Below are 56,863 nucleotides of genomic sequence, written 5' to 3'. Positions count from 1 at the left end.
AAGCGCCGAATCCCGTTCTGCTGCACGCTGATCCGAACCTGCTGCGGATCGCGGTGGAGAAGCTCGGCGAGGCCCAGCGGGCGTATCCGCGGCTGCGCGACCTGCCGAGCGACCCACGCTCGATGGACCTGCTGCTGCCGACCGAGGTCGTGGTCGACCTGGTCGAGCACGGCGCGCACGCGCTGCAAGCCGCCGGCGTGCGGTTACTGCTGCCGCGCGCGTGGAACGTCAGCGCGCCGACCATGCGGCTGCGGGTGGAAAGCGCGGTGCCCGCCGCCGAAAGCACCGTCGGCATGCCGGGACTCGTCTCCTACCGCTGGGAACTCGCGCTCGGCGACACCATTCTCACCAAGGCCGAGATGGAACGGCTGGTCAGCAGCAAATCCGATCTGGTTCAGCTGCGCGGTGACTGGGTGCAGGCCGACCACAAGGTGCTGGCCGCCGCCGCTCGCTACGTCGCCGCGCACACCGACACCTCGGAGATCACCTTCGCCGACCTGATCGGCGAACTCGCCGGCGGTCGCGTCGAACAGGTCCCGGTCACCGAGGTCACCGCCACCGGCTGGGCCGCCGACATCCTGGATCGCACTCGCGAACTCGAGCCGATCACCCCGCCGATCGGGTTGAAGGCCCAGCTGCGCCCGTATCAGGAACGCGGCCTCGCCTGGCTGGCGACCATGAGCCGCATGGGATTCGGCGCGATCCTGGCCGACGACATGGGGCTCGGCAAGACCGTTCAGGTGCTCGCGCTGCTGGTGCACGAGCGGGAGGCGGCGGCGAGTGCGGTCGCGGGCTCGTCGGCGAAGCAGGGTAAGACGAGTCGTGCCCGCAGGCCGGTAGCCGCGAGTGTCGAAGGCGCGGTGGTGATTTCGCTCGACGAAGCGCGGCAGCGCAAGACCGCAGGGGGAGCGGACGGCAGCGTCGTTCGGCAGGACGCCACGGAAAGCGTTCGGCCGGACGGTATGCCGGGCCCCACCCTGCTGGTGTGCCCGATGTCGGTGGTCGGCAACTGGCAACGCGAGACCGAGCGTTTCGCGCCGGACCTGCGGGTGTGGGTGCACCACGGCGTCGGCCGGCTGGCCGGCAGCGAACTCGATGCGGCAGTAGCCGACGCTGACCTGGTGATCACTACGTACTCCCTGCTAGCGCGAGACCTCGACGAGCTGAAGCGCCAGTCGTGGGACCGGATCGTGCTGGACGAGGCCCAGCACATCAAGAACGCCGGGACCAGGCAGTCCCGTGCGGCCCGCAGCATGCCCGCGCGACATCGCTTGGCGCTCACCGGAACTCCGGTGGAGAACCGCCTGGAAGAGCTGCGCTCGATCATGGATTTCGCGGTGCCGAAGGTGCTCGGCAGCCCGCAGACCTTCCGCGCCCGCTTCGCCGTGCCCATCGAACGCGAGCGGGACGAGAACGCGATCAGCAGGCTGCGGATGATCACCCAGCCGTTCGTGCTGCGCCGGGTGAAGACCGATCCCGCGGTGATCACCGATCTGCCGGAGAAGCTGGAGATGACGGTGCGGGCCAACCTGACCGTCGAGCAGGCCGCGCTGTATCAGGCGGTGGTCGACGACATGCTGGCCAAGATCAAGGACGCGAAGGGCATGGCCCGCAAGGGCGCCGTGCTCAGCGCGCTGACCAGGCTCAAGCAGGTGTGCAACCATCCGGCGCACTTCCTCGGCGACGGTTCCGGGGTGCTGCATCGCGGCAGTCACCGCTCCGGCAAGCTCGCCCTGGTGGAGGACGTGCTCGACGCGGTGCTCGCCGACGGCGAGAAGGCGTTGCTGTTCACCCAGTTCCGTGAGTTCGGCGAGCTGATCGCGCCCTACCTGGTGGAGCGCTTCGGCACGGAGATCCCGTTCCTGCACGGCGGGGTGCCCAAGGCGCGCCGCGACACCATGGTCACCCGGTTCCAGGAACCGGACGGACCGCCGCTGATGTTGTTGTCGCTCAAGGCCGGTGGCACCGGGCTCAATCTCACCGCCGCCAATCATGTTGTGCACCTGGACCGTTGGTGGAACCCGGCGGTGGAGAACCAGGCCACCGACCGCGCCTACCGGATCGGTCAGCAGCGCAACGTTCAGGTGCGCAAGCTGGTCTGCGTCGACACCATCGAAGAGCGGATCGACGAAATGATCAACGGCAAACGGCAACTCGCCGATCTGGCGGTCGGCGCGGGGGAGAACTGGATCACCGAGCTGAGCACCGACGATCTGCGTGAGCTGTTCACGCTCGGCGCGGAGGCGGTCGGCGAATGAGTCCCTACATCGATTACAACGAGTACGGCAAGCGCCGCCCGGTGCGCGGCGGGGTCGAGGCCCGCAGTCGCCGTGGCGGTTTCGGCCGCACCTGGTGGGGCAAGGCGCTCATCGACGCGGTCGAGCGGATGGCCGACGCCGGGCGGATGTCGCGCGGCCGCACCTACGCGCGGGCCGGTCAGGTGGTGAGTTACCGGATCGAGCCGGGCTCGGTGACCGCGGAAGTGCAAGGCAGCCAACCGCGTCCGTTCACCGCGGTGTTCACCGTGCGCCCGCTGCGTGAGGAGGAACTCGAGTTACTCATCGAGACCATCCGCGACGCGCCGGGCATGCTCGCCGAGATCGCGTCCGGTGCGCTGCCCACCGCGCTCGGCCCGCTGCTGTTGCCGACCACCGCCGCCGACCTGGATTTCACCTGCACCTGCCCGGATCCGGGCTGGCCGTGTAAGCACGTCGCCGCGGTCTGTTACCTGCTGGCCGAACGCCTCGACGAACGTCCGCGCGAGATCCTCGCGCTGCGCGGCCTCGACCTGGACACTCTCATCGGCGGCATCGAACGCGACCTACAGGCCAGCACCGATGCCGACGATCCCTACGGCAACAACGCTCAACTGCCGGACCTGCCGAAGCTCGAATTCCGCCCCGCCCCCGACGACCTGGACTCGATGCTGCTGCGTAAGGCGCTGCGGATGACTTCCGCCGAAGAATCGGTCGCCGCCGCGGGACTGCGCGAACTGACCGCGCTGTATCGCATGCTCGACAGCTGATCGAGCTTGGTGAGCATCCGGCGTCGGGGCTTGCGGTTGTCTCCGGACTTTTCGGGGCGGGATCAAGGTCCGGTGACACAGGGACCGGGACTTCCCGACACCGGATGCCTCACCTAGTCTGCGCGCATCGAACCAGCCTGGGAACTGCCCGAGGGTTGCCCAGCCGCTGCCCTTGCACCGCACTTCGGGCAGTGCCCCGGCCCCACCTAGGCTGGTGTTCGTGGCAGGCACGGGTTCGTTGCCGGAAACCGGCCCGGACAGCGACGATCTCGGCGTCGCTGTCCCGCTCGCGCGGCCGCCGCGCCGGGTGGTGTCGCTGGTGCCTTCGTTGACCGAGGCGGTCGCCGTGACCTGTCCGGAGATACTGACCGCCGCGACCGAGTGGTGCACGCATCCGGCCGATCTCGCGGTCGAACGGGTGCGCGGCACCAAGAACCCGAATGTGCGCCGAATCATCGAACTCGCGCCCGATCTCGTGCTGTGCAACAGGGAGGAGAATCGGCGCATCGATGTCGAGCGACTGCGGGCGGCGGGAATTCCGGTGTGGGTCACCAGGATCGAGACGGTGGACGAGGCACTTGCCTCGCTGGCCCGCCTTTTCACCGTCGCCCTGAGTGTCGACATCCCGGCTTGGCTCACCGAGGCCGAATCCGTCTGGGCGCCATCACCGTCCACGCCGCCGCGCAACGCGGTCATCCCCATCTGGCGCAATCCGTGGATGGTGGTGGGCCGCAACACCTTCACCGGCGATCTGGCCGGCCGTCTCGGCCTACATCTCGTGCACGCCGACCGACCGGACCGCTATCCCCGCCTCACCGAGCCGGAGTTGACCACCGGCATCGACCTCGCCGTGCTCCCCGACGAGCCCTACGTTTTCACCAGAACCGATGGCCCCGAAGTCTTCCCGGGAACCCAGGTTGCCCTGGTCGAGGGCCGCAGCCTCACCTGGTACGGCCCCTCCTTGGCCACCGCCCGGCAAACCCTCACCGAACAGTTGGCGGCGTCCTTCCCCGGCGGTGCTCAGCCGAGTGAGTAGTCGAACCACATGTGGTGCGTGCCGTCCTCGTCCACGCTCAGCCCGCCGGTGCCGGTGATCCCGGTCAGGTCACCGGTTCCGCTGGTAGGGACGATGACGAAGAATTCGGCGGTGCGATCGGTGCCCGAGGTGGTGGCCGAATGGGCGAAGTTGAAACTGCCCTCGGCGCCGTTCAGCGCGCCCTCGAACGACTCCATCGCGACATAGGTCCCGTTCCCGGTGGCCTGGTCGAACGCCGCGGTGAACAGGGTCGCCGACCGACCGGTGATCTCGCCGTCGAACTTCTTCTCGAGCTGTGCGACCCCGACCGGCAGCGCGGTGCTGATGGCCGGCTCGGGCGCCACCTCGGTCGGGACGAACGAGACGACGGAAAAGGTACCGATTGCTTTCATGCGCCGAATCGTAACTACGGGCACCGACACCTTCGCGGCCGCTACGCCGACGTCGCGAACCGGTAGTCGGACAGGTCGAAGTGTCCACTGCGCCAGGCCGCTTCGACCGTGGTCGACGGCCGCAGCGGCACGTCGCCGTGCTTGTCGAAGTAGTAGCTGTTGGACACCGCGCAGCTGTCCTGCCAGAACACCTGCCCGCCGCGGCGGTCGAGCATCTCCTTGAAGAAGCGGTCGTTGGCCTCGCGGGTCACCTCGACCACGGTCGCCTTGCCCGCGCGGGCGTGCCGCAGGCAGCGCAGGATGTGCCGGGTCTGATTCTCGATCAGCGCGAAGTAGGACGAGCCGTTGTAGCCGTACGGGCCGATGATGGAGAAGAAGTTCGGGAAGCCAGGGACGCTCACGCCCTCATAGGCTTGCAGCCGGTTCTCGTCCCACCACTTCTCCAGGTCGAGGCCGCCGATGCCGCGCAGGTCGTAGGTCGGCATGTTGCCGGCTTCCATCACCTTGAAGCCGGTCGCCAGCACCAGGGTGTCGACCGGGTATTCGGTGCCGCTGGCGGTGCGCACGCCGGTGGCGGTGATCTGCTCGATCGGGTCGGTTTCCAGCACGACGTTGTCGCGATTGAACGTGGCCAGGTAGTCGTTGGAGAAGCTGGGGCGCTTGCAGCCCAAAGCGTAACGGGGCGTGAGCTTTTCCCGGATCACCGGATCGTGCACCTGGCTGCGCAGATGCGCGTGGCCGGCCCGCTCGCCGAGCGCGGCGGTCGGCAGATTCTTGTGATAGTGCGCGGCGATCGGGAAGGTGATCTCCACATACGTCTGGCTGATCAGCCGGGTCAGCGAGCGCGCGCCCGGAATCCGCAGCGCCCACTGCACCGGCTTGGGCAGCGGCAGATCCAGCCTGGGCAGGCACCAGATCGGCGTGCGCTGGAAGACGACCAGTTGCTCGACCTCGGGCGCGGTCTCCGGAATCACCTGCACCGCAGAGGCTCCCGTGCCGATGATCGCGACCCGCTTGCCGCGCAGGTCCTGCTGGTGGTCCCAGCGGGAGGTGTGCATGGTGACGCCGGTGAAGTCCTCGACGCCGGGGATCTCGGGCAGCTTGGGCCGGGTCAGCACGCCGGTGGCGCTGATGACGAAGCGCGCGGTCAGCTCGCCGCCGTCGGCGGTGTGCAGCCGCCAGCGGCAGCCGTCCTCGTCGAACTCGGCCTCGGTGATGTTGGTGTTGAACCGGATTCGCGGTCGCAGCTCGTATTTGTCCACGCACGATTCGGCATAGGCCTTCAATTCCCGTCCGGGCGCGTAGGTCCGGGACCAGCTGGCGCGCTGCTCGAAGGAGAACTGATAGCTGAACGACGGAATGTCCACGGCGATGCCGGGATAGGTGTTCCAGTGCCAGGTGCCACCGACCCCGTCGGCCTCGTCGACGATCAGGAAATCGTCGAATCCGGCCTCCCGCAACTTGATCGCGGCGCCGATCCCGGAGAATCCGGCGCCGACGATGATCACCTCGTGGTCGATCCCGTTGCTAGTCATGCGACCTCCCGTATCCGGCGCGGAGCTTCCACTCGCGTCACCGCCCGTGCGTCATGGGCCGTGTCCCGCGGCGAAGACGGCGGAGTCGACCCGTGCTGAGCGCGGCCGATCGTAATTGGCCGCACATGCCACCAATTAGGCGCGCGGTGCGGTAGTTTGTCAACCATGAGCCTGCGCGTACCGGCCCGGACCTGGGGCGGCCGCACCACCGAGGAGCGCCGCGCCGAACGTCGCGCGCGGTTGATCGAGGCCGCCCTGGACATCTGGATCGAGAACGGGTGGGCGGCGGTGACGATGCGCGGCGTCTGCCAGCGCACCGCGCTCAACGACCGCTACTTCTATGAGCACTTCGCCGATCGCGACGAACTGCTCGGCATCGCGTGGGACGCGGTATGCACCGAGGTCTTCGCCGAGCTGGCCGCGATCTTCGCCGAGCACCTCGACCAGCCGCCGCTGGAGATCCTGCGCGCGGCGGTGACCCGCGCGGTGCGGCTGCAATCCGACGACAACGGGCGCGCCCGCATCCTGCTGGCCGATCACGCGGGCAGCGCCGTGCTCGAGCAGCGGCGCAAGACGATGCTCACCGACGCCACCGACCTGCTGGTCGTCACCTCCCGGCCGTACCTGCGCCCGGACGCCGACGAACTGGAGTTCCGGATGAGCACCCTGGTCGGCATCGGCGGCTTCATCGAGCTGCTCACGGCCTGGCGCACCGGCGCGATGGATATCGATGGCGATCGGATCATCGAACACACCTGCAGGCTCGGCGCGCTGATCGGCACCCAGTATTTGCCGGCGGAGATCATTACCCCTGGGGGATAACATCTTTCGGCGCTACGTGTCGATCCGATAGACCCGCCGGGCGGTGTCCCGGAAGATGTGCGCGAGTTCCGTCTGCCCGCCGCCGTGCCCGGTGACCGCGGTGGCGACCGCCTCGATGCTGTTGCCGATGGTCGTAATCGGTTTGTCCACCGGGAAATTCGAGCCCCAGATCAGCCGGTCCGCGCCGAACACGTCGAGCGCGTGTTCGATGAGCGGGTGAATTCGGTCCACCAGCACCGGGACCGGCGTGGTGGTACCGCGCGCAGGCACGGGATGGCCGAGTATCGGCATCATCAGGCCGCTCACCTTCGCGACCACGTTCGGCCGCTCGGCGAGCGCGGACAGATCGTCGCGCCAGCGCAGATACAGCGCGCGGCGCTGGCTCGGATTGGCTCCGGTGTGCTTGCCGATCGGTCCGAAAATTCCTGCGGGAGTCGCGAGATGGTTGAGCACGATCGGCACCTCCGGGTATCGCTCGGCCAGCGCCGTCACATCGGGCAGCGCGTGCGAGTACACCCAGGCCTCGAACGAGAGGTCACGCTCGGCGAGCGCGCCGAAGCCGTTCAGGAACTCCTTCGTGGTCAGCGCGCCCGGATGTTCGGCGTACGGCCGCACGTCCGGATCGGGATGATGCGCCGCGTGCGCCCGGATGCCGCGCAGCAGGGGCGCGGCGGCGAGATGCGCGTCGAGCAGCGCGGCGAAGTCGGGCGCCGCGGGATTCGCATTGCCGAGGATCGCGCCGAGCTCGGGATTGTCGCCGCCGAACGGCAATCGAGCCACCCACGCCGTCTCGTCGGCCTCGGCCAACGGCTCTTTGCCGGCCCAGGCGACCTCGATGTGCACGATCGTGTCGATCGGCTGGTCACCGGCGTCCGCGCGATAATCCGCGGGCAGATACGGACGGCTGAAAGCCGTTGGATCACCGGAGAATTCGCGATCCCGCCGCGGTGCGACCCGTTTCGCCAGATCCATCGGGATCGGCAGCATCCGCCGCAGTCTGGCTGTCCCGCTGAACGTCCGCGGTGTGGTGAACGGATCCCACTGATGAATATGTGCGTCGATGATCCGAATACCCGATAGATCCATGTCCGCCGTCCCAACGCGCCGATGGCCTTGACCCGGCGATTGTCACACGGCAACCGCGCCGCTCGTTCGGAATCGACGCAGCAGGCGGTGATTCACTCGCGCCGCCGCGCGGTCAACGTGCGCCGAACGCGGACAGGAAGGTGTCGACGGCCGCGTCGGCGATGCCCCGGTATTCGGTCACCGAGACCTCGCGGGTCCCGAGCCGGGACCGCGCCTCCAGCGGCCCGGTGAGCAGGGCGAGAAGCTGTTCGGCGGCCAGCGCCGGATCGCTGATCCGCAACTTGCCCGACAGCGCCAGTCGCGCGAGCCGATCCGCCAGCGCCTCGGCGATGCGCCGCGAGGTGCGCTCGAGCACCTCGTCGGTGAGGTCGGGGAAGGCGGCGAGCTGGGCGTAGGTCAATGCGCGCAGGGCGCGGGCGCGCTCGCCCGCGCACACCGCGAGCAGCTCGGTGGCGGCCTCGGTCAACGCGGAACGCAGATCGTCGCCGGGATCGCGTAGCCGGTCGGCGACCGCGAGCGTCTCGGCCGCCACCGCGTCGGCCGCGGCGAGCACGGCGTGCCGGAAGAGCGTCTGCTTGTCGGTGAGGTGGTTGTACACCGTGGGTTTCGCGACGCCGGCCTCGTCGGCGATCTCCTGCACGCAGGTCTCGTCGTAGCCGCGCCGGGCGAAGACGGCGAACGCGACATCGAGGATCGCCTGCCGCTTGTCGATCCGGCCGCGCGCCGTCGTAACTCCCGTCACCTCTGATTGTTCACCTGCTGCGCTTCGGCTTCCGGGACGAGACGACGGACGAGCAGAAGGCCGAGGTGCTGGCGTTGATGCGGCGCACGGCGTCGGTCGAGTCGGTGTCGTTCTCGACCGTCGGGCAGAACCTGGGGGACAGCTCGGCGGGCCTGACCCACGCCTACTGCGTAGCCATCGAGGACCTGGCCGTGCTGGAGCGGTACATGCACGACCCGGTCCGCCTCGACGGCGACTCGCGGATCATCCCGCACGTCGCGAAAATCGCGATCGGGCCCGATGTTTCGGACGTGCCGGATCCCGCGCTGCGCGAGCAGATCATGGCGCTGCACGAGGCGAAGCTGGCGAAGTACCCGGAGTGGGCGCAGCTGATGCAGACCGTCCCCGAGGTGCAGATCTTCTGAGCCGCTTCGCCTTACACGTTGCGCCGGTATTGGCCGCCGACGGTGAAGAAGGTGTCGGTGATCTGTTGCAGGGTGCAGACCCGGGCGGCGTCCATCAGGACATCGAAGATGTTGTCGTCGGTGCGGGCCACGGCCTCGAGCCGGGCCAGCGCGGCGTGCGCGGGATCGCGGTGCCGGTGCTGGAATTCGCGGACCCGGGTCAGCTGGGACTGCTTTTCCGGCTCGGTGCCGCGGGCCAGTTCGATGTCGTGCTTCGGTTCGCCGTGCGGGTTGCGGAAGGTGTTGACGCCGACGATGGGCAGCGAGCCGTCGTGCTTGCGGTGTTCGTAGCGGATGGACTCGTCCTGGATCTTGCCGCGCTGGTAGCCGGTCTCCATCGCGCCGAGCACGCCGCCGCGTTCGCTGATCCGGTCGAACTCGGCCAGCACCGCCTCCTCGACCAGGTCGGTGAGTTCGTCGATGAGAAAGCTGCCCTGCAACGGGTTTTCGTTCATCGCGACGCCCCACTCGCGGTTGATGATCAACTGGATGGCGAGCGCGCGGCGCACCGATTCCTCGGTGGGGGTGGTCACCGCCTCGTCGTAGGCGTTGGTGTGCAGGCTGTTGCAGTTGTCGTAGATGGCGATGAGCGCCTGCAAGGTGGTGCGAATGTCGTTGAAGCTCATCTCCTGTGCGTGCAGCGAGCGGCCGGAGGTCTGGATGTGGTACTTCAGCTTCTGCGAACGATCGTTGGCGCCGTAGCGATCTCGCATCGCCACCGCCCAGATTCGCCGCGCCACCCGGCCGATCACCGAATACTCGGGGTCCATGCCGTTGGAGAAGAAGAACGACAGGTTGGGCGCGAAGTCGTCGACCCGCATGCCGCGCGCGAGATACGCCTCCACATAGGTGAATCCGTTGCTGAGGGTGAACGCGAGCTGGCTGATCGGGTTCGCGCCCGCCTCGGCGATGTGATAGCCGGAGATCGAGACGGAGTAGAAATTGCGAACACCGTTGCGCACGAACCACTCCTGGATGTCGGCCATCATGCGCAGGCTGAATTCGGTGGAGAAGATGCAGGTGTTCTGGCCCTGATCCTCCTTGAGGATGTCGGCCTGCACGGTGCCGCGCACCGTCGACAAGGTCTTCGCGCGGATGTCGGCGGTTTCGTCCTCGGTCGGCGCCCGCCCCTCGGCGGCGGAGAACCGTTCCAGCGCTTGGTCGATCGCGGTATTGAGGAAATAGGCCAGGATGGTCGGAGCCGGGCCGTTGATGGTCATCGATACCGAGGTGGTCGGCGAGGTCAGGTCGAAACCGTCGTAGAGCGCCTTCATGTCGTCGAGCGAGGCGATGGAGACACCCGAGGTGCCGACCTTGCCGTAGATATCGGGGCGCTCGGCCGGATCGTGGCCGTAGAGGGTCACCGAATCGAACGCGGTGGACAGCCTTTTCGCGTCGGCGTACTCGCTGAGCACCTTGAACCGCCGGTTGGTGCGGAACGGGTCGCCCTCGCCGGCGAACATCCTGGCCGGATCCTCGTTGTCCCGCTTGAACGGGAAGACGCCCGCGGTGAACGGAAAACGCCCGGGCAGGTTCTCCGCGCGCAGGAAACGCAGCAGCTCACCGTGATCGGTGTACCGGGGCAGCGCGACCCGCGGAATCGAGTTGCCGGACAGTGATTCCCGGCGCAACGGCGTGCGGATCTCGCGGTCGCGGATCCGCACCACCTGCTCGTCCCCGCGGTAGGACTCGGCCAGCGCGGGCCATTCGGCGAGCAGCGCCGCGTTCTCGGCGGTCAGCTCGGCGCGCGCCTTCTCGGCCAGCTCCGCGACGGCCGAATCGCCGGGCAGTTCCGCCGCCACCTGCTCGACCCGTTGCACCCGTTGTGCGGCAACGATTTGCGTGGCCGTCGTCGCGTGATACTCGCGCACCGTCTCGGCGATCTCGGCCAGATAGCGCACCCGCGCCGGCGGAATGATCTGCGCGAACCGGGTCGACGTGCGGGTGTTCACCCTGGGCAGTGCGCCCTGCTCCAATCGCAGGCCGCGCTCGGAAAGCAGCCCGGCCAGATGCTGATAGAGCGCGGTGACCCCGTCGTCGTTGAAAGTCGCGGCGCTGGTGCCGAATACCGGCATGTCCTCCGGCGACGCGGTGAACGCCTCCCGATTGCGGATCAGCTGACGCGACACATCGCGCAGCGCGTCCGCCGCGCCGCGACGCTCGAACTTGTTGATCGCCACCACATCCGCGAAATCCAGCATGTCGATCTTCTCCAGCTGAGAAGCCGCGCCGAAGTCCGGTGTCATCACATACATGGAGACGTCGACATGGTCGGTGACCGCGGCGTCGCCCTGGCCGATACCCGGCGTCTCCAGGATCACCAGGTCGTAACCCGCTGCCTTGCAGGCGGTCACGATCAGCTCGATATTGTCCGGCAGCTCGCGCCCGCCCCGGGTGGCCAGCGAGCGGAAGAAGATGTGGTCGCCGTCGAGGGCGTTCATCCGAATGCGGTCGCCGAGCAGCGCGCCGCCGCCGCGCCGCCGGGTCGGGTCCACCGCGAGGATCGCGACGCGCAGCTTGTCCTGCTGGTCCGAGCGCAGCCTGCGCACCAATTCGTCGGTGAGCGAGGACTTTCCGGAACCGCCGGTGCCGGTGATGCCGAGCACCGGCACCGTGCGCGCGGCGGCCGCCTGGACCAAGGCCTGCCGGTCGGTGTCGGACAGCGCGTCCTGTTGCAGGCAGGTAATGGCGCGCGCCAGCGCGGCGCGTTCACCGGCGAGCACCGCCTCCAGCACCGGCGGCTCGGTGGCGAGATCGACATCGCAGGCGCGGATCAGCTGATTGATCATGCCGGGCAACCCGAGTCGCTGGCCGTCCTCGGGGGAGAAGATGGTCACCCCGGATTCGGCGAGCCGCGCGATTTCCTCGGCGACGATCACCCCGCCGCCACCGCCGAATATCCGAACGTGTTCGGCCCCTGCCTTTTTCAACGCGTCGGCGAGATATTCGAAGTATTCGACATGCCCGCCCTGATACGAACTGACCGCGACGCCCTGCGCGTCCTCGGTGAGCACCGCGTCGACCACCTCGCTGACCGCGCGGTTGTGCCCGAGGTGGATCACCTCCGCACCCTGCGCCTGCAGGATGCGCCGCATGATGTTGATCGCCGCGTCGTGCCCGTCGAACAGGGCCGCTGAGGTCACGAAACGAACGGGGTTGGTCGGCGTGTGCAGCGTGTGGTCGGCCACGGCTTTCCTCCGGCGATATCCAGTTGGCGCCCGATACTAGGACGTCAAACTAATCCTACGGTGATGCCGATCACAGCGCCAGGTAGTACACGCCCGGTCAATTCGGGAAAGTCGGCAATCGAGGTTCCGCTCACCGTGAATGCAAATGGCGACAACCGGTGCCGGCTCGAGTTCCGATGTGACGCGATGCCCTAAATCCGAAATCCATCTGCACAAATCCACCAAAAGGAAGATCCATGGGACGGAACTCTTATCGGTTCGCCGCCGCGGTAGCCGCCCTCGGCCTGTCGACCCTCGCCGCGCCGTTCGCGCACGCCGAACCCGCGCCGCTGAACGGTCTGTTCGCCCTGGCGCCCGGCGTCTGCTCCGGCGGCGCGGTGACCGGCAGCTTCTTCCGGATGATCCTGCCGACCGGCGACGCGGGCGGCCCCTACCTGGCCAACAGCGACTCCGCGTGCAGCGACCAGACGGTGACCACGCTGTCCGCGGGCAGCGACGGCGGCCTGGTCAGCGGCAGTTATCAGCCGCAGCCGGCGGCGGCCTTCGACGGCGCGGGCAACGCGCAGTCGGGCCGGGTCACCACCCCGGTCCGCTTCTACGGCGTCGATTTCGCCACCGCGACCAACCCGACCGATCCGCAGACCGGCGGCGGCACCTCGGTGCCCGAGGTCTATTCCGACGGCGGGCAGCTCTCCGGCGATCTGAGCAGCCTCGGTGTCACCTGGAACAACCAGGTGTTCAACCAGGGCGCGCCGAAGCCGGGCGGTGGGCTGCCGGGCAAGACCAGTCCCGTGCGCGGCACCATCGACGGCTCGGGCAACTTCGTCATCGAGTGGACGAGTCAGATCGTCGGCGGTCCGTTCAACAACTTCACCGGGCTGTGGCATCTGGCCGGTCAGTACCGTGGCGGCAGCGTCCCGCAGGCCGCACCGGCGGCCGCGCCGATCGTCGCGCCGCCCGCCGCACCCGCAGCCGCGCCGGCCGCCCCGGCGCCCGCGGCTCCGGCCGCGCCCGCCCCTGGTGCTCCGGCGCCCGCGGCCGCGCCGGCCGCCGTGCCGGTGGCGCAGAACCAGGCGCAGCCGATCCACGCCGACCCGGTGCTCGCCTCGAAGACCATCGAGGTCCCGCGCGGCAGGCACACCCCGGCGTGGGTGGTGCCGACGCTGCTCGTCGTCGCGGTCGCGGCGGCCGGCGTGTTCTTCAACGCGGACCGGATCGTCCGTCGGCAACGGCAGTGACAGCGGTGTCGGGGCTGCCCACCTATTCGGAGTTCGTCTCGAATCCCGAACCCGCGCCGCCGCGTCCGCGGAAACGGTGGCCGTTCGTGCTGATCATCGCGATCGGCGCGCTGCTGGTGCTCGCGCCCATCGGCACCGGCATGTTTCCCCGAGCGGTCAAGGGGGAGGCGATGATCGACGCGTTCGAGCCGTACATGACGCGGTCGAGCATCGACGGATATCGCCACGATCTTCAGGTGCTCGACGACGCGCGGACCAATGTGGTCACGTTGCAGAGGAACGGACAGCAGCCGGGCAGCTTCGAGCGGGTGGACCAGTTCGTCCGCGACTACCCGGAGATCAGCTACCACATGTCCGGGATGATCGGCGCGATCGACGACAACCGGGGCAATTACGAAAAGCTCGCCGCGGTACCGCCGTTCGGCACGCTGCCGTGGTTGTTCGCGCTGCCCGGCGTGATCCTGGTCGGTGCGGGAGTGCTGGGTTATCGACGCGCGAAAGAGGGCAAGCAGGCTCTGGTCTGGCGCTCGGTCGCGGGACTCGCCGCGCTCGGGTTGATCGCGGTGCCGCTGCTCGGCGGACTGTTCCCGGCCTCTCCCGCGGCGCAACCGCTGATCAACGACCTGCGCCCGATCCTGACCCACGACGAGGTCCGGAAGTTGCAGGGCTACTTCGTCACTCTGGTCGCGGCAGACGGCGAACTCAACAGCCGCTACACCGCGGCCGTCCGCACCGCGCACCCCGAGGCCGATCTCACCGGCATCACCACGCTCGAAACCCGTTGGCAGCCGATGACTTCCCGCTTCGCCGCGCTGATCGGCGCGATGAACGACAACGTGCGCAACTTCGATGCCGTTGTCGCGCTGAACGACTCGACCCGCCCGATCGGCTTCGGCGCGTTCCGCGGGCTCGGGTTCTTCTACCTGGTACCGGGCATTTTCGTGCTGGCCGCCACGGTCGAGGGCCTGCGCCTGCCGAACCGGTTGCGGGCCAATCTAGTAGGAGGGAATCCGGCATGAGCGCACGAAAGCTGATCGCGGCGACAGTCCTGGCCGCGCTGGCGCTGGGGGTGTCCGGCTGTTCCAGCAGCGACAACGCTCCGGCGTCGAGCGGGCCGGAGCCGCTGGTCGGATTGCTGCGCCTCACCCCGGGTTCGGTGTCCGGCGACAGCGTGGCCGGCACCTGGTTCCGGATGGTGCAGCCGGGTGGCACGCCGGAGAAGGGCCCCTACATGCCCAACGGCGACTCCCCGGCGCAGAACGGGTCGACCACCTTGCTCGAACCGGGCACGGCCGGTGGCCTGCGCATCGGCGGATACCAGAGCGAACCGAATCCCGGCTTCGCGCAGGGTAATTCGCTGTCCGCGTCGATCACCAAGCCGACCAAGTTCTTCGCCGTGGAGTTCGGCATCTCCACCAATCCGACCGACCCGCAGACCCAGCGCCGGGTGCCGCCGCCCTCGGTGACGAACGACGGCGGCAAGCTGACCGCCGACGTGTCGTCCTGGGCGGCCTCGTGGAACGACCAGGAGTTCAACCAGGGCGCGCCGAAGCCGCCGGAGAAGCAGGACGCCCAGGTGGCCGGCGCCGAACAGGTGCAGAAGGTCTGGGACTGGGTGGCCAAGCAGTGGTTCGACAAGCCCACCGCAGATGCCGCTCGAGGTCCCTCGGCCACCGGCACTTTCGACTCGAAGACCCGCAAGTTCACTCTCCAGTGGACCAGCCTGATCGTCGGCGGGCCGTTCAACGGCTTCACCGGCGTCTGGCACCTGGAGGGCTTGTTCGAACCAGCCGCCGCCGCGCCCGATTCGCCTGCGGCCCCGGTCAAATAGACAGCAGAAAGAGTACGGTCCGATGAGTTATCGCACGACGACCCGGCCTGCGCTCGCCAGTGCCATCCGCGCGGTGGCCGCGCTGACGGTGATCGGCAGCGCGGTCGCGGTCACCGCGTTGACGGTGCGGCAGGACGACGACGTCACCAGCGTGGTGATCACCCAGGAACAGCCCGCCGCGGCGGCCCGGCCGGCCGCGCCCGCGGCTCCGGTCGAAACGCCGCCTGCCGCACCGGCTCCGGCGGCTCCCGCGCCTGCCCCCGCGCCCGGTGGGCCCGCCCCGGCCGCCTCGGTTCCGCTCGGCACGGGTGGTGCTTCCGCCGCCGTCGCCATCAATCCCGGTACGGCAGCGCCGAATACCGGTGCGCCCGGCGGTTCGGTCCCGTTGGGTGCGGGCGCGCCGAACAGTTCGGTCCCGCTCGGCGGCGGTGCGCCGAACAGTTCCGTTCCGCTCGGCGGCGCGGGCGGGGCCAACCCGTTCGCCGCCGCGCCGCTCGCGGCGCAGCCCGCGTGCCCGCTCGGCTGGCCCGCGCCGAAGCAGCAGGGCGGCCTCGCCTCGCTGATCGGACTCGCCCCGCTGGCGGGTCCGTTCTCTTCGGAGGCGTTCGCGCTCGGCTCGGTCTACCAGCCGATCTTGCAGCTCGCGGGTCCGGTGCTGGCCGAGATCGCCCCGATCCTGGCGCAGTACCAGCCGGCGATCGACCCGTTCATCACCCAGGTTCAGGGCGTGGAAGCCATTGTCCTGCAAGCGATCCTGCCCTACTACGGGCCTTACCGGGGTCAGCTGATCGCGGCCGAGGGCGAACTTGCCAAGGCGCTGGCCCCTATCCTCACCAACGCCTACAACAGCGAAGCCGCCTCCTGCTTCGTCGCGTGGCAGGGTCAGATCATCGACCAGGCCAAGGGTGGCCGCATCACCGTCGCGTCGCTGGCCCGCCCCGGCACCGTCGTGGAACTCGGCCCCGAGTCCTGACCCCCGCGCACCTTCAGTCGCGCCGCGCACGGATTCGCCTCGGATTCCGTGCGCGGCGTGCTTTGTCTTGGCCTGAGCACGGATCAGCCGCGAATGTCGTGCGCGTCCTTATGGAACATGCGTGAATCGGTGATCTCGGGTCGGGCGGAGGTCAGCCGGAGATAATGAGCGCATGGCGACACATCAGAGCTCAGCTGTGCGGAAGCTGGTCGAGCAGGGTGTGCTGACCGAGGCGCAGTTCGAAGCGGTCATGACGGCGCTGGCGACGCGCGAGTCGCGGCCGCGCGGAAAGATCCTCGCCGAGATCGCGGCCTATATCGGGGCCGGGCTGGTGTTCTGCGGGATCGCGCTGGTGATCGGGTCGTCCTGGGACGATCTCGCGCGCGGCGGCCGGGTCGCGGTGCTGCTCGCGGTGTCGTTCGGGCTGGTGCTCGGCGCGATCGCCGTGGTCGGCGGGCCGGGCAGGCTGTTCGTGCGGGATCCGCACGGGTCCCGGGTGCGGCTCGCGGCGGCGTTGCTCGCGCTCGCGGCCGGGGCGATCGCCGGGACGGTGGGTACGGCGCTGGACAACGGCACCGACGACGCGGGGTCGTGGGCGGTGATCGCGGGCCTGGTGGCAGCCGTGCTCGGTTACCTCGCGGTGCCGTCGGTGATCGGGATGCTCGCGTGCGGTGTCTTCAGCGCGATTCTGCCCGCGATGCTCGGCGATCTCGCGGGCGTCGACGACGGATGGTACGGACTCGGCATGCTGGTGATCGGCGGAATCTGGTTCGCGCTCACCAGGATCGGCGGTTTCGTGGAGACCTGGCTGGGTTATGCGATCGCGGTCGGGATCTCGTTGATCGGTGCGGTGATCGTCGATGGCGACAGTTGGTGGTGGGCATTTGTGCTCAGCCTGCTGGTGGCCGTCGTCTGCTTCGCGTTGTTCGCCGAGCAGCGTTCGACCGTGCTGGTGATCGGCGGCGGACTCGCGGTCGCGCTGGCGACCGGCCAGGCGGTGACCGAATGGACCGACAGCGTCCTTGCGGTGGCGGTCGCGGTGCTGGTGGTCGGCGCGGTGGTGCTCGGTCTCGGCGCGTTTGTGCTCACCAGGACGCCGAAGCCGTCGAGCTAGCGCCGCCGTCCGACTCACGAACTGCCAGGTAGAGCGCGATTCCTGCGGCTGCCGCCCGCGCGCTGGGAACGTGGGATGGCTCACACTCCGCATTTACATGGACGTCCAACTATAGGATGACCGCATACCGCGCCAAGCGGTGTCATGGTCGGCTACCAGAACAGGACTGGCATGGTTCGCGAACTCACTCACTTCATCGGCGGGCAACACGTCGCGGGCACCTCGGGCAACTTCGGTGACGTCTTCGACCCGAATCTCGGCCAGGTGCAAGCGCGGGTGCCGCTGGCCAGTACCGCCGAGGTCGAGGCGGTCATCGCCAATGCCGAAGCGGCGCAGCCGGTCTGGGCCGCGTTCAACCCGCAGAAGCGGGCGCGGGTGCTGATGCGCTTCCTGACCCTGGTGCAGGACGAGATGGATTCGCTTGCGGCGCTGCTGTCTTCAGAGCACGGCAAGACCATCGCCGACGCGAAGGGCGACATCCAGCGCGGCCTCGAGGTGATCGAGTTCGCCGTCGGCGCACCGCACCTGCTCAAGGGCGAGTACACCGAGAGCGCCGGCACCGGCATCGACGTCTACTCGATGCGCCAGCCGCTCGGCGTGGTCGCGGGCATCACCCCGTTCAACTTCCCGGCCATGATCCCGCTGTGGAAGGCAGGCCCGGCGCTGGCCACCGGAAACGCGTTCGTGCTCAAGCCGTCCGAGCGCGACCCCTCGGTGCCGCTGCGGCTGGCCGAGCTGTTCCTCGAGGCGGGCTTGCCGCCGGGTGTGTTCAACGTGGTCAACGGCGACAAGGTGGCCGTCGACGCGCTGCTGCACGACCCGCGGATCAAGGCCGTCGGCTTCGTCGGCTCCACCCCGATCGCCCAGTACATCTACGAGACCGCGACCGCGAACGGCAAGCGCGCCCAGTGCTTCGGCGGCGCGAAGAACCACGCGATCGTGATGCCGGACGCCGACCTCGACGATGTCGCCGACCAATTGATCGGCGCCGGTTACGGTTCCGCGGGCGAGCGGTGCATGGCCATCTCGGTAGCGGTGCCGGTCGGCGAGGAGACCGCGGATCGCCTGCTGGCCAAGCTCACCGAGCGGGTGGAGAAGCTCAACATCGGCCGCTCCGACGATCCCGGCGCCGACTACGGCCCGCTCGTCGGCCAGGACGGTGTGGACCGGGTGAACAACTACGTCCAGATCGGCATCGACGAGGGGGCCGAGCTGGTGATCGACGGCCGCGGCGTGACCGTGCCCGGCGGCGAGGACGGATACTTCGTCGGCGCAACGCTTTTCGACAAGGTCACCCCGGAGATGCGGATCTATAAGGAAGAGATCTTCGGTCCGGTGCTGACCGTCGTCCGCGCCAAGGACTACGAAGAGGGCCTGCGCCTGGCCAACGAGCACGAATACGGCAACGGCGTCGCGATTTTCACCCGCGACGGCGACACCGCCCGGGACTTCGCCGCCCGCGTGCAGGTCGGCATGGTCGGCATCAACGTGCCGATCCCGGTACCGATCGCGTACTACACCTTCGGCGGCTGGAAGCGTTCCGGCTTCGGCGATCTGAACCAGCACGGCCCGGACTCGTTCCGCTTCTACACCAAGACCAAGACCGTCACGCAGCGCTGGCCTTCCGGGATGAAGGAAAGCAACGCGTTCGTCATCCCGACGATGGACTGACCATGTTCATCCTCGACGAAGACGAGCAGGCGATCCGCGACACCGCGCGCGGATTCGCCGACGAGTTCCTCGCCCCGAACGCCCTGGAATGGGATGAGCAGAAGCACTTTCCGGTCGACGTGCTGCGCAAGGCGGGCCCGCTCGGGCTCGGCGGCATCTACGTCCAGGAGGATGTAGGCGGTTCGGGCCTGCGCAGGCTCGATTCCGTGCGCATCTTCGAGCAGCTGGCCACCGGGTGCCCGGCCATCGCGGCCTACATCTCCATCCACAACATGGCGACCTGGATGATCGACGCCTACGGCGATGCGGCGCAACGCGATCGCTGGCTGCCGAGGCTGACGTCGATGGAGCTGCTGGCCAGTTACGCGCTGACCGAACCGGGTGCGGGCTCCGACGCGGCGGCGTTGAGCACCAAGGCCGTTCGCGACGGCGAAGACTACATCTTCAATGGGACAAAGCAATTCATCTCCGGTGCGGGCGCGACCGACGTGTACGTGGTCATGGCGCGCACCGGAGCGGCGGGCGCGCGCGGCGTCTCGGCGTTCATCGTGCCCGCCGATACGCCGGGAGTTTCGTTCGGCGTCAACGAAAGAAAGATGGGCTGGCACGCGCAGCCCACCCGGCAGGTGATCTTCGAGGACGCCAGGGTGCCCACGGCGAACCTGCTCGGCGCGGAGGGCGACGGCTTCCGGATCGCGATGAACGGCCTCAACGGCGGACGGCTGAACATCGCCGCCTGCTCGGTCGGCGGCGCGCAGGCGGCGCTGGACAAGACGGTGCCGTACCTGGCGCAGCGGCAGGCGTTCGGCAAGCCGTTGCTGAAGAACGAGGCGCTGCGCTTCCAACTCGCCGACATGCGCACCGAATTGGAGGCCGCCCGCACCCTGCTGTGGCGGGCCGCGGCGGCGCTGGACGCCGACGCGCCGGACAAGGTCGAGTTGTGCGCCATGGCAAAGCGATTCGCCACCGACGCGGGCTTCGAGGTCGCGAACAAGGCGCTGCAACTGCACGGCGGCTACGGTTACCTGGCCGAATACGGCCTGGAGAAGATCGTCCGAGATCTGCGGGTACACCAGATCCTCGAGGGCACCAACGAAATCATGCGGGTGGTCGTCGCCCGCGCGGTGGTAGGAGCGGCATGAGCGAACGAAGTGAGCGAATCATGTGCCAGCGCGCTTCGCGCATGACGGAGCCGAGCGTTAGCGAGGCGCAGTCATGAGCGAACCGGAAGTGCTGATCGAGAAGGCGAATGGGCTCGGGCTCATCACGTTGAACCGGCCCAAGGCCATCAACGCGCTGAATCACCCGATGACCCTTGCCATTACCGACGCGCTGCGCGCCTGGGCGGACGACGACGAGGTGCGCACCGTCGCGCTCACCGGCGCGGGGGAGCGCGGTCTGTGCGCGGGCGGCGACATCGTCGCCATCTACTCCGACGCGACCGGCGGCGCCACCGGCGCGGGTTCGCCGACCGGGCGCTTCTGGCGCGACGAGTACGTCCTCAACGCGCTCATCGGCAGCTACCCGAAGCCGTATGTGGTGGTGATGGACGGCATCGTGATGGGCGGCGGCGTCGGGCTCTCCGGGCACGGCAGCCACCGGATCGTCACCGAGCGGTCCAAGATCGGCATGCCCGAGGTGGGCATCGGCTTCGTCCCGGATGTCGGCGGCACCTACCTGCTGTCGCGCAGTCCCGGTGAGATCGGCACGCACGTCGCGCTGACCACCGCCCGGATGACCGCGGGCGACGCCATCGCGGCCGGTTTCGCCGACTACTTCGTCGCCACCGAACACCTTCCGGCGCTGTTGGATACGCTGCGCACCGAGGCGGTCGAGGTGGCGATCGCCAAGTTCGCCACGGCCGCACCGGAATCCGGCCTGCTCGGGCGGCGGTCCTGGATCGACGCCTGCTACCAGGCGGACACGGTCGAGGAGATCGTCGCCCGCCTGCAAGCCGACGAGTCGCCGGAGGCCGCCGAGGCCGCCGCGGACATTCTGACGAAATCGCCTGTCGCGCTGAAGGTGGCGCTACGGTCGTTGCGGTCGGCGCGCACCGCGCCGGACCTGGAGACGGTGCTGAACGAGGAGTACCGGGTCTCCATCGCGGCGCTGTCCTCGGCCGATCTGGTGGAAGGCATCCGCGCGCAGGTAATCGACAAGGACCGTAATCCGCAGTGGTCACCGGCGACCCTCGCCGAGGTCACCACCGCACAGGTCGACGCATACTTCGCCGAATTGGGCGATCAGGAACTGGGTTTGGTGAGCAATGACTGAAAAGATCGGATTCCTCGGGCTGGGGCACATGGGTGCGCCGATGGCGGCGAACCTGGTGAAGGCCGGATATGAGGTGCTGGCCTACGATCCGGTGCCCGCCGCCCAGAAGCAGGCGATCAAGGACGGCGCGACCGTGGTGAGCACAGCCGTCGAGGCGGCCGACGCCGGTGTCGTGATCACCATGCTGCCCAACGGGAAACTCGTCCTCGACGTGTATGCCGAACTGCTCCCTGCCGCCAAGCCCGGCACCCTGTTCATCGACTGCTCGACGATCGACGTCGCCGACGCCAAGTCGGCCGCGGTGCTCGCCATCGGCGCGGGCCACCGTGCGCTGGACGCCCCGGTCTCCGGCGGCGTCGCCGGCGCGGCCGCGGGCACGCTGACCTTCATGGTCGGCGGCGGCGCCGAGGACTTCGCCGACGCGCTGCCGCTGCTCGAGGTGATGGGCGGCAAGGTGGTGCACTGCGGCGGCTCCGGAGTCGGCCAGGCGGCCAAGATCTGCAACAACATGCTGCTCGGCATCTCGATGATCGGCTTGTCCGAGGCCCTGGTGCTCGGCGAGAAGCTGGGGCTGACCCATCAGTCGTTCTTCGACGTCGTCTCCACCGCGTCGGGCCAGAGCTGGGCGTTGACCACCTACTGTCCGGTCCCCGGCCCGGTGCCGACCAGCCCCGCCAACAACGATTACCAGCCCGGTTTCGCCACCGCGCTGATGAACAAGGATCTGGGCCTGGCCGCGAACGCGTTGCGCGAGAACAGCATCGACGGTCAGCTCGGCCTGCTCGCGGCCGAGATCTACAACCGGTTCAACGAGTCCTCGGGCGCGCGGGACTTCTCGGCGATCGTCACCGAGATCCGGGACCGCAGCGATGTCCCCGGCACGGACGCCTGACCCGATATTCCGGAAGGATGACACGTCTCGAACATGCGTTCGACTCGAGGTATTGTTCGAGCCGTGTCTCCACTTTCCCGCCAGGACTGGGCCAGGATGAACCTCGAACAGGTCCGTGACCAGCTGCTCGACGCGGCCGCGTTCGGCAAGTACCTGCCGCCCGAGCAGTTGGAGAACGCCGCGGGAAAGATCGCCGAGGGGCTGCGGGTCTATACCGAGCTGACCAGCGACCGCGGCCCGTCCGGGGCGTGAATTCCGTTGTGCTGTAACAACTTCAGAATACCGTCGGGACGTTGCGGGCGGGTCGGCCGACCTAGCTGCTGTATCGTCACCGATGTTCCTGACCTCCCCCGACCGAGAAGGTGCCGAGTGACCGACTTCGAGACGATTCTGCTGGAGCGCAAGGGCCGGGTCGGCTGGATCACGCTGAACCGCCCGAAGGCGCTCAACGCGCTCAATGCCCAGGTCCTCGACGACGTCATCGCCGCGCTCGACGAGCTGGAGCGCGACGACCAGATCGGTGCCGTGGTCATCACCGGCTCGGATCGGGCCTTCGCGGCCGGCGCCGACATCAAGGAGATGCAGCCGAAGTCGTACATGGACATGTTCCTGAACGACTACTTCGCCCGCTGGGACCGGCTCGCCGCGTTCCGCAAGCCGACCATCGCCGCGGTGGCCGGCTACGCCCTCGGCGGCGGCTGCGAACTGGCGATGATCTGCGACATCCTGATCGCGGCCGACACCGCGAAGTTCGGCCAGCCGGAGATCAAGCTCGGCGTCATCCCCGGCATCGGCGGCTCGCAGCGGCTCACCCGCGCGGTCGGCAAGGCCAAGGCGATGGACCTGGTGCTCACCGGCCGCAACATGGACGCCGAGGAGGCCGAGCGCGCCGGGCTGGTCTCGCGCATCGTGCCCGCCGCCGACCTGCTGGACACCGCGCTCGAGGTGGCCGACACCATCGCGTCGATGTCGCTGCCGGTCGCCATGATCGCGAAGGAGGCGGTCAACCGCTCCTTCGAGACCACCCTGGCCGAGGGCCTGCGCTTCGAACGCCGAGTGTTCCACTCGCTCTTCGCGATCGAGGATCAGAAGGAAGGCATGAGCGCGTTCGTGGAGAAGCGGCCGGCGAAGTTCACCAACCGCTGAGCAGAATGCCTGTCCACTTAGCCGGCGCAGATCCGGGCTAGCCGAAGCTCGACGGCGACGGCCCGACGATCTCCACCGGCGTCGACGGCGTGCCGTGGCTGGGTTCGGTCGACGGCCGGTCCATCGCCAGGATTCCGGCGATCGTCGCGCCGAGCGCCGCGGTGACCGCGACGGCGGCGATGAGCTTGCGGCGGTCGACCGGGCCGTGCACCAGTGACGCGGACAGTCCCGCGCCCGCCCGGGCGCGGGCCATCCGTACGTCGCCGCTGTGTCGTTCGGCCGCGAGCAACACCGCGCCGCGGGCCGAGACGTAGTCCGGTTCCGGGTCGTAGATGATCGGCAGATCGATCAGCTCCGCGAGTTCGTCGCGGATGCTCGGATTGCGGGTGCAGCCGCCGAGCAGCACCAGCGCCTCGGGCTGCACGCCGCTCTCCTCGATCAGTTGCCGCACGAACGACGCCGAATGATGCAGGCTCGCGGCGCACAACTCCGCCAGATCGCTGCGGGTGACCACCTCGCGGCCGCCGGAGATCGGGTCGATCGCGGTGACCACCCGCTCGCTGCTCAACGCCTCGCGATGCCTGCGGCTGGTCAGCTTGTCGGTGAGCACGCCGCCGCGCGCGAGCTGCCAGCGCAGCAGCGCGTCGTAGCCGTCGCCGCCGAGCACCGTGCTGCGCTTGCCCGCGAGGATGGTGTCGTTGCGGCAGTCGGCGTGCGTGATGGTCAGGCCGGACGTGCCCAGGTCGTAGAGCAGGACCGAGCCGTCGTCGGGCAGCTGTCCGGTGAAGCGGAGATAGCGCAGCTGCGCCAGCGGCTCGTCGACGATGGTCAGGCGGTTGCGGCCGGCTCCGGTCCGGATGGCCTCGGCGTGCAGGGTGCAGCGGCAGGTCACGGCGGTTCCAGTGACCAATTCGTCGCGCCGGTCGGCCGCGCCGCGCATCTGGCGGATGGCCTCGAAGACCGGTTCCTCGACCCCGCCGCCGGCGCGCCGGGGCACCTCGCATCGATCGATCGGCGGGAGATGCGGCTGATCGGAGTGAGTCAGCATCGCGCGTGCGCCCCCAGCGCCCGCCGATACCCCCAAGACCAGCACCATGGTTTACATGGTGAACCCTTTTGCGGCTGCTGCCAAGACAACGGGCCGGGAAATTCGCTAGTTGGATGCCGGACCGTTACGCCATGGCCAACTGGCGGGTGTAGGAAACCGACCGGTACGACCGTCTGGTTCCGGTCAGGTCGCGGACCAGCGCGCCGGTTCGTCGCCGGTGTCGAAGTCGCCTGCGGCATGTCGGAATTCCGCCAGTAACTGCAACAGCGTGTGCAGCCGATCCGGTGCGAGGCCGGGTAACGCGAAGACGCGGGTGTTGAGTTCCTCGGTCGCCTGTGCGACCAATTCCCTTCCGGCGTCGGTGATCTCGATCAGCGTCGCGCGCCGGTCGGTGGGGTGCGGCACCCGTTCGACCAGCTTCGCCGCCTCGAGTCGATCGACGGTGTTGGTCACGCTGGTCGGGTGCACTTGCAGGCGGGCGCTGGCCTTCGCCATCGGCAGTGCGCCGGTCTTGCTGAAGCTCAGCAGCATGAGCAATTCGTAGCGAGAGAAGGTCAAACCGGTCGGTTTCAGCGCCTCGTCCACCCGGGCCATCACGATTTGCTGGGCGCGTACCAGCGAGGTCACCGCGGCCATGCCATCGGCCACGTCACCCCAGCCGTGGCCGACCCACTGGCGATGGGCCTCCTCGATCGGGTCGAGCGGAAGTGGGCGTGGCCGAGACATTCTCCGATCATTCCATGCGGATGGGCGCGGTTCGGGGACATCCAGCGGGCTTACGGTCACACCCGCTTCGAATCAGGGTGAGTGCAAGGGTGGGTCCGAGCGCCCGCGCACGGCACTATCAATGGCGAGGCGGGCGTGGCTGAGTGGTTGAGGCAACGGTCTGCAAAGCCGTTTACGCGGGTTCAATTCCCGCCGCTCGCTCTATCGGGTTCGAGGGTCGCCTCAGGTGGGAACGCTCGGTTCGGCATACGCCACGGCCGGACCGAGCACCCTCGAGCCATGCGCGGCGGTCAGCCGAGTCCCGAGAAATCTCGCAGCACAACGTGATTGCGGTCCGCGGTGGTGCCGAGCGTGTAATCCGGGAGCAGGCCGAAGTATTCGGATCTGGTGGTCGCGCTCCAGCGGCGGGCCGCTTCGGTGCGGGTCTTGTAGAAGTTGAGCATGTAGCCGCCTTCGTAGAGGCGCAGCAGGCTGTAGCCGCCCGGATATTCCTTCACCGCAGCGACTTCCAGGAATTCGACGGCGCAGCCGGTATCCGGGCGGGTGCGCCGATTGCGGTGGGTGTGGCCGCTGTGGTGCAGGAAGACGCCGGGGGAGCGGTCGTAGAGCGCTTGCAGTTCGGCGCTGTCGCGGCCGTTGAGCACGAAGCCAGGGCCGGCGAGATTGGTCAGGCCCGATTCGATGGTGACCGGGTGGTGGCTGAAGACCAGGGTCGGGCGGTCGGGGTCGGCGCGGAGTCGCTCGGCGAACAGGTCGAATTGGGGGCGATCGATGGTGCCGCCGGATCCGTCCAGTTCGCTGGTGTCCAGGCCGAGCAGGCGCAGGCCGCCGGACTCGTGTTCGATCAGCTGCTGGCGCGGGGTGAAAGCCTCTGCCCAGCAGTCGTGGTGGTCGGCGGGGGCGGGCCGGCAGTTGGCGTACCCCGGGCCGGTGTGCGGGCGGTCGTGGTTGCCGCGGACGACGAGGTAGTCGTCGCCGAGGGTGCCCCACGCGTCGAGTTGTGCGCGCACGGCGCGCGAATCATCCAGGGACGCTTCGCTGGTCAGGTCGCCGGCGATGAGCAGCCGTTCGGCGGCGCGGTCGGGGCGGCGCAGATCATCGAGCACGGCGGCCAGCATCACCTCCGGGTACGGCGGAACGTCTTGACGCACACCGGGCGGGAGATCGGCAACGAGCAGACCGCTGACCTCCTCGCCGTAGTGCACGTCGTTGGCGAGGGCGACGGTGTGCAGCGGGCGGCCGGGCGGGGGCACCAAAGTGGTGAATCGACCGGTGGATTCGGGGGTGCCGGGGCTGAGCGTGGTCAGGGAGAGCGCGGGGATCGCGCATACGCCGTGGGACCAGGCCTCGAATCGGTAAGTGCGACCGGGTTCGAGGCCGTCGATCTCGGCGTAGTGGAACGGGGTCGGCTGTGGGTCGGCGTACACCGGAACCGGTGCGCGGGCCGAATCCGCCGGAGCCAGGCGCAGTTCCGCGTCGGAGTCCACCGGCATCAATCGCCCGGCCGGATCGGGCGCGACCGTCGTCCAGGTCACGACCACCGAGTGATCGGTGATCGTGACCACTTCCAGATCGGTGGCGATCAGCGGATTCGGTTGAGCCCGAGCCGAACCCGTGCGCGCCAACGGCAGTAGTGCGGCAAAACCGATGGCGCCGAGCACAGTTCGCCGGGACGGCCCGCAACACGAGGCGCGTTCGTTCATGCGTGCGGGTGTGGCGTCAATTCTTGCCGGTGACTGCGGAGCAGACCTTCCACTTGCCGTCTTCCTTCTTCAGGTGCTCGGTGGTGCTGGTGTCGGTATCGGGCGCCTGACCCGGCACCTCGAGGGTGAGCTTGCCGACGATGTGCGCGGTCGCGGTGTCGCCGGTGATCACGATGCTCTCGATCCTATCGATGTTCACCGCGACCGTCGCGGACTCGAACTCCTGCCGGTCTTCCTCGGACAGCGCCTCGAACTCGGCCCGGTCCGCCGCGCACGCCTTGGCGGCGGCGGCCTGGAATCCCTTGTTGTCCAGCGTGTCGTAGAAGTCGTGGATCGCGTTCTCGATCCGCTTTCCGTCCGAGGCGAGCGGTCCCTTGCCCTGCGCGGTCAACACCGCGCCGAGCACCACGACTCCGCCGAGCGCCAGCAGCACCACCGCGATCAGTCCGACGATCAGGCCGACCTTGCTCTTGCGCGACGGCTGATGTCCGGGCGGCGGCGGTGGATAGCCGGCCTGCGGATAGCCCGTCGGCGGCGGATATTCGGTGGGCTGCTGCTGCGGATACTGCGGTCCTTGCTGCGGCGGTTGCCCGCCCGGCGGATAAGTCATCGTCTCGTCCTCCGTCAGCCCCCCTCGGCTTCCTCGAAGGTTACGTCAACCGGGTACCCGGGCGAGCGGGAAATGGCCCCGGCTGACTCGCTGGTCGGCGGCCCGGGCATGTCCCGCGTCGGCGCGCGGCCGGCGGACTATATTTGCCGGGTGCGGATGACCGCCCATGTTCGTTCGTGCAGAAGGAGATTCGAATGCGCAGACTGATCGGCATGTCCGTCCTCGGCGTCGGGTTGCTGGCGATCGCGCAGGGTGCGGGAACCGCGGGCGCCGATCCGGCGCCGGACGGGCAGGGGACCCTGCGGGTGCAGGCCGTGACCACCGGCGCGGAACCGTTCGGTGTCATGGGCGCCCAGATCGGGATCCTCTCCTGCACGGCAGACAAGGTGCTGGCCTCGCTGACCACCGGACAGGACGGCACCGCCGTGACGAACCTGCCCGCCGGCTGCTATCACGCCCAGTTGACCTCGGTCTCCGGCTGCGAGCCGAAGAGCGCGAACTCGGTCAAGGTGGACGTGATCCCCGCCGCCACCCAGACCGCGGCTTTTCAGGTCAGCTGCGCCTGATTCGGTGCTCCATCCCGCTGGGATGAGAATTGTTCCGGTGCCGTGGCTCCGGGATGTCACCACTTCGTAGGATGTGCCGCCGGTCGAGCGCGGGATACGGTCGCGACGTGGTGGTTTCGGTGAAATCTCAGCGCGAACGTCCGGCTCTGGTGATCCGGTTGGGGGCCGTGTTCGCCGCGGTGACGATCTGGTGGTTGGTGCTGTATCACGGGGTGAATGCCGTGGTCGGCGACGACGACTACACCCGCGGTGGACATGTGGTGCGCGCGGTCGGCGCGACGCTCGGCACGGTGCCGTTTGTTTACCTGGCGCTGCGATTTCTCGATCGGCGGCCGTGGTCCGCTCTCGGCGTGACCTCGATCGGCAGTGGTTGGCGCGCATTCCTTTTCGGGGCCGCCTGCTGGGGCATTCCCGCCGCTGTTTCCGCCGCCGTCATGCTGTGGCTCGGTTGGGCTGATCTCACCGTGCAGGCGCCACTGCCGAAGACTTTGCTTGCGTTGATTGCCCTCGTCGCGCTGGCACTGCTCTACGAAGCAGTCCCGGAAGAACTGATCTTCCGCGGCTATTTCTTCACCAACCTCGCCGAGCGCTATTCGACCGCGACAACCGTGATCGCTCAAGCGGTACTTTTCACGCTGTGGGGCGTCCTGATCGGCGCGGCCACCTCCATCGATCGGGTCATCCTCTTCTTCGCGTTCTCTGTGGTCCAAGGCGCACTGCGCGCAACCACCGGAAACCTCTGGGCCTGCATCGGATTCCACGCGGCCTTCCAGGTGGCCACTCAGTTCCTCGGCCGGCAATGGAACTACATCGATCTGAACGACCCCGACCTGAGCATCACGGGTCTGGCCTTCGTCATCATCCCGTTCCTGAGCACCGCGATCGTGCTGTGGTCGGTGGCTCGAAAGCGGCGCAAGAGCTGATCGACTATCCACGACTGCTGCCCGCCGCGGGGGTCGCTGGACAGAACCCGCTGGGAAACCGAGGTTTTCGGGCTCTCACCCATCTGCTGCCCGTCCCGCTACGAACAAGAGTCGGAACTCGATTGCTACCGGCCGGAACAGTGTGGACGTCGGGCGCGGTCGGTGGACCATGTGGTGCGAGCGAGGGTGAAATCCGGCATTTCGGTAATTCCGGATGGTAGCGTCTGGCCCGCGATCGAGTTCTTCATCCGCTCTACCCAAGGTTGCGGCTGCGCCGGTTCTGGCTTGCAGGCCGATTCGGTGTTTGCCGTCGGACCACCGTTTGGACGATGGGAAGGATTTCGATGGAACATCAGCAAGAGGAAATGTCGAGCTCGACTCGTGGCCGCCGGGGAGCCCGGCGTGGGGTGTTTATCGCCGCGAGCCTGGTGGGTGTGTCTGCGCTCGGATACAGCATGGTCGGCACGACGCAACCGATCGCTTCGGCGGCGGACGACAGCGCGCCGTATACCTGCACGATCCCCGACACCAAGATCAAGGTTACGACAATCGGTGACGTCGACGAGGGTTCTTACGAGCTCGAAGTGCCGGAAACAAAACTGTCGGGCGACAACGCGAACTGCACCAAGCTCGCCAAGACGACTATCCCGGTGGAAGACAATCGGCCATCGTATGACGGCACCACGAGCGGTAAGTGTGTGATGAAGATCGACAACATCATCGCGACTAAAAACTTCGAGAACGGCGGCGGCACGATTAAGGCTGCTCTCGACGGAAGTTCGTCGGACCTCATGGCTACGGCCGACACCACGGCAGCGAGCCCGCAGAAGGAGACCTCGGCGGAACTTACCGCCAAATTCAAAGGTCTGAAGTGGACAGAGTGCAAGAGCCACGGGTTCACCGACGCGACGATCACGATGACCGGCGGCAAAATCAAGTTCACCCCGAAGTAGCGCTCGTAGCCGGCGGTTGTAGCCCCGCTCGGCTCGTCGAGATCAGCTAGTTCACCGCGCTGCGTCGATACCCATCGACGCAGCGCGTCTGGTATCCCATCGAACGAATCGCCCGACACCCCAACCTGTTCCAGAAACCAGAACGGCCCCTGATCGCATAGTGCTGATCAGGGGCCTCTCTGCGGTGCCCTCGGCAGGATTCGAACCTGCGGCCTTCTGCTCCGGAGGCAGACGCTCTATCCCCTGAGCTACGAGGGCGGGATAGGTCTCGAGCGGTGACGGTGACGCCGCCGTTCGGGCGGGGAAAGCGTATCGCATCGGTCGCCGGGAGCCAAAAAGGGTTGTCGGGGGCGGCGGTTCGGGGTCAGTTCGGCGGGAGCGGGACCGCGCCCCGTGCGGTGAGCATGGTGGTGATGAGCTGGGCTTCGCCGCGCTGGGTTTGGTCCATGGTGTCGGCGAGGGTGCGCACGGCGGTGGTTTCGGCGTGTTCGGCCGCGTAGTCGATCATCGGCAGACCGCCCTGGTGGTGGCGCAGCATGAGTTGCAGGAACAGGGTGTCGAGGGCGGGGCCGGTGGCTTGACGCAGCGTGGCGAGATCGCCGGGCGTGGCCATGCCGGGCATGGTCGGCATCGGGCCGGACATGGTCTGGGTGGCGCCGGAATGCCCGTGGCCGCCCGGTTGCGCGCTCATCCAGCCCATGTAGCCGTCGACGCTCTGCGCGGGCTTGCCCCACAGTTGCAGCCAGCCCTGCATCCGGCCGACCTGGTTCTGCTGGGTGGTCATGATGTCGTAGGCGAGGCGGCGCACGTCGGTGTCGGTGGAGCGGACCAGCACGACGCCGGCCATCTCCACGGCCTGCGCGTGATGGGCCGACATGTCCTGGGTGAAGCCGACGTCCACCGCGCCGGGATCCGGTTCGGACGAATTGTTCAGCGGCAGCCGGATCAGCGCGCCGATCGCGACGCCGATCAGGATGGCGCCGATCATGCCGAGCACCAGCAGCGCGGTGCGCTGTCGGCGAACCTGGGCGCCGAGGCCGGACTCCGTGGAATCCGGCTCGACCTCGGTGATCACTACTGGCTCGGCTGCGGCTGGGCCGGCCCGGGCTGGGCCGGGTTCGGCGCGGGCCGGGGCGCGGGCTGGTTCGGCACCGCGCCGGGCAGGCCGGGCAGTCCCGGAACCCCGGGCACGCCCGGCAGGCCGCCGGGCATTCCGCCGACCTCACCCGGGTCCTGCTGCAAGCCCTTGCCGTCCATCGGCACCGCGTCCGGTCCAGGCGGCGTCGGGTCGAACGGCGGCGGGTTGTCGGTGTCGAACGCGATCGTCGAGCAGTCCGCGCCGACCTCGGGGTAGGTGTAGTTGTTCAGGCGCAGCGCGGTGATGAACTGGCCGACGCGCTTATCGTCGGCGCTGTCCAGCTTCAGCTGATGTCCCCACGATTGCAGCGAAACCGCATGGTCCAGACCGGGGTACGGCGACATGAGCGAGTACGCCTTGCCCTGCACCTTGCTCTTCAGCGAGTCGATGCCCGCGGCGTCGACCTTGTCCGGGTTGTAGGCGATCCACACCGCGCCGTGCTCGAGCGAGTGCACCGCGTTCTCCATCCGGATCGGCTTGTCGTACACGACGCCGGTGCAGGTGGCCCAGGACGCGTCGTGCGGTCCGCCGAACGCGGGACTCTGGTCGTAGGCGACCCGCTGGGTCGGGCCGATGTGCAGCCCCGCCGGGTATTCCTTCTTCACCACGCCGGGGATCGAATCCGAGGGGTCCTTGCGTTCCGCGCTGGGCGTGAACTTCTCCAGGTCGGCCTTCTCCTGGTACTTGGGTACCAGGCTGTAGGCGAGAGCACCGATGAGTGCGATGATGACTACGGCTGCGCCGATGGCCAACCAGGGGATCTGACGATTCTTCTTCGGCAGTTGTCCACGCCCGCCCCCTTTGCGGGACCCGGACAACTTGGCGGCGGCCTTGGCCGATTTGGCGCTGGGACTACTCGGCATCGCTCGTTGTGCTCTCTCGAGGTGATGGATCCGCAGGGTGCTGTGGATTGCGGACGGTTCCGGCGCAGTGCCCACTCGAGGTGTACACCCGCCAAGACCATAGGATAGAGACTCGTGACTCCAGCTGACCTTGCAGATCTCCTTCGCGCCACTGCGGCGAAGGTGCTTGTCGAACGCGGACTGGACCCCGCGGTCCTGCCCGACGAGGTCACTGTCGAGCGCCCCCGCAACCCCGAACACGGTGACTATGCCACGAATGTGGCGATGAAGGTCGCGAAAAAGGCGGGCGCGAATCCGCGCGATCTGGCGACCTGGCTCGCCGAGGCGTTGAGCGCCGCCGACGAGGTGGCCTCCGCCGAGGTCGCCGGGCCCGGCTTCCTGAACATCCGGCTGGCCGCGTCCGCGCAGGGCGCGATCATCGAGCAGGTGCTCGCCGCCGGCGCCGCCTACGGCAGCGGGGAGACGCTGGCGGGCACCCGGATCAACCTGGAGTTCGTCTCGGCGAACCCGACCGGTCCGGTGCATCTCGGCGGCACCCGCTGGGCCGCGGTCGGCGACGCGCTGGGCCGGATCCTGGCCGCGCAGGGCGCCGACGTGGTGCGCGAGTACTACTTCAACGATCACGGCGCGCAGATCGAGCGCTTCGCCCGGTCGCTGGTCGCGGCGGCCACCGGCGCGCCGACCCCGGACGACGGGTACGCGGGCGCCTACATCGGCGAGATCGCGAACACGATCGTGACCGCGCACCCGGACGCGCTGTCCCTGCCCGAGGACGAGCGGCAGGAGCTGTTCCGCGCCGAGGGCGTCGAGCTGATGTTCGCCCAGATCCGGCAAACGCTGCACGAGTTCGGCACCGACTTCGACGTGTTCTTCAACGAGAGTTCGCTGTTCGAGTCCGGCGCGGTGGAGCAGGCCGTGGCCAAGCTCAAGGATTCCGGCGATCTTTATGAAAAAGACGGCGCCTGGTGGATCGCGAGTTCGGAATACGGCGACGATCAGGATCGCGTCGTCATCAAAAGCGACGGCAAGCCCGCCTATGTGGCCGGCGATATCGCCTACTTCCAGAACAAGCGGGACCGCGGTTTCGATCTGTGCATTTACATGCTCGGCGCCGACCATCACGGATATATCGGCCGGCTGAAGGCGATCGCGTCGGTTTCCGGCGATGATCCGGCGACCGTCGAGGTGCTGATCGGGCAGATGGTGAATCTGCTCAAAGACGGTGTCGCGGTGAAAATGAGCAAGCGTGCGGGCACCGTGGTCACGCTCGAGGATTTGGTCGAGGCGATCGGCGTCGACGCCGGGCGGTACGTGCTCGTGCGGTCCTCGGTGAATTCGAGCATCGATATCGACCTGGACCTCTGGACCAGCCAGAGCAGCGAGAACCCGGTCTACTACGTGCAATACGCGCACGCGCGGACCGCGTCGATCGCGCGCAACGCGGCCGAGCTCGAATACGACAAGGTGACTCCGGACCTCGCGCTGCTGACCTCCGACGAGGAGGGCGAGCTCATCCGCACCCTCGGCGAGTACCCGAGGGTGGTGAGCAGCGCCGCGAGCCTGCGCGAGCCGCACCGGGTCGCCCGCTACCTGGAGGAACTGGCCGGTACCTACCACCGCTTCCAGACCAACAAGAACCTGCGCGTGCTGCCCCTCGGGGACGAGCCCGTGAGTCCCACCAACGCCGCGCGCCTGGTGCTGGTCAACGCGACCCGTCAGGTCCTCGCGAACGGCCTCGCCCTGCTCGGCGTCAGCGCACCGGAGCGCATGTGAACGGGCACAAGGACTTTCAGACGAGCGCCAGGGAGGAAGAACTATCATGAGTGCGCATCCTGCTGGGCCTCGGCACGCCGAGATCCCGCACGCCCCCAACCTGCCGGAGCGCCCCCGCGATCCGCAGCAGCTGATCGATCTGCCGGCGAATGTGTGGCCGCGCAACGCGTCCCGCGACGACGACGGCGTGGTGCGGCTGGCGGGTGTGCCGGTGCACGAGCTGGCCGCCGAATTCGGCACGCCGCTGTTCGTGATCGACGAGGACGATTTCCGTTCGCGCTGCCGCGACATGGTGCGCGCGTTCGGCCCGAACGCGCGAGTCCACTACGCGTCCAAGGCTTTTCTGTGCGGCGAGATCGCCCGCTGGATCCGGGACGAGGGCCTGTCGCTGGACGTGTGCTCCGGCGGCGAGCTCGCGGTGGCCCTGCACGCGGGCTTCCCGGCTGAGCGAATTGCGTTGCACGGCAACAACAAGTCGGCGACCGAGCTGGAAGCCGCGGTAGCCGCCGGGGTCGGGCACGTGGTGGTCGACTCGCTGATCGAGATCGAGCGGCTGGAGGCCATCGCGGGCCGGGCCGGCGTAGTCCAAGACGTGCTGGTCCGGGTCACCGTCGGCGTGGAAGCCCATACGCACGAATACATTTCGACCGCGCACGAGGACCAGAAGTTCGGCTTCTCGATCGCCGGCGGCGACGCCATGGAGGCGCTCGCGCGCGTCTTCGACGCGGACAACCTGCGCCTGGTCGGCCTGCACAGCCACATCGGTTCGCAGATCTTCGAGATCGACGGCTTCGAGATCGCCGCGCGCCGCATGCTGCGATTGCTGCACGACGCCATCGAGAAGTTCGGCGTCGAGCGCACCGCGCAGATCTCCACGCTGGATCTCGGTGGCGGACTTGGTATTTCGTACCTGCCCAACGACGACCCGCCGCCGCTGGACGACTTCGCCGGCAAGGTGCGCGACCTGGTCGCCGCCGAGGCGGCCGCCATCGGCCTGCCCGAGCCGAAGATCGCGGTGGAACCCGGCCGCGCCATCGCCGGGCCGGGCACGGTCACGCTGTACGAGGTCGGCACCATCAAGGACGTCTCCCTCGACGGCGGTCTGCGCCGGCGCTACATCAGCGTCGACGGCGGCATGAGCGACAACATCCGCCCGGCGCTGTATCAGGCGGACTACGACTGCCGCCTGGTCTCGCGCTCGTCCGAGGCCGCCGCGGTGGTCGCGCGCGTCGTCGGAAAGCATTGCGAGAGTGGCGATATCGTCATCCGCGATACCTGGATGCCGGCGGACGTCGGCCCCGGCGATCTGGTCGCCGTCGCCGCGACCGGCGCGTACTGCTACTCGATGTCCAGCCGATACAACCAGCTGACCCGCCCCGCGGTGGTCGCGGTACGCGACGGGCAACCGCGACTCATTCTGCGCCGGGAAACGGTGGCGGACCTGCTCAGCTTGGAGGTTGAATCATGACAAACCCCGCACCGAACACCTGGGGGAGAGATCAACCGATCGGCGTCGCGGTCCTCGGCATGGGCAATGTCGGCACCGAGGTCGTGCGGATCCTGCGTGACCACTCCGAAGACCTGCGGTCCCGCGTCGGCGCGCCGCTGGTGCTGCGCGGCGTCGCGGTCCGCAACCTGGACAACGATCGCGGCCTGCCGCCGCACCTGCTGACCACCGACGCGGACGCCCTGGTCGCCCGCGAGGACGTCGACCTGGTGGTCGAGGTGATCGGCGGCATCGATCCGCCGCGCCGGCTGATCCTGGCCGCGCTGAACGCCGGCAAATCCGTGGTGACCGCGAACAAGGCGCTGCTGGCCGACTACACCGGCGAACTCGCGGCGGCCGCCGAACGCAACCGCGCCGACCTCTACTTCGAGGCCGCGGTGGCCGGCGCGATCCCGGTGGTCCGCCCGCTGATCCAGTCGCTGGCCGGTGACCGGGTCAACCGGGTGGTCGGCATCGTCAACGGCACCACCAACTTCATCCTCTCCGCGATGGACGAGACCGGCGCCGACTACGAGGTCACGCTGAAGGAGGCCACCCGCCTCGGTTACGCGGAGGCCGATCCGACCGCCGACGTGGAGGGCTACGACGCCGCCGCCAAGGCCGCGATCCTCGCCTCGCTCGCGTTCCACACCCGGGTTACCGCGGCGGACGTGTACCGCGAGGGCATCTCCAAGATCAGTTCCGAGGATCTGGAGACCGCGTCCGCGCTGAACTGCACGGTCAAATTGCTGGCCATCTGCGAGCGGGTGCCCGCCGGACCGGGCGAGCCGAGCGTGGCCGAGGGCGGCAAGGACCGCGTGTCGGTGCGCGTCTACCCGGCGCTGGTCCCGCGCAAGCATCCGCTGGCCGCGGTGAGCGGCGCGTTCAACGCGGTGGTCGTCGAGGCGGAGAACGCGGGCAGGCTGATGTTCTACGGACAGGGCGCCGGCGGCGCGCCGACCGCGTCCGCGGTGCTCGGCGATCTGGTGATGGCCGCGCGCAACAAGTTCTACGGTGGCCGCGCCCCCGGCGAATCGGTTTATGCTGAGCTACCGATCGCGCCGATCGGCGATACACCCACCCGCTATCACGTGAACCTGCAGGTGGCAGACCGTCCCGGGGTACTTGCCGCGGTGGCGGGCGAATTCGCCAAGCACGGGGTGAGCATCTCGACCGTCCGCCAAGAGGGGCACGGCACGGGAGCTCGCTTGGTCGTGGTTACCCACCACGCCGTGGAATCTGCGCTCGCGGACACCGTCACCGCCTTGGGCGAGATGGAATCCGTCACATCAATCACCAGTGTTCTGAGATTGGAAGGCACCGAAGAATGAGTACGGCCAGGGGACGGCAGACGGCGGAGCCGGCGGGGTGGGTAAGCGCCGGCGTGGCGCCGCAAGCAGGAGTGCACTCCCGCTGGCCGGGTCTGATCGCGGCATACCGCGATCGGATTGCCGGTGCGGCCGAGTGGGAGCCGGTCACCCTGTACGAGGGCGGCACGCCGCTGGTGCCCGCACCGTATCTGTCCGAATTGACCGGATGTGACGTTTATCTCAAGGTCGAGGGGCTGAACCCGACCGGCTCGTTCAAGGACCGCGGCATGACCGTCGCGATCACCGATGCCAAGTACCAGGGCCAGCAGGCGGTGCTCTGCGCGTCCACCGGCAACACCTCGGCATCCGCCGCGGCCTATGCCACCCGCGCGGGCATGACCTGCGCCGTGCTGATCCCGCAGGGCAAGATCGCGATGGGCAAGCTGGCCCAGGCGGTCATGCTGGGCGCCAAGATCATTCAGGTGGACGGCAACTTCGACGACTGCCTGGAGCTGGCCCGCAAGGTCACCTCGGACTTCCCCAGCATCGGCCTGGTGAACTCGGTGAACCCGGCCCGCATCGAGGGCCAGAAGACCGCGTCGTTCGAGATCTGCGACGTGCTCGGCCGGGCGCCCGACGTGCACGCGCTGCCGGTGGGCAACGCGGGCAACATCACCGCGTACTGGCGCGGCTACCGCGAGTACTACGCCGACGGCATCACCACCCAGCTGCCGCGCATGCTCGGCGTGCAGGCCGCGGGCGCCGCTCCGCTGGTCAACGGCGCCCCGGTGAGCAACCCGGAGACCATCGCGACGGCTATCCGGATCGGCGCGCCCGCGTCCTGGAACGGCGCGATGGCGGCCAAGGAGGAGTCCGGTGGCGCGTTCCGCGCGGCCACCGACGACGAGATCCTGGCGGCGTACCGCCTGGTCGCCGCGCACGAGGGCGTGTTCGTCGAGCCCGCCTCGGCGGCCAGCGTGGCCGGCCTGCTCGCCGCGCACAAGGAGGGCTGGCTGGACTCCGGCCTGACCGTCGTGTGCACCGTCACCGGCAACGGGCTCAAGGATCCCGACACCGCGCTGCTGGGAATGCCGCAGGTGCAGGCGATTCCGGTCGACCCGGTCGCGGTCGCCCACGAACTAGAGCTGGCCTGAGTTGAGTTCGCGCGAAGGCCAGTTGTATGTGCGTCCGCGGGCGGCGAGCATGAGTCGCACGCTGCCCGCGGGACTTTCGGTAACCGCGCGGGTGCCGGCGTCCAGCGCGAACCTCGGTCCCGGGTTCGATTCGCTCGGTATGGCTTTGGGGATCTACGACGAGATCGAGGTGCGCACTACCGATTCCGGGCTCAACATCCGGGTCGAGGGTGAGGGCGCCGACGACGTCCCCTGGGGCCCTTCACATCTCGTGGTGCGCGCGATCGAACGCGGCCTCGAGTCCGCGGGCGTCTGGGCGGACGGCCTCGATGTGGTGTGCCGCAACGTGATTCCGCATTCGCGCGGGCTCGGTTCCTCGGCCTCGGCCGTGGTCGGCGGGCTGGCCGCGGGCTGCGCGATCGCGGCGGAGTTCGATGCCGCGCTGGCCACCTCGGACGACCAATTGGTGCAGCTGGCATCGGAATTCGAAGGTCACCCGGACAACGCGGCGGCCAGCGTGCTGGGCGGCATCGTGGTGTCCTGGACCGAGACCGACCGGGCCGCCGACATCGGTCAGGACGGCGTGCCGGTGGCCGAGCATCACGGCCGGGTCTACCGGGCCGTGCGGTTGGACGCGCATCCGACGCTGCGACCGGTCGTGCTCATTCCGGAAGAACGCTCCGCGACCGCGCACACCAGGGGTTTGCTGCCCGAGACGGTGCCGCACGGCGACGCCGCGTTCAACGTCAGCCGGGCGGCCCTGGCCGTGGTGGCGCTGACCCAGCGCCCGGACCTGCTGATGCCCGCGACGGCCGACCGGCTGCACCAGACCCAGCGTGCGCCCGCGCTACCGCTGACCACCGCCTGGGTTTCCCGGCTGCGCGCGGCCGGTATCGCGGCCACCGTGTCGGGCGCCGGTCCCACCGTTTTGGCCCTGGGTACCAGCGAATTCCCTGCCGAACTCCGTGAACTCGCGGCGCTGGACGGGTTGCGGGTGGTCGAACCAGGACTGGCCGATGGAGTCCTGATCGACTGACGGCGCGTCTGGCTTGCCGAGATTCGCAATGGGCAGCTATCCTGAGCGAGTCCGTACATCGTGCGCATCAGACGCCGGTGCTTCATCAGGGCAATCGCTCCAGCAGGCTCCAGGCTCGAGCCTCCAGGCCATGGGGGTGCTGCGTAGCTGCGCAACTGGAATGATCACTCCCCACCTCACACCACCGGTGGCGAAGCGGACGGACGCATCCGAGTCCGGCAGAATGCCCGGACTGCGGGACGAACCCTCGAAACAGCACACGGCAATCGGGGGAAGGAAAGGATTTCCGTGACAGATACGGACCTGCTCGCGACACCCGGGGTGGAATCCAACCCAACATCTCCGGGGGACCGCGAAAGTGACTCCGGACAGATTTCGAAGATGAGCGAACAAACCGACGTCGCACGATCGGGGCTGACTGGAATGTTGTTGCCGCAGTTGCGCGCGCTCGCGGGGGAGCTCGGTATCCGAGGCACCTCCGGAATGCGCAAAGGCGATTTGATCGCCGCAATCAAGGAAAATCAGGCCGGTAAACCGGCCAAGGGTGAAAAGCCCGAAGGGGGACAGGCCAAGTCCGCGGTTTCCGCCAAGGCCGATACGCCCGGTAATACGGAAGCGCCGGCCACTCGGTCGACGCCCGCTCGGGCCGAACAGGGAACCCTCGATATGGATCCCGCACCGGCGAAGAAGGAAACTCCGGTTGTCGAGGCGGCTGCCCCGGCGAAGGAATCCGCTCCCGTGAACTCGGCGCCGGCCGAGACCACGTCCGCCAACCCGGCCGAATCCACCGAGGATTCCGGTCGCGATGGCGGTCAGCGTGGTCGTGGTCGGCAGCGGCGCGGCCGTGACCAGGCGCGATCCGGTGGCGGTGAGACCGCTTCGACCGATGCGCGTGGTGACGAGCCGAAGCAGGACACCGAGCAGGGCGAGCGGCGCCGTGAGCGCAACCAGTCGGGCGAGCGTAACCAGTCCGACCGCAATCAAGGTGAGCGCAACCAGGGCGGTGAGCGTAATCAGGGCGATCGCAACCAGTCCGGTGACCGCGCGCAGTCGGGCGAGCGGAATCAGTCGGGTGAGCGCGGCCAGTCCGGCGAGCGCAACAACCAGAACGGCAACGGCGGCGGAAATGCCGGCGGCGGCCGGAACAACGATCGCAATAACGCGCGCAATAACAATGACGACGACGAAGGCGACGGTCGCGGTCGGCGCGGGCGTCGATTCCGTGAGCGGCGTCGTGGGCGTGACCGCGAGCCGGGCACCGGTGGCGGCGAGGCACGCGAGCTCGAGATCCGTGACGACGACGTCCTCCAGCCGGTCGCGGGCATCCTCGACGTGCTGGACAACTACGCCTTCGTCCGCACCTCGGGTTACCTGGCCGGGCCGAACGACGTGTACGTCTCGATGAACCTGGTCCGCAAGAACGGCCTGCGCCGCGGTGACGCGATCACCGGTGCGGTGCGTGCTCCGCGCGACGGTGAGCAGAACAACCAGCGCCAGAAGTTCGATCCGCTGGTCCGTCTCGACACGGTCAACGGCGGCGACGTCGAGGACTCCAAGCGGCGGCCCGAGTTCAGCAAGCTCACCCCCCTCTACCCGAATCAGCGCCTGCGCTTGGAGACTCAGCCGAACAAGCTGACCACCAGGGTCATCGACCTGATCATGCCGATCGGCAAGGGCCAGCGCGCCCTGATCGTCTCGCCGCCGAAGGCCGGTAAGACGACGATCATGCAGGACATCGCGAACGCCATCGCCATCAACAACCCCGAGGTCTACCTCATGGTCGTGCTGGTCGACGAGCGTCCGGAAGAGGTCACCGACATGCAGCGTTCGGTGAAGGGTGAGGTCATCGCCTCGACCTTCGACCGGCCGCCGGGCGACCACACCTCGGTCGCCGAGCTCGCCATCGAGCGGGCCAAGCGACTGGTGGAAATGGGCAAAGACGTTGTGGTGCTGCTCGACTCGATCACTCGATTGGGCCGCGCGTACAACAACTCCTCGCCCGCTTCGGGTCGAATCCTGTCCGGTGGTGTCGATTCCACCGCGCTGTACCCGCCCAAGCGGTTCCTCGGCGCGGCGCGCAACATCGAGAACGGCGGCTCGCTCACCATCATCGCGACCGCGATGGTGGAGACCGGATCCACCGGTGACACGGTCATCTTCGAGGAATTCAAGGGCACCGGTAACGCGGAGCTCAAGCTGGACCGCAAGATCGCGGAACGGCGCGTGTTCCCCGCGGTGGACGTGAACCCGTCCGGTACCCGTAAGGACGAGCTACTGCTCAACCCGGACGAGGCCGCGGTGCTGCACAAGCTGCGTCGCGTACTGTCCGGCCTGGACTCGCACCAGGCGATCGATCTGCTGATCGACCGTCTGAAGAAGTCCAAGAACAACCTCGAGTTCCTGATGCAGGTGAGCAAGACCGCGCCTGGCGCCTTGGACGAGTAGGTCCGCACGTTGTATTGCCGAGAGGGCTCCGTGAAAGCGGGGCCCTCTCGGCGTTTGCGGGCCGAAGAACAGGACTCCGATGCCGGCCGCGCCGCTGATCAGGTAACCGAGGATGATCGCCGAATTCGCCACCGCACTCCCCTCCGGAGCGGTGGTCGAGGACTGGACATAGACGGCGGTTCCCGGCGCGGCCGTGGTCGCGGTGTCCGGAAGGGCACACCAGCCGACCGCGACAGCGAGAATCAACAGACCGAAAATCGCGGACGCGACCCGGATGTTCACAAGTTCTCCCTTCGCTGATCACGGCACGCCGTTGTGCTGGGGTTTCAACTCTATGAACGAAGCTGTTCGTGTACGTGAGTAGCGAACTACCCGTCTTCAGGGTCCCGGAGGCACCGGCCGAGCGCGTGCCCGGACTTCCTGGGGCGGCAGCGATGGGGGAGTACCTAGGGCGGGAACAAACCACTTGCCGGGGGTGTTTTGGGAGCGTAGGGACTGTTCTGGCATACTGAACGGTCGTTGCGTCTGCTCTGTTTCGAGCAGGCCTCCCGCCTAAGTCGGCTCCGGTTCACGTTCGCCGCGAATCTCGCGTGAACGACCCGGCGGCCAATATCGAGAGGACACCCATGAAGGCAGGAATTCACCCGACGTATGTCGAGACCACGGTCGTCTGTGGTTGTGGCAATACCTTCCAGACTCGCAGCACCAAGGAGTCCGGACACATCAACGTCGAGGTCTGCTCGCAGTGCCACCCGTTCTACACCGGCAAGCAGAAGATCCTCGACACCGGTGGCCGCGTGGCCCGCTTCGAGGCCCGCTACGGCAAGCGTGCCGGTAAGAAGGCCGACGCGGACGACACCGCAGCCAAGTAGCTTCCTCGCCGACGCCCGGTCCTGCTCACGCAGGCCGGGCGTCGGTGTTTTGTATGCGGTCCTTTCAAAGAGAAAGAGGAAGCACAGTGACGCAACCGTCCGCGATCGACGACATTCTGGCCGAGCACGCCGGTCTGGAGACGCAGCTGTCCGATCCGGCGCTGCACAATGATCCGGGCGCGGCGCGCCGGGTCGGCAAGCGATTCGCCGAGCTCGCGCCGATCATGGCCACCTACACCAAGCTGAAGTCCGCGCGCGACGATCTCGCCGCCGCGCAGGAACTCGGCGCCGACGACGCGACCTTCGCCGCCGAGGTGCCCGAGCTGGAACGCCAGGTCGCCGAGCTGGAGCAGACCCTCGCGGACCTGCTCGCCCCGCGCGACCCGCACGACGGCGACGACGTGGTGCTCGAGGTGAAATCCGGTGAGGGCGGCGAGGAATCGGCGCTGTTCGCCTCCGACCTCGCGCGGATGTACGTCCGCTATGCCGAACGGCACGGCTGGAAGGTCGAGATCCTCGACGTCACCGTGTCCGATCTCGGCGGGTACAAGGACGCGACGCTGTCGATCAAGAGCCGCGACGCCGCGCGCGACGGCGTCTGGTCGCGATTCAAGTTCGAGGGCGGCGTGCACCGGGTGCAGCGCGTTCCGGTGACCGAGTCGCAGGGCCGCATCCACACCTCCGCCGCCGGCGTGCTGATCTACCCGGAACCCGACGAGGTCGAGGCGGTGCAGATCGACGAAACCGACCTGCGCATCGACGTTTACCGCTCGTCCGGCAAGGGCGGCCAGGGCGTCAACACCACCGACTCCGCCGTCCGCATCACCCACCTGCCCTCCGGCATCGTGGTGACCTGCCAGAACGAGCGTTCGCAGCTGCAGAACAAGGCCCGCGCCATGCAGGTGCTGGCCGCGCGCCTGCAAGCCCTCGCCGAGGAGCAGGCCGATCAGGAAGCCGCGGCGGGCCGGGCCAGCCAGATCCGCACGGTGGACCGTTCCGAGCGCATCCGCACCTACAACTTCCCGGAGAACCGGATCGCCGATCACCGCATCGGTTTCAAGGCGCACAACCTGGACGCCGTGCTGGACGGCGACATGGACGCGCTGCTCGACGCCCTCGGCAAAGCCGATCGCGAAGCTCGAATGGCCGCGGAATAAACACCTTTCGGGAAGAGTCACCGACATGTCCATGACCCGTGAAGCGCTGCGCCCGGCCATCAACGACGCCATCGAGACGTTGCGTCGGGCCGGGGTGCACAGTCCGCAGGCCGATGCGGAGCAGTTGGCCGCACACGTGATCGGGGTGCAGCGCAGCAGGCTGGTGCTCACCCCGTTGGTCGCGCCGGATCAGCTGGCCGAGTTCCGCGCGCTGGTCGACCGGCGCGCGCAGCGAATTCCGTTGCAGCACTTGACCGGAACCGTCGCGATGGGGGAGATCGACCTGGCCGTCGGGCCCGGCGTCTTCGTGCCGCGACCGGAAACCGAGCTGCTGTTCGCCTGGGCGCTGGCGCAGCTCGAGGCACTGCCACACGATCACGCGCCGATCGTCGTCGACCTGTGCACCGGCTCCGGGGCGCTGGCGCTGGCCATCGCGCACGCGCGTCCCGACGCGGATGTCCGCGCGGTGGAACTCGATCCGGCCGCGCTGCATTGGGCTCGGCGCAATGCCGACCAGTGCATCGCCGACGGCGACACGCCCATCACGCTGTATGCCGACGACGTCACCGATCCGACCCTGCTGACCGAACTCGACGGCCGAGTCGACCTCGTCGTGTCCAACCCGCCCTACATCCCCGACGGCGCGCAGCTGGATCCCGAAGTCGCCGACCACGATCCGCATCTGGCGCTGTTCGGCGGCCCAGACGGCCTGGACGTCATCCGCGGCATGCTCCCCACCATCACCCGCCTGCTGCGCCCCGGCGGTGCCACCGCGATCGAGCACGACGACGCCAACGGCGCCGACCTCGCGGCCCTGCTGGGCAAACAGGGTGACTTCGCCGACATCGCCGAACACCCCGACCTCGCGGGCAAGCCCCGCTTCGTCGTCGCGACGCGTTCCTGACCGCCCGATGCCCGGATTGCGGTATTCACCGCGGCCCTCGACTGGGGGATGCTGGTCTCCGCGCGTGCCCGTGACAGGATGGTGGCCGTGAGTACCGTCTATGACTGCGCGGATCCCGACACCCGCGCCGCCGGACTGACCGCAGCCACCAGCGCCCTGAAGTCCGGGCGACTCGTCGTGCTGCCCACCGACACGCTCTACGGCCTGGCCGCGGACGCTTTCGATTCCACCGCGGTGAGCTCGCTGCTCGCGGCCAAGCGCCGGGGCCGCGACATGCCGGTGCCGGTGCTGGTCGGTTCCTGGCACACCATCGACGGACTGGTCTTCTCGGTCCGCCCGCAGGCCCGCGAGCTGATCCGGGCGTTCTGGCCCGGCGGCCTGAGTCTCGTTGTGCAGCAGGCTCCTTCGCTCGCCTGGGATCTCGGCGACACGCGGGGCACGGTGATGCTGCGGATGCCGCTGCACCCGGTGACCCTGGAACTGCTGCGCGAGGTCGGCCCGCTCGCCGTGTCCAGCGCCAACGTCTCCGGCCAGCCGCCGGCCAAGACCTCCGACGAGGCCCGCGAGCAACTGGGCGACCTGGTCAACGTCTACCTCGACGGCGGCCCGGCCGACCACGCCGTCGCCTCCACCATCGTCGATCTCACCGCCGATCAGCCGCGCATCCTGCGCGAGGGCGCGGTACCCATCGCGGACATCGCCGACGTGCTCGGCATGTCGCCGGAGGCGCTGACCGGCGCCTCCATCCGATGATCGGTGGGTGCCGCGGATGACCGGTTCGGGTGCAGTCGTCCCTTTGCGGGAGCTATTGCTCGTCCTGCTCATCTCCGCGGTCGTGACCTTCCTGGCCACCGGCGGCATCCGGGTGCTCGCCATCGGCTTCGGCGCCGTGGCGGTGCCGCGCGATCGTGACGTGCACGTCAAGCCGATCCCGCGGATGGGCGGCGTCGGCATCTACGTCGGGGTGGTCGCGGCGATGCTGTTCGCCTACCGGCTCCCCGCGCTGCGGCGTGGTTTCGACTACACCCCGAACATCCCGCTCGCGGTCCTGGTGGCGAGCACGATCATCGTCGCGGTCGGCATCGTCGACGACCGCTGGGGCCTGGACGCGCTGACCAAGTTCGCCGGTCAGGTGACCGCCGCCGGTGTGATGGCCGTCATGGGCCTGAGCTGGTACAGCATCTACAACCCGTTCAACAACACCACCGTGTTCCTCGACGCGCTGCAAGGCGGCCTGATCACGGTCGCGGTCACGGTGACCCTGGTCAACGCGATGAACTTCGTCGACGGGCTGGACGGTCTCGCGGCCGGGCTCGGCCTGATCGCGGCGGTCGCGGTGTTCATCTTCGCGATCGGCCTGATGAACCAGCAGGGCGGCTCGGTCGACACCTATCCGCCGGCCTTGCTGGCCGCCGCGCTGGCCGGCGCCTGTCTGGGCTTCCTGCCGCACAACTTCCAGCCCGCGCGGATCTTCATGGGTGACTCCGGCTCGATGCTGATCGGCCTGGTCCTGGCCGCGGTCTCGACCAGCGCATCCGGGCGGATCCCGCTGCAAGGCTTCGGCACCCGCGACATCGTCGGCCTGCTGTCGCCGCTGCTGCTGGTCGGCGCGGTCATGTTCATTCCGGTGCTCGATCTGGTGCTGGCCATCATCCGGCGGGTGCGCGCGGGTGTGAGCTTCTCCACTCCGGACAAGATGCACCTGCACCACCGATTGCTGCAGATCGGCCATTCGCATCGTCGCGTGGTGCTGCTCATCTACTTGTGGGTCGGCATCCTCGCGTTCGGCGCGGTCGGCACGGCATTGATGAACCTCACACTGGTCGTGCTGCTGGTCGCGGGCGGGCTGGTCTTCGCCCTGGTGGTGACCGCCATTCCCGGGCTGCGCCGCGGGGAGGCAGCGGGGGACCGGCCACCGTCCGGGTAAGGTTCGCGAATGTGAACTTCACTCCCACCCCGGTCCCCGGTCCCGACGCCCCGCTCAAGGCGGCGTTGCGCTACGGCTTGATCGGTTTGGGCGCGCTGATTGTGTTGTCCGTCGCAATCGGCGCCGCGGCCGCGGGTATGCCCGGCCTGTGGGGTGCGTTGATCGGCTCGGCTATCGGCGGCGGCTTCATTCTGACCACCGCCGCGGTGGTGTTGTTCGGCGCCAAATTGCCGCCGTCCACGGCCGGCATGGTGATGCTCGCCAGCTGGGTGGGTAAAATGCTGGTTGCCCTTTTGGTCATAGCAATACTGAATCAATTCGACTTTTATGACCGAATGGTCCTTTTCCTGACTGTGATCGGCGCGCTGGTCATCGTGCTCGGTGCCGAGACGTATGGCGTTGTCAGACAGAAGGTTCCGTACGTGACGGTGCCGGATTCGACCCCGGAATCGCCCGCTCGGGAAGATTGATCCCCACCCACCTACACGCTGTCGTAGATAACTTGGTAAAGTGTTGGTAAGCAAGCAACCAAGCGAGGGGGGATCGCCAAGATCCCTCCGAGTGCCGCTATGCTTACTGCCGTGCCGGGCTCTGAGGGTTCCGGTTCTGCATGTCGACGATGTCGCCGACACACGTACAGACGCCAGGTGGAATCAGAACCCGCCGCACAGCTGCTGACGAACTTCGAGCCGACCTGAGTCGACCCAAATTGATCGTCAATGTCCGATCGAACCGTGGGATCAACCGAACCCACGGCCCGAACACGGGAGAGAACGCTGAGCGTCACCACTTTGGCGGGCGAGTTCCACGCGCCATCGCTGTCCGACTTCTTCCCTCCAGCGCTGCTGTTCGAGGGTACGCCGTTCGAACTCGATCGTTTGATGCTTATCAGGCTGATCATGTCGGCGGTCCTGATTGTCGTGATGCTGCTGGCTTTCCGGAATCCCCGTCTCGTCCCGCGCGGACTGCAGAACATCGCCGAAACCGGTCTGGTGTTCGTCAAGGAGCAGATTTCCGACGAGATCCTCGGTAAGGAAACCGGTCGCAAGTACTTTCCGCTGATCGCGACAATCTTCTTCTCGGTGCTCTTTCTGAACTTCTCCGGCATCGTTCCGGGTTTGAACATCTCGTCGAACGCCCGAATCGGCTTTCCGCTGGTGCTCGCCCTGATCGCCTACATCGCGTTCAACTACGTGGGTATCAAGAAGTACGGGTTCTGGACCTACCTGCGCAGCAGCGTCGTGGTGCCGAATGTGCCGCCCGCGCTGCACGTGCTGCTGATTCCGATCGAGTTCGTCTCGACGTTCATCCTGCGTCCGTTCACGCTGACCGTCCGACTCATGGCCAACATGCTGGCCGGCCACATCATGCTGGTGCTTTTCTTCAGCGCCACCTGGTTCTTCCTGTTCGACGCGGTCGCGTGGATGAAGGTGTTCTCGCCGTTCTCGCTGCTCGCGGGTCTCGGGTTCACCCTCTTCGAACTCCTGGTCATCTTCTTGCAGGCCTACGTATTCGCCCTGCTGACCGCGGTCTACATCGGACTTGCGCAGCACGCAGATTCGCACTGACCCACAACTACCGGATACCTGCTACACACGCCGACCGGCGGGTGAGCAACAGAAAGGGAAATGGAACCTCATGAGCCTCGCTTACTTGGCCCAGGAAGCCGCTTCGAACTCTGACAAGATCAAGGGCTACGGCGCCATCGGCTACGGTCTCGCCGCCATCGGCCCCGGCATCGGCGTTGGCATCGTTGTCGGTAAGGCGATCGAGGGCATTGCCCGTCAGCCCGAGCTCCAGGGCACGATCCGTACCAACATGTTCCTCGGTATCGCGTTCACCGAGGCCCTCGCCCTGATCGGCCTTGTGGCCGGGTTCATCTTCTGATTGCCATGAACGGGCTTTCTGTGTTCGCCGCGGATGCGGGGGAAGACATCAACCCCCTCATCCCCGAGACATACGACATTGTGTGGTCGGTGGTCTGCATCGCGATCATCGGCGTCGTTTTCTACAAATATGTGATCCCGCGCTTGCTCAAGGTGCTCGACGAGCGCAGCGATAAGATCGAGGGCGGCATCGCTCGGGCCGAGGCCGCGCAAGAAGAGGCCCAGCTCACACTGCAGCAGTACCAGCAGCAGCTGGCCGAAGCTCGGCTCGAGGCATCGCGCATCCGTGAGGACGCGCGCACCCAGGGTCAGCAGATCCTCGCGCAGATGCGCGCGGACGCGCAGGCCGAAAGTGATCGCATCGTTGCCGCTGGCCAGAGCCAGTTGGAAGCACAGCGCCAGCAAATCCTTACCGAACTGCGCTCCGAACTCGGCCATACCGCCGTAGATTTGGCCGAAAAGATTATCGGGCAGTCGGTTTCGGACGAAGCTAAGCAGGCGGCGTCGATCGAGCGGTTCCTGACCGAACTCGACGACGAGTCGAAAGCCGGCATCGGGGTCGGAAGGTAGCGACGCGAAAGTGAGAAGCATGTACGCAGCGAGCCGCGAGGCCTGCGCCCGGTCTCGGGAGGCGCTCAGGGCCGCTCTGACCGGAAGCGACAGTGTCGCGGCCACAACGGGTTCCGAACTGTTCGCCGTTGTCGCCGTGCTGGACGACCAGCGTTCGCTGCGTGTTGCGCTCGCGGACGTGTCGGTGCCCGGTTCGGTCCGGGCCGAGCTCAGTGAACGGGTCTTCGGCGGCAAGGTCAGCCCGGCCACGCAGGCCGTGCTGACCACCGCCGTGGCCCAGGACTGGTCCCGGACCGCCGACCTGGTCGACACCCTGGTGTTGCTCGGGCAAGAGGCGTTGCTGGAGTCGGCGGCCGACAGCGGCCGGCTCGACGCGGTCGAGGACGAGCTGTTCCGGCTCGGCCGGATCATCAGCGACAACCCCGACCTCGAGCAGGCCCTCGCCGACCGGACCAAGCCGGCCGAGGCCAAGCGGGAACTGATCGATCGCCTGCTCACCGGCAAGACCGAATCCATCACCCTAACCCTGGCTGAGCAGGTGGTGACCAGGCAGAAGACGGCAGTCGGGGTGGCATTCGACGAACTGTCCGACCTGGCCGCGGCCCGTCGCGACCAGATCGTGGCGCACGTGCGTGCGGCGATCGAACTGTCTGCGCAGCAGCGCGAGCGGCTCGCCGCCTCGCTGAACCGCATCTACGGCAAGCCGATCCAGGTGCACGTACAGGTCGACCCGAGTCTGCTGAGCGGGCTGGTCGTACACGTCGGCGACGACGTGATCGACGGCAGCGCCATCGGCCGGCTCGAACGGCTGCGTCGGTCCCTGACCTGACGTCCTACTTCCCCCCGACATTCGACACAGCGAGAGCAGGAAGAACATGGCGGAGCTGACGATCTCCTCCGACGAGATCCGTAGCGCGATCGAGAGCTACACGCAGAGCTACACCCCCGAGACCTCCATCGAAGAAGTCGGTGTTGTCACCGACACTGCCGACGGCATCGCGCATGTCAGCGGCCTGCCTTCGGCAATGGCCAATGAGCTGCTGGAGTTCCCGGGTGGCGTGCTCGGCGTGGCGCTGAACCTCGAAGACCGCTCGATCGGTGCGGTCATCCTCGGCGAGTACGCCGACCTCGAAGAGGGCCAGCAAGTCCGCCGGACCGGCGACGTGCTCTCGGTTCCGGTCGGCGACAAGTTCCTCGGCCGCGTGGTCGACCCGCTCGGCCAGCCGATCGACGGCCTGGGCGAGATCGAGGCCGAAGAGCAGCGCGTGCTCGAACTGCAGGCCGCCTCGGTGCTGGAGCGTCAGCCGGTCGAGGAGCCGCTGGCCACCGGCATCACCGCCATCGACGCCCTGACCGCGATCGGCCGGGGCCAGCGTCAGCTGATCATCGGCGACCGCAAGACCGGCAAGACCGCGGTCTGCATCGACGCGATCCTCGCGCAGAAGGCGAACTGGGATTCCGGTGACCCGGCCAAGCAGGTGCGCTGCATCTACGTCGCCGTCGGCCAGAAGGGTTCCACCATCGCGGGCGTCAAGTCCGCGCTGGAGGCCCGTGGCGCGCTGGAGTACACCACCATCGTCGCCGCCCCCGCGTCGGACTCCGCCGGCTTCAAATGGCTTGCGCCGTACACCGGTTCGGCCATCGGCCAGCACTGGATGTACCAGGGCAAGCACGTCCTCATCGTGTTCGACGACCTGACCAAGCAGGCCGAGGCGTACCGCGCCATCTCGCTGCTGCTGCGTCGCCCGCCGGGCCGCGAGGCGTACCCGGGTGACGTCTTCTACCTGCACTCCCGCCTGCTGGAGCGTTGCGCGAAGCTGTCCGACGAGCTGGGCGCCGGCTCGATGACCGGCCTGCCGATCATCGAGACCAAGGCCAACGACATCTCGGCGTTCATCCCGACCAACGTCATCTCGATCACCGACGGCCAGGTCTTCCTCGAGTCCGACCTGTTCAACAAGGGCGTCCGCCCGGCGATCAACGTCGGTACCTCGGTCTCCCGTGTCGGTGGCGCGGCCCAGACCAAGGGCATGAAGAAGGTCGCGGGCTCGCTGCGTCTGGAAATGGCGCAGTTCCGCGAGCTGGAGGCGTTCTCCGCGTTCGCCTCCGACCTCGATGCCGCGTCGCTGGCGCAGCTCGAGCGCGGTGCCCGCTGGGTCGAGCTGCTCAAGCAGGACCAGTACTCCCCGGTCGCCGTCGAGGATCAGATCGTCTCGATCTTCCTGGTCGACGACGGTCGCTTCGACTCGGTTCCGGTCGCCGACATCCGTCGGTTCAACAGCGAACTGCTCGAGCACCTGCACCGCGCCGCGGCCGACGCCTTCAAGTCGATCGAGGGTGGCAAGGTGCTCAAGGACGAGGCCGCCGACCAGATCAAGTCGGAGACCGACAAGTTCAAGCAGGGCTTCCTCGCCTCCGACGGCAGCCGTGTGGTGAACGAGGCCGAGGCGGGCGATCTCGAGCACGAAGAGGTCGAGACGCTCTCGGTCACCCGCAAGCACGTCGAGAAGTGACCCAGGTCCGGGACTGATGCGAGTTTTTCGTAAAGACGAGGCGAATGAAGGGAGTGTGAACCGCTGATGGCAAGTTTGCGTGAATTGCGCTCCCGCATTCGTGGTGTGAATTCGATCAAGAAGATCACCAAGGCCCAGGAGCTGATCGCGACCTCGCGAATCTCCAAGGCGCAGGCCAGGGTTGCGGCCGCCAAGCCGTATGCCGAGGAGATCACCAAGGTCCTCGGTGAACTGGCGAACGCGTCGAAGAACCTGACCCACCCACTGCTGACCGAGCGCGCCGAGCCGCGCCGGGCGGCGGTGCTGGTGATCACCAGTGACAGCGGCATGGCCGGTGGCTACAACTCCAACGTGCTCAAGCGCGCCGAAGAGTTGATGCACACGCTGCGTGGCGAGGGCAAGGAGCCGGTGATCTACGTGATGGGCAACAAGGGCCTCACGTACTACACCTTCCGCAACCGCACCCCCGTCGCCTCGTGGGCCGGGTTCTCGCAGCAGCCGAAGTACTCCGATGCCTCGGCCGCCTGCAACCACCTGGTCGAGGCGTTCATGGCCGGCTCCGAGGGCGTGGTTCCCGCGCCGAACGGCACCGGCGACATCGCGGGCGTGGACGAGCTGCACATCGTGTACACGCGGTTCGTGTCGATGCTGACCCAGACCCCGGAGGTGCGCCGGCTGGCGCCGATCCAGGTCAGTTACGTCGACGAGAACTTCGACATGGGTGAGGACTTCGTGTCCGATTCGCCGACGGCGGATGTGCACGCGCAGTACGAGTTCGAGCCCGACGCCGATGTGCTGCTGGCGGCCCTGCTGCCGAAGTACATCAACACGCGTATCTACTCATCGTTGCTCGAGGCAGCGGCATCCGAGTCCGCGGCTCGGCGCACCGCAATGAAGGCAGCCACCGATAACGCCAACGACCTCGCCACGGATCTTTCCCGGCAGGCGAACTCGGTGCGGCAGGCCCAGATCACGCAGGAAATCAGCGAAATTGTCGGCGGCGTAAACGCGCTGGCTTCGAGCTCGGACCGCGACTAAGCGCAGGAAGAGAAAAATGACCGCAGCAGTCACGCAAGACAACACGAGTCGGACCGGCGCAGACTCAGGTCGCGTCGTCCGAGTCATCGGCCCCGTCGTCGACGTCGAGTTCCCTCGGGGCTCGATCCCAGAGCTGTTCAACGCTCTGCACGCCGAGATCACCCTCACCTCGGTGGCCAAGACGCTGACCCTCGAGGTCGCCCAGCACCTCGGCGACGGCATCGTGCGTTGCATCTCCATGCAGCCCACCGACGGCCTGGTCCGGAGCGCCCCCGTCACCGACACCGGCAAGCCGATCTCGGTGCCGGTCGGCGACGTGGTCAAGGGCCACGTGTTCAACGCCCTCGGCGATTGCCTGGACAGCCCGGGCCTTGGCCGCGACGGCGAGCAGTGGGGCATCCACCGCAAGCCCCCGTCATTCGACCAGCTCGAGGGTAAGACCGAGATCCTGGAGACGGGCATCAAGGTCATCGACCTGCTCACCCCGTACGTGAAGGGTGGCAAGATCGGCCTGTTCGGTGGCGCCGGTGTCGGCAAGACCGTGCTCATCCAGGAGATGATCACCCGTATCGCGCGGGAGTTCTCCGGTACCTCCGTGTTCGCCGGCGTCGGCGAGCGCACCCGTGAGGGCACCGACCTCCGCCTGGAAATGGAAGAGATGGGCGTCCTCCCGGACACCGCCCTCGTCTTCGGCCAGATGGACGAGCCGCCGGGCACCCGTATGCGCGTCGCCCTCTCGGCCCTCACCATGGCCGAGTACTTCCGCGACGTGCAGCACCAGGACGTGCTGCTGTTCATCGACAACATCTTCCGGTTCACCCAGGCCGGTTCCGAGGTGTCGACCCTGCTCGGCCGGATGCCGTCGGCCGTCGGTTACCAGCCGACCCTCGCGGACGAGATGGGTGAGCTCCAGGAGCGCATCACCTCGACCCGTGGTCGGTCGATCACCTCGCTGCAGGCGATCTACGTGCCCGCCGACGACTACACCGACCCGGCGCCGGCCACCACCTTCGCCCACCTCGATGCGACGACCGAGCTTTCCCGCCCGATCTCGCAGAAGGGCATCTACCCGGCCGTCGACCCGCTGACCTCGACCTCCCGCATCCTGGAGGCGTCGATCGTCGGCGAGCGGCACTTCGCCGTGGCCAACGAGGTGAAGCGGATCCTGCAGAAGTACAAGGAACTGCAGGACATCATCGCCATCCTCGGCATGGACGAGCTCTCCGAAGAGGACAAGGTCCTCGTCGGCCGCGCCCGTCGCCTGGAGAAGTTCCTCGGCCAGAACTTCATCGTGGCCGAGAAGTTCACCGGCCAGGTCGGTTCGGTGGTTCCGCTGGAGCAGACCATCGACGACTTCGACCGGGTCTGCAAGGGCGAGTTCGACCACTTCCCGGAGCAGGCGTTCAACAGCTGCGGTGGCCTCGACGATGTCGAGGCGGCCGCGAAGAAGATCGCCGGAAAGTAGTCCCCGATGTCGGAAATGTCAGTTGATCTCGTCGCCGTCGAACGGCTGCTCTGGTCCGGCCAGGCAACGTTCGTGGCCGCGCAGACCACCGAGGGTCAGATCGGCATCATGCCGGGACACGAGCCGCTGCTCGGCCAGTTGGTCGAGGGCGGCACGGTGGCCATCGTCTCCACCGAGGGCGAGCGCATCGTCGCGGCGGTGCACGGCGGCTTCTTCTCGGTGACCGCAACCACGGTCCGGATCCTGGCCGAGTCGGCGGAGTTCGCCGACGAGGTGGATGTCGAGGCGGCCCGCCGGGTGCTGGCCGACTCGGCGGCCAGCGAAGAGGACCAGCTGGCCGCGCAGGCCCAGGTCCGCGCGGCCGAGCAGGCCGCGAACGCGTAAGAGACAATCGGATACCGAGCACGAGACTGTCGGCGGCGAAGGGATCTTCGCCGCCGACAGTCGTCTTAAAAGCACTGACGGTCGTCTTAATACACGGCCCCCCAGTTTGTAAACTCGGTGTCGTGGTTGAATGACCGCACGGCGGCGACGCCACGGCGACAGAGCGAAGGGACGAACTGCATTGCAGACCGGGATGGTTCTCCTGATCATTCTGGTGCTCACGCTCGTGTTCTTGGCCCTCGCGTCGACCTATCGCTTGATCATGTTGCGGCGCGGCGGAACTGCCGCACTGTTGCGGGTGCTGCCCGCGCGCGGTGGTCAGGGTTGGCGGCACGGATTGATCCGGTATGACGAGGACCGAATGGTCTTTTTCAAGTTGACCAGTCTGAAACTCGGACCCGACTGCACAATTCGCCGGCAAGGCATCGAGATCGGCGACCGGCGCGGACCGGTCGGCGACGAATTCGACATCATGAGCGACGACATCGCGGTGATCGCGGTCTCCGATCGGGACGGCAGTTTCGAGCTGGCCCTGGATCGGGCGTCGCGGACCGCATTTCTTTCCTGGGTGGAATCGCGCCCATCCGACCGCACGCGCCGGATGCGCTGAGCTCGCGGAATCAGTTGTTGCCTCGGCAGCGGTTAGGGTTGGTCCTGTGAGTGTTCATCTGACGCGGATCTACACGCGCACCGGCGACGACGGGACCACCGGTCTCAGCGATTTCTCCCGGGTGGCGAAGACCGATCCGCGCCTGGTCGCGTACGCCGATTGCGATGAGACGAACGCCGCAATCGGGGTGGCGATCGCGCTCGGGCAGCCCGCGGAGCAGTTGCGCGAGGTACTGCTGCAGATACAGAACGATCTGTTCGATGCCGGCGCGGATCTGTCTACCCCGGTTGTCGCGGAGCCGAAGTACCCGCCGCTGCGCATCACCCAGCTCTACATCGATCGGCTCGAGGGTTGGTGCGATGAGTTCAATGCTGAACTGCCGGCACTGAATTCGTTCATCCTGCCCGGCGGGACCCCGCTGGCGGCGCTGCTGCACACGGCCCGCACGGTGGCGCGGCGCGCGGAGCGGTCGGCCTGGGCGGCGGTCGAGACACACCCGGACGACACGAACGTTTTGCCGGCCAAGTACCTCAACCGGCTCTCGGATCTGCTCTTCATCCTGAGCCGCGTGGCCAATCCAGGCGGCGATATCCTGTGGAAGCCCGGCGGAACCAGGTCGAGCACCTGATAATGCTCGAGACACGAGGACACACGTTCTCGAGTTCATGGGTAAACACCCCGGGTATACCCAGAACTCCACCGGCACCCGACCGCCGGCCCGTAACCGAACTACCGTGGCACCCACCAGTGCGCTGAATACCCGGAGTGGCGGAACAGAGCCGCAACTATCCTTGCACCCAACAGTGCGCCGAATACGCGGAGAGGCGGCATGGAACGGTTTTTGGTTACCGGCGGGAATCGACTCGTCGGTGAAGTCGCGGTGGGGGGCGCCAAGAACAGCGTCCTCAAGCTGATGGCCGCTGCCTTGCTGGCCGAAGGCACCACCACGATCACGAACTGCCCGGACATTCTCGACGTGCCGCTGATGGGTGACGTGCTGCGCGGCCTCGGCTGCGACGTCGCGATCGATGCGGGGGTGGTCACCATCGACACCCCGGCCGAACCGAAGTACCACGCGGACTTCCCCGCGGTGACGCAGTTCCGCGCGTCGGTCTGTGTGCTCGGCCCGCTGATGGCGCGCTGCAAGCGCGCGGTCGTCGCGCTGCCCGGCGGTGACGCGATCGGTTCCCGTCCGCTGGATATGCACCAGGCCGGTCTGCGGTTGCTCGGCGCGACCAGCGAGATCGAGCACGGTTGCGTGGTCGCGCGGGCCGACGAGCTGCAGGGCGCCAAGATTCGGCTCGACTTCCCCTCGGTGGGGGCGACCGAGAACATCCTGATGGCCGCCGTGCTCGCCGAGGGCGAGACCGTCATCGACAACGCCGCGCGCGAACCCGACATCGTCGATCTGTGCAACATGCTGGTGCAGATGGGCGCCCGGGTCACCGGTGCGGGCACGTCGGTACTGACCGTGCAGGGCGTGAAGCGCCTGTCGCCGACGACGCACCGCGTGATCGGCGACCGCATCGTGGCCGCGACCTGGGGCATCGCCGCGGCGATGACCATGGGTGATGTCCGGGTGACCGGGGTCAATCCGAAGCACCTGTCCTTGGTGCTGGACAAGCTGCGTTCGGCCGGCGCGCGTATCTCCTTCGAGCAGGACGGTTTCCGGGTCGTGCAGGCCGAGCGGCCGCGCGCGGTCAACTTCTCCACGCTGCCGTTCCCCGGCTTCCCGACCGACCTGCAGCCGATGGCGATCGGGCTCGCCGCGATCGCCGACGGCACGTCGATGATCACCGAGAACGTCTTCGAGGCGCGGTTCCGTTTCGTGGAGGAGATGATCCGGCTCGGCGCCGACGCGCGGACCGATGGTCATCACGCTGTGGTGCGCGGCATTCCGCGGTTGTCGAGTGCGCCGGTGTGGTCGTCCGATATTCGGGCCGGCGCCGGGTTGGTACTCGCCGGTCTGGTTGCCGACGGCACCACCGAAGTGCACGACGTCTTCCACATCGACCGCGGCTACCCGAATTTCGTCGAGCAGCTGCAGGCGTTGGGCGGGGAAGTGAAGCGAGTCGGCGCGGCGGAATGATGCGTTAACGTTGAAAACGCTTCCTGACCAGCGGATTTGACATGATGCACGCAGACACGTAACTTTATTCGAGTCAGAGCGACGCGGACACCGACCCGGTGCCGAGGAGCTGAGCGGAAACGCACAGCGACGGCCAGGGACACGAGGTAGTACGAGGAGCGCCTGACGCTCACACTGGTTCGATCGAGACCCCGATTTGGTTCTGGGGGAACGGCTGAGCTAAGCTGGATAAGTTGCCTCACCGATCAAGCGGACAAGATCCGTGCGATGGTGTGTGCGTGTGTTCTTTGAGAACTCAATAGTGTGTCGATGAATGTCAGTGCCAAT

General features: G+C 67.6%; 53 protein-coding genes and 2 tRNA genes (1 of these 55 cut by a window edge). 43 read left to right on the top strand and 12 right to left on the bottom strand.

Annotated elements, in window-relative coordinates; translation table 11 throughout:
* The 3 genes from AB0M22_RS43940 to AB0M22_RS43930 all read left to right on the top strand — a co-directional run.
* On the top strand, positions 1–2,258 hold the 3' portion of the coding sequence (locus tag AB0M22_RS43940) for a DEAD/DEAH box helicase (protein WP_364739485.1). It extends 721 nt beyond the left edge of the window; the window shows 2,258 of its 2,979 coding nt (coding positions 722–2,979); its start codon lies beyond the left edge, outside the window; the stop codon is at positions 2,256–2,258.
* A complete protein-coding gene (locus AB0M22_RS43935; protein ID WP_364739484.1) occupies positions 2,255–3,025 on the top strand; it encodes an SWIM zinc finger family protein in 771 nt (256 codons plus the stop codon). The genes AB0M22_RS43940 and AB0M22_RS43935 overlap by 4 nt, the downstream gene beginning before the upstream one ends.
* A gap of 220 nt (positions 3,026–3,245) precedes the next feature.
* Complete coding sequence (locus AB0M22_RS43930; RefSeq protein ID WP_364739482.1) at positions 3,246–4,061, top strand: helical backbone metal receptor; 816 nt, start codon at positions 3,246–3,248, stop codon at positions 4,059–4,061.
* Here the strand turns inward: AB0M22_RS43930 and AB0M22_RS43925 are convergent.
* Together AB0M22_RS43925 and AB0M22_RS43920 are read right to left on the bottom strand one after the other, a co-directional pair.
* Complete coding sequence (locus AB0M22_RS43925) at positions 4,046–4,453, bottom strand: DUF3224 domain-containing protein (protein ID WP_364739480.1); 408 nt, start codon at positions 4,451–4,453, stop codon at positions 4,046–4,048. The genes AB0M22_RS43930 and AB0M22_RS43925 overlap by 16 nt on opposite strands.
* 41 nt (positions 4,454–4,494) lie before the next feature.
* Entirely contained in the window at positions 4,495–5,988 is a 1,494-nt protein-coding gene (locus tag AB0M22_RS43920) for an NAD(P)/FAD-dependent oxidoreductase (protein ID WP_364739479.1), read from the bottom strand.
* Between the two features lie 165 nt (positions 5,989–6,153).
* Here AB0M22_RS43920 and AB0M22_RS43915 point away from each other — a divergent pair, with 165 nt between their 5' ends.
* Positions 6,154–6,810 (top strand): TetR/AcrR family transcriptional regulator, encoded by a 657-nt coding sequence (locus tag AB0M22_RS43915; protein ID WP_364739477.1) that lies wholly within the window; start codon positions 6,154–6,156, stop codon positions 6,808–6,810.
* A gap of 12 nt (positions 6,811–6,822) precedes the next feature.
* On the opposite strand, the gene AB0M22_RS43910 is transcribed toward AB0M22_RS43915, so the two are convergent.
* Both AB0M22_RS43910 and AB0M22_RS43905 read right to left on the bottom strand, forming a co-directional pair.
* On the bottom strand, positions 6,823–7,896 hold the full coding sequence (locus AB0M22_RS43910; protein ID WP_364739476.1) for an amidohydrolase family protein: 1,074 nt from the start codon (positions 7,894–7,896) through the stop codon (positions 6,823–6,825).
* A gap of 112 nt (positions 7,897–8,008) precedes the next feature.
* Entirely contained in the window at positions 8,009–8,638 is a 630-nt protein-coding gene (locus AB0M22_RS43905) for a TetR/AcrR family transcriptional regulator (RefSeq protein ID WP_364739474.1), read from the bottom strand.
* Between the two features lie 2 nt (positions 8,639–8,640).
* Here AB0M22_RS43905 and AB0M22_RS43900 point away from each other — a divergent pair, with 2 nt between their 5' ends.
* Positions 8,641–9,042, top strand: a complete 402-nt coding sequence (locus AB0M22_RS43900; RefSeq protein WP_364739544.1) for a Dabb family protein — start codon at positions 8,641–8,643, stop codon at positions 9,040–9,042.
* Positions 9,043–9,053: 11 nt separating this feature from the next.
* On the opposite strand, the gene icmF is transcribed toward AB0M22_RS43900, so the two are convergent.
* The gene (gene icmF / locus AB0M22_RS43895; protein ID WP_364739472.1) at positions 9,054–12,269 is read right to left on the bottom strand and encodes a fused isobutyryl-CoA mutase/GTPase IcmF; all 3,216 of its coding nucleotides are present in this window, start codon (positions 12,267–12,269) and stop codon (positions 9,054–9,056) included.
* Positions 12,270–12,505: 236 nt separating this feature from the next.
* On the opposite strand from icmF, the gene AB0M22_RS43890 reads away from it, so the two are divergent.
* From AB0M22_RS43890 to AB0M22_RS43840, 11 genes are all read left to right on the top strand, one after another.
* On the top strand, positions 12,506–13,507 hold the full coding sequence (locus tag AB0M22_RS43890) for a hypothetical protein (RefSeq protein WP_364739470.1): 1,002 nt from the start codon (positions 12,506–12,508) through the stop codon (positions 13,505–13,507).
* Entirely contained in the window at positions 13,504–14,526 is a 1,023-nt protein-coding gene (locus AB0M22_RS43885; protein WP_364739468.1) for a hypothetical protein, read from the top strand. Before AB0M22_RS43890 ends, AB0M22_RS43885 begins: the two co-directional genes overlap by 4 nt.
* Positions 14,523–15,338, top strand: coding sequence for a hypothetical protein (locus AB0M22_RS43880; RefSeq protein ID WP_364739466.1), 816 nt, complete (start codon positions 14,523–14,525; stop codon positions 15,336–15,338). The genes AB0M22_RS43885 and AB0M22_RS43880 overlap by 4 nt, the downstream gene beginning before the upstream one ends.
* A gap of 22 nt (positions 15,339–15,360) precedes the next feature.
* A complete protein-coding gene (locus tag AB0M22_RS43875) occupies positions 15,361–16,311 on the top strand; it encodes a hypothetical protein (RefSeq protein ID WP_364739464.1) in 951 nt (316 codons plus the stop codon).
* A 172-nt stretch (positions 16,312–16,483) separates the two neighbouring features.
* Positions 16,484–17,425: a DUF2157 domain-containing protein gene (locus tag AB0M22_RS43870; RefSeq protein ID WP_364739462.1), complete on the top strand. Its 942-nt coding sequence runs from the start codon at positions 16,484–16,486 to the stop codon at positions 17,423–17,425.
* A gap of 171 nt (positions 17,426–17,596) precedes the next feature.
* Complete coding sequence (locus tag AB0M22_RS43865; protein ID WP_364739460.1) at positions 17,597–19,096, top strand: CoA-acylating methylmalonate-semialdehyde dehydrogenase; 1,500 nt, start codon at positions 17,597–17,599, stop codon at positions 19,094–19,096.
* Positions 19,097–19,098: 2 nt separating this feature from the next.
* Positions 19,099–20,238: an acyl-CoA dehydrogenase family protein gene (locus AB0M22_RS43860; RefSeq protein ID WP_364739458.1), complete on the top strand. Its 1,140-nt coding sequence runs from the start codon at positions 19,099–19,101 to the stop codon at positions 20,236–20,238.
* Between the two features lie 73 nt (positions 20,239–20,311).
* Positions 20,312–21,370 carry an enoyl-CoA hydratase/isomerase family protein gene (locus AB0M22_RS43855; protein WP_364739456.1) on the top strand — a complete coding sequence of 353 codons (1,059 nt, stop codon included), beginning with the start codon at positions 20,312–20,314 and terminating at the stop codon, positions 21,368–21,370.
* Positions 21,363–22,262, top strand: a complete 900-nt coding sequence (mmsB, locus tag AB0M22_RS43850) for a 3-hydroxyisobutyrate dehydrogenase (RefSeq protein ID WP_364739454.1) — start codon at positions 21,363–21,365, stop codon at positions 22,260–22,262. Before AB0M22_RS43855 ends, mmsB begins: the two co-directional genes overlap by 8 nt.
* 63 nt (positions 22,263–22,325) lie before the next feature.
* Positions 22,326–22,514 carry a DUF6374 family protein gene (locus tag AB0M22_RS43845; protein WP_364739452.1) on the top strand — a complete coding sequence of 63 codons (189 nt, stop codon included), beginning with the start codon at positions 22,326–22,328 and terminating at the stop codon, positions 22,512–22,514.
* Between the two features lie 117 nt (positions 22,515–22,631).
* Positions 22,632–23,408: an enoyl-CoA hydratase gene (locus AB0M22_RS43840; RefSeq protein WP_364739450.1), complete on the top strand. Its 777-nt coding sequence runs from the start codon at positions 22,632–22,634 to the stop codon at positions 23,406–23,408.
* A 37-nt stretch (positions 23,409–23,445) separates the two neighbouring features.
* Here AB0M22_RS43840 and AB0M22_RS43835 read toward each other — a convergent pair whose 3' ends face one another.
* Both AB0M22_RS43835 and AB0M22_RS43830 read right to left on the bottom strand, forming a co-directional pair.
* Complete coding sequence (locus AB0M22_RS43835; protein WP_364739448.1) at positions 23,446–24,504, bottom strand: Hsp70 family protein; 1,059 nt, start codon at positions 24,502–24,504, stop codon at positions 23,446–23,448.
* 135 nt (positions 24,505–24,639) lie between these two features.
* Complete coding sequence (locus AB0M22_RS43830) at positions 24,640–25,182, bottom strand: MarR family transcriptional regulator (RefSeq protein ID WP_364739446.1); 543 nt, start codon at positions 25,180–25,182, stop codon at positions 24,640–24,642.
* Between the two features lie 129 nt (positions 25,183–25,311).
* Between AB0M22_RS43830 and AB0M22_RS43825 the strand changes: the two genes are divergently transcribed.
* A tRNA-Cys gene (locus tag AB0M22_RS43825) sits at positions 25,312–25,383 on the top strand.
* Positions 25,384–25,472: 89 nt separating this feature from the next.
* On the opposite strand, the gene AB0M22_RS43820 is transcribed toward AB0M22_RS43825, so the two are convergent.
* Both AB0M22_RS43820 and AB0M22_RS43815 read right to left on the bottom strand, forming a co-directional pair.
* A complete protein-coding gene (locus AB0M22_RS43820; RefSeq protein ID WP_364739445.1) occupies positions 25,473–26,885 on the bottom strand; it encodes a metallophosphoesterase in 1,413 nt (470 codons plus the stop codon).
* A gap of 16 nt (positions 26,886–26,901) precedes the next feature.
* Positions 26,902–27,495 (bottom strand): hypothetical protein, encoded by a 594-nt coding sequence (locus tag AB0M22_RS43815; protein ID WP_364739444.1) that lies wholly within the window; start codon positions 27,493–27,495, stop codon positions 26,902–26,904.
* A 194-nt stretch (positions 27,496–27,689) separates the two neighbouring features.
* Here AB0M22_RS43815 and AB0M22_RS43810 point away from each other — a divergent pair, with 194 nt between their 5' ends.
* The 3 genes from AB0M22_RS43810 (at position 27,690) to AB0M22_RS43800 (ending at position 29,937) form a co-directional block, all read left to right on the top strand.
* On the top strand, positions 27,690–28,061 hold the full coding sequence (locus AB0M22_RS43810) for a hypothetical protein (RefSeq protein WP_364739442.1): 372 nt from the start codon (positions 27,690–27,692) through the stop codon (positions 28,059–28,061).
* Between the two features lie 119 nt (positions 28,062–28,180).
* Positions 28,181–28,984 (top strand): type II CAAX endopeptidase family protein, encoded by an 804-nt coding sequence (locus tag AB0M22_RS43805; RefSeq protein ID WP_364739440.1) that lies wholly within the window; start codon positions 28,181–28,183, stop codon positions 28,982–28,984.
* 344 nt (positions 28,985–29,328) lie between these two features.
* Entirely contained in the window at positions 29,329–29,937 is a 609-nt protein-coding gene (locus AB0M22_RS43800) for a hypothetical protein (RefSeq protein WP_364739438.1), read from the top strand.
* Between the two features lie 185 nt (positions 29,938–30,122).
* Here the strand turns inward: AB0M22_RS43800 and AB0M22_RS43795 are convergent.
* From AB0M22_RS43795 to AB0M22_RS43785, 3 genes are all read right to left on the bottom strand, one after another.
* A tRNA-Arg gene (locus AB0M22_RS43795) sits at positions 30,123–30,195 on the bottom strand.
* Between the two features lie 106 nt (positions 30,196–30,301).
* Positions 30,302–31,009: a DUF305 domain-containing protein gene (locus AB0M22_RS43790; protein ID WP_364739542.1), complete on the bottom strand. Its 708-nt coding sequence runs from the start codon at positions 31,007–31,009 to the stop codon at positions 30,302–30,304.
* A 2-nt stretch (positions 31,010–31,011) separates the two neighbouring features.
* Positions 31,012–31,938, bottom strand: a complete 927-nt coding sequence (locus AB0M22_RS43785) for a DUF3105 domain-containing protein (protein WP_364739436.1) — start codon at positions 31,936–31,938, stop codon at positions 31,012–31,014.
* A gap of 114 nt (positions 31,939–32,052) precedes the next feature.
* On the opposite strand from AB0M22_RS43785, the gene argS reads away from it, so the two are divergent.
* From argS to murA, 23 genes are all read left to right on the top strand, one after another.
* Complete coding sequence (gene argS / locus AB0M22_RS43780; protein ID WP_364739434.1) at positions 32,053–33,711, top strand: arginine--tRNA ligase; 1,659 nt, start codon at positions 32,053–32,055, stop codon at positions 33,709–33,711.
* 46 nt (positions 33,712–33,757) lie between these two features.
* Entirely contained in the window at positions 33,758–35,179 is a 1,422-nt protein-coding gene (lysA, locus tag AB0M22_RS43775; RefSeq protein ID WP_364739432.1) for a diaminopimelate decarboxylase, read from the top strand.
* Positions 35,176–36,528: a homoserine dehydrogenase gene (locus tag AB0M22_RS43770; RefSeq protein ID WP_364739430.1), complete on the top strand. Its 1,353-nt coding sequence runs from the start codon at positions 35,176–35,178 to the stop codon at positions 36,526–36,528. Before lysA ends, AB0M22_RS43770 begins: the two co-directional genes overlap by 4 nt.
* A gap of 71 nt (positions 36,529–36,599) precedes the next feature.
* Positions 36,600–37,661: a threonine synthase gene (thrC, locus tag AB0M22_RS43765; protein WP_364739540.1), complete on the top strand. Its 1,062-nt coding sequence runs from the start codon at positions 36,600–36,602 to the stop codon at positions 37,659–37,661.
* 49 nt (positions 37,662–37,710) lie between these two features.
* Entirely contained in the window at positions 37,711–38,676 is a 966-nt protein-coding gene (gene thrB, locus AB0M22_RS43760; protein ID WP_364739428.1) for a homoserine kinase, read from the top strand.
* Positions 38,677–39,057: 381 nt separating this feature from the next.
* Complete coding sequence (gene rho / locus AB0M22_RS43755) at positions 39,058–41,121, top strand: transcription termination factor Rho (protein WP_364739426.1); 2,064 nt, start codon at positions 39,058–39,060, stop codon at positions 41,119–41,121.
* A 626-nt stretch (positions 41,122–41,747) separates the two neighbouring features.
* Positions 41,748–41,993: a 50S ribosomal protein L31 gene (gene rpmE / locus AB0M22_RS43750; protein WP_364739424.1), complete on the top strand. Its 246-nt coding sequence runs from the start codon at positions 41,748–41,750 to the stop codon at positions 41,991–41,993.
* An 86-nt stretch (positions 41,994–42,079) separates the two neighbouring features.
* Entirely contained in the window at positions 42,080–43,150 is a 1,071-nt protein-coding gene (gene prfA, locus AB0M22_RS43745) for a peptide chain release factor 1 (protein WP_364739422.1), read from the top strand.
* Between the two features lie 31 nt (positions 43,151–43,181).
* Positions 43,182–44,054, top strand: coding sequence for a peptide chain release factor N(5)-glutamine methyltransferase (gene prmC / locus AB0M22_RS43740; RefSeq protein WP_364739538.1), 873 nt, complete (start codon positions 43,182–43,184; stop codon positions 44,052–44,054).
* Between the two features lie 87 nt (positions 44,055–44,141).
* Positions 44,142–44,807, top strand: coding sequence for an L-threonylcarbamoyladenylate synthase (locus AB0M22_RS43735; protein WP_364739420.1), 666 nt, complete (start codon positions 44,142–44,144; stop codon positions 44,805–44,807).
* A 16-nt stretch (positions 44,808–44,823) separates the two neighbouring features.
* A complete protein-coding gene (locus AB0M22_RS43730; RefSeq protein ID WP_364739418.1) occupies positions 44,824–45,981 on the top strand; it encodes an MraY family glycosyltransferase in 1,158 nt (385 codons plus the stop codon).
* 11 nt (positions 45,982–45,992) lie between these two features.
* Positions 45,993–46,451, top strand: a complete 459-nt coding sequence (locus AB0M22_RS43725; protein WP_364739416.1) for a hypothetical protein — start codon at positions 45,993–45,995, stop codon at positions 46,449–46,451.
* Between the two features lie 249 nt (positions 46,452–46,700).
* Entirely contained in the window at positions 46,701–47,549 is an 849-nt protein-coding gene (gene atpB / locus AB0M22_RS43720) for a F0F1 ATP synthase subunit A (RefSeq protein WP_364739414.1), read from the top strand.
* A gap of 70 nt (positions 47,550–47,619) precedes the next feature.
* On the top strand, positions 47,620–47,868 hold the full coding sequence (locus AB0M22_RS43715; protein WP_150407935.1) for an ATP synthase F0 subunit C: 249 nt from the start codon (positions 47,620–47,622) through the stop codon (positions 47,866–47,868).
* Positions 47,869–47,873: 5 nt separating this feature from the next.
* The gene (locus AB0M22_RS43710) at positions 47,874–48,437 is read left to right on the top strand and encodes a F0F1 ATP synthase subunit B (RefSeq protein WP_191094429.1); all 564 of its coding nucleotides are present in this window, start codon (positions 47,874–47,876) and stop codon (positions 48,435–48,437) included.
* 19 nt (positions 48,438–48,456) lie between these two features.
* Positions 48,457–49,266, top strand: coding sequence for a F0F1 ATP synthase subunit delta (locus AB0M22_RS43705; RefSeq protein WP_150407933.1), 810 nt, complete (start codon positions 48,457–48,459; stop codon positions 49,264–49,266).
* 46 nt (positions 49,267–49,312) lie between these two features.
* Positions 49,313–50,950: a F0F1 ATP synthase subunit alpha gene (gene atpA / locus AB0M22_RS43700; protein ID WP_364739411.1), complete on the top strand. Its 1,638-nt coding sequence runs from the start codon at positions 49,313–49,315 to the stop codon at positions 50,948–50,950.
* A gap of 66 nt (positions 50,951–51,016) precedes the next feature.
* Positions 51,017–51,988: a F0F1 ATP synthase subunit gamma gene (locus tag AB0M22_RS43695; RefSeq protein ID WP_364739410.1), complete on the top strand. Its 972-nt coding sequence runs from the start codon at positions 51,017–51,019 to the stop codon at positions 51,986–51,988.
* A 16-nt stretch (positions 51,989–52,004) separates the two neighbouring features.
* The gene (atpD, locus tag AB0M22_RS43690; protein ID WP_364739408.1) at positions 52,005–53,453 is read left to right on the top strand and encodes a F0F1 ATP synthase subunit beta; all 1,449 of its coding nucleotides are present in this window, start codon (positions 52,005–52,007) and stop codon (positions 53,451–53,453) included.
* A 6-nt stretch (positions 53,454–53,459) separates the two neighbouring features.
* The gene (locus AB0M22_RS43685; RefSeq protein ID WP_150407929.1) at positions 53,460–53,837 is read left to right on the top strand and encodes a F0F1 ATP synthase subunit epsilon; all 378 of its coding nucleotides are present in this window, start codon (positions 53,460–53,462) and stop codon (positions 53,835–53,837) included.
* A gap of 193 nt (positions 53,838–54,030) precedes the next feature.
* Complete coding sequence (locus AB0M22_RS43680; protein ID WP_191094428.1) at positions 54,031–54,447, top strand: DUF2550 domain-containing protein; 417 nt, start codon at positions 54,031–54,033, stop codon at positions 54,445–54,447.
* A 46-nt stretch (positions 54,448–54,493) separates the two neighbouring features.
* Positions 54,494–55,075 carry a cob(I)yrinic acid a,c-diamide adenosyltransferase gene (locus tag AB0M22_RS43675; RefSeq protein ID WP_364739405.1) on the top strand — a complete coding sequence of 194 codons (582 nt, stop codon included), beginning with the start codon at positions 54,494–54,496 and terminating at the stop codon, positions 55,073–55,075.
* Between the two features lie 201 nt (positions 55,076–55,276).
* Positions 55,277–56,536, top strand: a complete 1,260-nt coding sequence (gene murA, locus AB0M22_RS43670; protein ID WP_150407926.1) for a UDP-N-acetylglucosamine 1-carboxyvinyltransferase — start codon at positions 55,277–55,279, stop codon at positions 56,534–56,536.
* The last annotated feature ends 327 nt before the right edge of the window (positions 56,537–56,863 follow it).

The sequence above is a fragment of the Nocardia sp. NPDC051756 genome, from assembly GCF_040681495.1.
Lineage (GTDB): Bacteria > Actinomycetota > Actinomycetes > Mycobacteriales > Mycobacteriaceae > Nocardia.
This window is presented reverse-complemented; position numbering and strand designations above follow the sequence as displayed.

What these genes read in the sequence shown, in the direction of transcription:
- AB0M22_RS43935 (WP_364739484.1), top strand. Translation starts at nt 2,255, where the DNA reads ATGAGTCCCTACATCGATTACAACGAGTACGGCAAGCGCCGCCCGGTG.
- AB0M22_RS43925 (WP_364739480.1), bottom strand. Translation starts at nt 4,453, where the DNA reads ATGAAAGCAATCGGTACCTTTTCCGTCGTCTCGTTCGTCCCGACCGAG.
- AB0M22_RS43920 (WP_364739479.1), bottom strand. Translation starts at nt 5,988, where the DNA reads ATGACTAGCAACGGGATCGACCACGAGGTGATCATCGTCGGCGCCGGA.
- AB0M22_RS43915 (WP_364739477.1), top strand. Translation starts at nt 6,154, where the DNA reads ATGAGCCTGCGCGTACCGGCCCGGACCTGGGGCGGCCGCACCACCGAG.
- AB0M22_RS43910 (WP_364739476.1), bottom strand. Translation starts at nt 7,896, where the DNA reads ATGGATCTATCGGGTATTCGGATCATCGACGCACATATTCATCAGTGG.
- AB0M22_RS43890 (WP_364739470.1), top strand. Translation starts at nt 12,506, where the DNA reads ATGGGACGGAACTCTTATCGGTTCGCCGCCGCGGTAGCCGCCCTCGGC.
- AB0M22_RS43880 (WP_364739466.1), top strand. Translation starts at nt 14,523, where the DNA reads ATGAGCGCACGAAAGCTGATCGCGGCGACAGTCCTGGCCGCGCTGGCG.
- AB0M22_RS43875 (WP_364739464.1), top strand. Translation starts at nt 15,361, where the DNA reads ATGAGTTATCGCACGACGACCCGGCCTGCGCTCGCCAGTGCCATCCGC.
- AB0M22_RS43870 (WP_364739462.1), top strand. Translation starts at nt 16,484, where the DNA reads ATGGCGACACATCAGAGCTCAGCTGTGCGGAAGCTGGTCGAGCAGGGT.
- AB0M22_RS43865 (WP_364739460.1), top strand. Translation starts at nt 17,597, where the DNA reads ATGGTTCGCGAACTCACTCACTTCATCGGCGGGCAACACGTCGCGGGC.
- AB0M22_RS43860 (WP_364739458.1), top strand. Translation starts at nt 19,099, where the DNA reads ATGTTCATCCTCGACGAAGACGAGCAGGCGATCCGCGACACCGCGCGC.
- AB0M22_RS43855 (WP_364739456.1), top strand. Translation starts at nt 20,312, where the DNA reads ATGAGCGAACCGGAAGTGCTGATCGAGAAGGCGAATGGGCTCGGGCTC.
- mmsB (WP_364739454.1), top strand. Translation starts at nt 21,363, where the DNA reads ATGACTGAAAAGATCGGATTCCTCGGGCTGGGGCACATGGGTGCGCCG.
- AB0M22_RS43835 (WP_364739448.1), bottom strand. Translation starts at nt 24,504, where the DNA reads ATGGTGCTGGTCTTGGGGGTATCGGCGGGCGCTGGGGGCGCACGCGCG.
- AB0M22_RS43830 (WP_364739446.1), bottom strand. Translation starts at nt 25,182, where the DNA reads ATGTCTCGGCCACGCCCACTTCCGCTCGACCCGATCGAGGAGGCCCAT.
- AB0M22_RS43820 (WP_364739445.1), bottom strand. Translation starts at nt 26,885, where the DNA reads ATGAACGAACGCGCCTCGTGTTGCGGGCCGTCCCGGCGAACTGTGCTC.
- AB0M22_RS43815 (WP_364739444.1), bottom strand. Translation starts at nt 27,495, where the DNA reads ATGACTTATCCGCCGGGCGGGCAACCGCCGCAGCAAGGACCGCAGTAT.
- AB0M22_RS43810 (WP_364739442.1), top strand. Translation starts at nt 27,690, where the DNA reads ATGCGCAGACTGATCGGCATGTCCGTCCTCGGCGTCGGGTTGCTGGCG.
- AB0M22_RS43800 (WP_364739438.1), top strand. Translation starts at nt 29,329, where the DNA reads ATGGAACATCAGCAAGAGGAAATGTCGAGCTCGACTCGTGGCCGCCGG.
- AB0M22_RS43785 (WP_364739436.1), bottom strand. Translation starts at nt 31,938, where the DNA reads ATGCCGAGTAGTCCCAGCGCCAAATCGGCCAAGGCCGCCGCCAAGTTG.
- lysA (WP_364739432.1), top strand. Translation starts at nt 33,758, where the DNA reads ATGAGTGCGCATCCTGCTGGGCCTCGGCACGCCGAGATCCCGCACGCC.
- AB0M22_RS43770 (WP_364739430.1), top strand. Translation starts at nt 35,176, where the DNA reads ATGACAAACCCCGCACCGAACACCTGGGGGAGAGATCAACCGATCGGC.
- thrB (WP_364739428.1), top strand. Translation starts at nt 37,711, where the DNA reads ATGAGTCGCACGCTGCCCGCGGGACTTTCGGTAACCGCGCGGGTGCCG.
- rho (WP_364739426.1), top strand. Translation starts at nt 39,058, where the DNA reads ATGAGCGAACAAACCGACGTCGCACGATCGGGGCTGACTGGAATGTTG.
- rpmE (WP_364739424.1), top strand. Translation starts at nt 41,748, where the DNA reads ATGAAGGCAGGAATTCACCCGACGTATGTCGAGACCACGGTCGTCTGT.
- prmC (WP_364739538.1), top strand. Translation starts at nt 43,182, where the DNA reads ATGACCCGTGAAGCGCTGCGCCCGGCCATCAACGACGCCATCGAGACG.
- AB0M22_RS43730 (WP_364739418.1), top strand. Translation starts at nt 44,824, where the DNA reads ATGACCGGTTCGGGTGCAGTCGTCCCTTTGCGGGAGCTATTGCTCGTC.
- atpB (WP_364739414.1), top strand. Translation starts at nt 46,701, where the DNA reads ATGTCCGATCGAACCGTGGGATCAACCGAACCCACGGCCCGAACACGG.
- AB0M22_RS43715 (WP_150407935.1), top strand. Translation starts at nt 47,620, where the DNA reads ATGAGCCTCGCTTACTTGGCCCAGGAAGCCGCTTCGAACTCTGACAAG.
- AB0M22_RS43710 (WP_191094429.1), top strand. Translation starts at nt 47,874, where the DNA reads ATGAACGGGCTTTCTGTGTTCGCCGCGGATGCGGGGGAAGACATCAAC.
- AB0M22_RS43705 (WP_150407933.1), top strand. Translation starts at nt 48,457, where the DNA reads ATGTACGCAGCGAGCCGCGAGGCCTGCGCCCGGTCTCGGGAGGCGCTC.
- atpA (WP_364739411.1), top strand. Translation starts at nt 49,313, where the DNA reads ATGGCGGAGCTGACGATCTCCTCCGACGAGATCCGTAGCGCGATCGAG.
- AB0M22_RS43695 (WP_364739410.1), top strand. Translation starts at nt 51,017, where the DNA reads ATGGCAAGTTTGCGTGAATTGCGCTCCCGCATTCGTGGTGTGAATTCG.
- atpD (WP_364739408.1), top strand. Translation starts at nt 52,005, where the DNA reads ATGACCGCAGCAGTCACGCAAGACAACACGAGTCGGACCGGCGCAGAC.
- AB0M22_RS43685 (WP_150407929.1), top strand. Translation starts at nt 53,460, where the DNA reads ATGTCGGAAATGTCAGTTGATCTCGTCGCCGTCGAACGGCTGCTCTGG.
- AB0M22_RS43680 (WP_191094428.1), top strand. Translation starts at nt 54,031, where the DNA reads ATGGTTCTCCTGATCATTCTGGTGCTCACGCTCGTGTTCTTGGCCCTC.
- murA (WP_150407926.1), top strand. Translation starts at nt 55,277, where the DNA reads ATGGAACGGTTTTTGGTTACCGGCGGGAATCGACTCGTCGGTGAAGTC.